This window comes from Lacticaseibacillus saniviri JCM 17471 = DSM 24301 (assembly GCF_001311785.1).
GTDB lineage: Bacteria > Bacillota > Bacilli > Lactobacillales > Lactobacillaceae > Lacticaseibacillus > Lacticaseibacillus saniviri.
In genome coordinates, this window is the sequence record NZ_BBBX01000003.1 from 56,175 (window position 1) to 113,845 (window position 57,671).

Consider the following 57,671-nt stretch of genomic DNA (forward strand, 5'->3'; position numbering starts at 1 on the left):
TCACTCCTTTCGAGTTCGTCTGTCTCGACACCTACATCTGCGGGTGACAACGAGTGACCAATCAGGCTACTCAGTAAGTGCATCAGCCTTCGTTCTTCAAACGCCATACGTTATTCCTCCTTTAGGCAAAATAAAAAGGCCTGACATTATCTGTCAGACCTTCATAGGAATAATATATATTTGCAAAAGTGATTGTGACATAAGTGCTCGTATTGACCAAAGTTATACAAAGTAAATTGACTCTAGGGTCTGCGATTGAAAGTTCTATGCCACGATATGACATTTTACAGCAAAAAGAACCCCACCGAAGTACGAACCGCAAGTCGAAAATAATTAACCTGATGCAACCAAATTTATCTATTATAGTTGTCTAAGTCCAAAGACTGCTTTATATAGTACAATTCATTGAACAACACGCTCACGCCAGCCACATATGCGCGTTGTTAACTATACTAAAAATGTTTTCTCTTAATAGACCTTAAAATTTTCCAGAAGACTTTTAGCCTCATCGGTATCCTTAGAAAATTTTTCTGCAAACGCAGGATATATAATTGAAATAACTTTTGATTGTACAGTTCTCGCATCATATGCCTGGCTATTTGAATTAAGGGCGGCGAACAGGGCCTTAAACATTTCATAATCGAAATATTGTAAATAAGGTATAAGGTTATTCACAAAGTGTTCACTTGTGTCGTATGAGTCTGAACGACTAACAAGTGCAGCAAACAGCTTAACTATATTTAATGTTTCACCCTCCAACTCAAAAGTCTCCCACACTTGCTTCATATCAGAATCACTAATCTGATAAAAATCTCTAGTCACATTAATTGGAAACCATTTTTCAGACTCAGATTTCCCTGATCCCTGTGTCGGCTTATTGATGAGATTTAATGCCGTATGTAATCTAGAAATGGAGTCCTCTGAGTCAACATAGCCATTCAGTAACCATCTACATATATTGCTTGAAACATGATTGATGATCTGTTCTTGAAACACACGAGGTATCATCGTCCAGAATCCCGGATGCTCTTGGCAAAACTCTTCTATCAAGCGCAACCCAATATCATTGCCTTCATCTTTAAGATCCAATCTACTGACTAAATCTCTCGACTGAGATATTTGCACGTAGGCATCTGGACATTCTTTCATCAGCTCATCCAGCGCTCTGTAATTAATCTCTCTATTTTCTTTCGATTCTTTGTCCCTATTTACAAAGATAAATTTAAAAAGATTTTTCCCGAGAAACTCTAACTGTGTCTTATTTAACCGGTGAAAATAATTATCTCTAAGAAAAGATTTTAGCGTTGCGGGCTTCATTAAAAATTCCTTTTTGTACCCACTTAAATCATCAGTCAGTTTGTCAATTACATTTCCCGTAATTCGTGGCGGGAGCTGAAAAAGTTCCGTCATCATAGTTCCTATTAGTCCTGCGACTTCATATTTATTTGGTGTATAGAGCACAGCTCTGGATTCGAGCATACTTGGATGTGAACTGATGTTCCGTAAATTTTTTAGAGTCTCGATACCGGCAATCAAAAGCTTCGAACTCATTAACTCTGTCATTGTTTTTATCTCATCCAACAGTGATTTTTCCCAACCGGGATCGTATGGGGACGATTTTTGAGTCTTGCTTGCTTTTTCGAGTATCTCTTTCGCAGAGCCATCCTGATAAACTTCTGCCAGTTCCTGAAGTTTTGATACCAGGTCTAGGATTACTGCGGAATAGAGTGAGTTGATTGTTGAACGATAATTTCCATTTTGATAAGTAGATATTGTTTCTCTCAAGGCATTAGCAGTTTCAGTCTTATATACTTTTGACAAATTTGAATAATCTTGCAATGTCTAAAACCTCCAAATAATTAACTTTGTGGTTGCTACCATTTCTGAGTTGGTGATGTCTTCATCTTGGCTCTTTTCGATGCGCTTGGTCAAGGCAAGTAATCCATCTCATGAGCGGCGATGATAGTGTCTTGCCAACTAACAAACCAGGCGCGATATGGCCTCTCACGCTGAACGAAAGGATCTGTTACCGTACTGACAATTTCCACTAGTTAAACTGAGAATTTTTTTAGAAGACTTTACCTTTTCACATACATTCATTCCATATCAGTCCGATACTGTGTCCTTGTTTCTGTCTTTCCTGTTTCGCTTGAAAATCGAACACTTATGTTACGATCTTTAATCATCTCGTACAGCGTAGGTAACAAGTGCTTCACTTTAGCTTTGTTTGCGTCTGAAGCATGTTTTCCATCACCATTGAGATCATGTCTAATCATCCCGTTATAGTAAATGGCATGGGGATTTGGAAAACCGTATGCTCTTGAAACTTGCGTTCTATTATCGATTCGAAGAATATATACGTGTATCCCCCCATCAATAGCTCGATATAGATCAAATAATTTAAAAGTTGTGGAGTCAGGCATCGTTTCAATTTCGAAAAACTCTCTTATTTCATAATATTGCTCTGGCAAAAAGGTGTTCACTTTAAACTCGTCATCAATATTTAATGAAAGCTCTTCTTGTGAATTGAACTCATTAAAAATTAATCTTCGTTTAGCTTCACTACCAAGTTGAAATCCATACAATAACGAATATCTATTTTATTGTAATAAAATTCGAATGAATCATTACCATTTTTGACCTCTTTAGCCAGTGTATTGAACCTAAACATTGTCATAGATTAACCTCATTTCTATTATAAGTCGACAGTATCACCAAAAAACAAATATTGCTAGTCATACTGTTGATCCGTCAAGAGCCATTTAAGTTCTTACAAGCTGAAATGCATGACAATCACCGCTGTTATTATCTGCCATCCATTCTCTTTTCAGATTGCGTCAGTCACAACATCCATGTCTATAGGTGGGCATCAAGCACCGTATTAACTTACGCAGTAAATGTATCAGCCTTCATCCTTCAAAAGCCATACGTTATTTACCCTTCAGAAAAAATTGACATCATTAGCAGCCCTTTGTAGAAATAATATATACTGAGGAACTTAATAGTGTCGCTAGTTGTACAAGATTGAATTATTCTAAAATCCGGAAACATTCTCTCAACTCTCAGAACTGACATCTTTGGCTAATTACAGAACATAATGTAACCTGTCCAAAGATGCCGAAAGCAAAGCAGCTTTCAATTGTTTGAATAGCATTCGAAAATCAACGACACGGGCATCTATATTTTTCACGCCATCTGTCCAGATGTAGAGTTTCTGCACCGCATTGTCTTCACATTGCACAAAGACCTACCACTATGCTAAATTCTGTTTTTAATTATGCTAAGATTAGATGAAAAGTAAAATCATCTGCTTTTCATCACATATAATGGAGATGAATCAAGTGGCATTTAATCCTGTCGATCTACGAAACCTATCTTTATTTTTCAACAATGGCGGCTATGTGATGGACTTTTCGACCACAGAATTCGACGATTTCACGGAATCAGTAGTGGGAATTCCAATTACTACTAAATATCAAACGTCCAAAGCTAAGTCACTTAATTCTTTTTTCAGTGAGGCCAACGATCAAGAAGCTCGCAAATTATTGTCCGCCCTATTAGAATACTTTGACAACACTTATCGGAAAAACAGTCGTCCCCAGGACATTGATAACGTTAAAAGAATGGATAATTACTATGAAACCATTGTTCACATTAGTAATTCTTGGAACTACACGCCATCACAAGATCTACTCAGTAAAAGCAGTTTACGCAGTAAGAGTCTTGATCACCAATTGTCCGAGATAGGTTGAAAGATCTTGAGAATAAGATGAATGACGATTCAGCCTTTAGTATCGGTACGTCGAAAGATTTACTAGAATCCGTTATGAAATCTATTTTAGATGATGCCCATATCTCTTATACCAGTGAAAAAGGGCGAACTGATGATGTTCCTGCTCTTTGGAATAAAGTTCAAACTGAACTAAGCCTTAAACCTAAGGATATGCCCGATACTCCAATAGGAAAGAGCTCCAAAGAAATATTAAGCTCAATTTCAAAAATTGTAATAGATATGGACGATCTGCGTAACCAGTATGGAACAGGACATGGTCGAAATTCCAGTTTTAAGCCACTCCCCATTAGGTATGGTAAGCTCACAGCTGCTATGACAATTACGCTGATTGAATTTCTACTAGATACGATCGAAAGTCGCCAATCTGAGTAACCAGTATCTTTAATTACAGCTAAAAAGCCGTGGTCTCAACAGGCCATGCTTTCTAGCTTTTTCATTTGAAAAAATGTCTAAGACATGGCTTCTCTTGCTCTTCTCAAACTTTGCCTTACCGCGTTACACACTTTATTAGTACAGAAGGAACTTACCTTACCTTGCGCTATTAAAATTGAAGCTAATGTAGACGCGAGCATCTGTCCTCAGGAGATTTTACTTATATGAATTAATAGGATTCCCCGCTCACAGCAATTCAACAAAACGGTTGAGCATCAACAATTTGACAAGATATTAATTTCTCGTTTAAACACATTTTGCTCATTTTACAATTTTCACCTTTTAATAAACTTACCGAATCTGAACTACTTGGATGGCGAATCCACACGCAGTGACGCAAATCGAATGTCTCTAGGGTCTGCAAATGCCAATTTTATGACACCCTATGCTAATTTATGGCAAAAAAGAACACCCACCGAAGTGAGTGTTCACAACTAGGAAAGTATTAACGTGTTCACCCTCACAACAAACTCCGTCCAGCTTACTTCTCCGCGGATGCACGCATCCGTCATCGAAGTTATGCTGGTACTCGTTTGTTACCCGTGAGGCTTCACACTTCTCAATTACTTACCTAACTTTTCCTTGCTTGTAACGTTCAACTTTTCGTCGAAGTCATACACAACTGGTTCGCCAGTTGCCATTTCTAAGTTGATGATATCTTCATCAGAAATGTTTTCGATGTACTTGGTCAAGGCACGTAACGAGTTACCATGAGCAGCGATGATAACGTTCTTGCCTGCTAACAAGTCAGGAGCGATATGGTCTTCCCAGAAAGGACCTAAGGAGAATCTGCTGGTCTGATAAAACGCATATATACCGGCAACTTTAGCGTATTTTTGATCGACCAGCGAGCGTCCTGGGTGGCAAATTGGCACAGTTCCACCTAGTTACTAATCCTTAGTTTCAACCTGAACTGGCACTAGTTTCCAACTTGAGCCTGAAGGCTTAGTGGATGACTTGGCTTCCCTGTATCAGGGTTCACCAACATCTTAAGTTTGTCAGCAACTTTGTCTTCCTGATACATGCTCATTAGCTTAGCCAATCGTGCTTGAGCCACTTTTGATTTACTTGGCAGCGAACCCATTCCTAAGATAACCTCATCAACGTTATGTGCCATACTGACCAGTTCCAGCAGTCCTTGATCCGTACCTGCTTTGGTTAGGCTACTGCTATTCCCTAAACTTTTGGGCTTACTAAACAGATTGGCCACAACTACGCCACCACCTGTTAGTGAGCGAATATGATTCATAATCAGCAAGCGTGTAATGTCCATCACCCTAGGATCACCATCAGACGGATAATTACAAATCACCATATACTGTGGCTTTGACTCATCCCACACCCAACGAACCCAGTATAAATTCTCTGAATTGTGACGTGACGTAACTTTAATTGTCTCTAACGCTAATGTCTTCTCTCTTACCATTGTAATCTCCTTTAGTCATAATTGAATGCAAACAAATAAGCCAACATCCCACTAAGGGTGTTGGCTTTTTCTTATTTAGCAATACTAGTGACATTGATTGCTTTGAGTGCTTCTTGCTCCATGCGGTCAGGTAACATCGACAGGTAATACTGTTGCGTAATCTGAACGGATGAATGACCGAGGAACTTTGATATATAGGCAATGTTAATCTTATTATCAAGCATCAACGAGGCTAATGTGTGCCGTATTGTATGTGTACTGTACTTCGCCTCAATTCCTAACCTGATTTGTAGCTGATGGTACGCTGCATTCAAGCCACGGGATCGTGGTAGCTCACCTTGATTATTCAAGAACAATAAGTTCTCAGGGTTGGGAATACCACGCTGGAACAGCCATTTGCGATGTTCCATAGACCACTTGTGAATGACTAGCATTGCCTCAGGAGCAATTTGAATTTGCCTAATGGAACTCGGCGTCTTGGGTTCCTTGATGGTCTCATGAAGTGAATCGTAACTACGCGTCACACTGATTGTATTAGATTCGTAGTCAAGATCCTCGTCACGTAAGGCCAGACATTCACCAGCACGCAACCCAGCCTGAGTGATGACAAACAGAGCCATACGGTTAACATCCGACAGGCGGTACTTGTAATCAAACAGGAAGGTCTGAATCTTGAAGAAATCCTCTCGCGACATAAACTTCGCGTCCGGTTTCTTGGTGCGATTTGGGTCTGCAACTAGTGTAATCCTACGTGCTGGATTATGTGGCAATACCCCATCGTCAACAGCATCAGCTAAAACTGAGCGAATTTGGGACAGCATCTTCCGTTGCGTTTCGTGTGACAACTTGTCAGACAGCGCATTGAAGAAGCCTTGTATTAAGGACCGATTCAAGTCGCGCATGGTTACCTTAGGCAAAACCTTTTTGATGTACCGTAACGTATATCTATAGGTGTCTTCTGTTGTTGCTGCCACGCTACGACGTTTGAACACTTGATACGCTTGCCAAAAGTAATCACTAAACAGCATCCTTTCAGCAACCAGCTTCTTCCCATGCGCAACCGACACGGACAGTTCTGCCAGCCATAGATTAGCTTCCTTCTCCGTTTCAAACACTCTTGTTCGTCGAGCACGTACGCCGTCAATCGTACTACTGAACTCGGCCTTGTACGGGAACTTTGACCCTTTACGCGGATTCGCGTATATCCTAGACATTATATTTCACCTCTATAAAAGCCCGTTACCATCGCTGGCAACGGGCCTTGTTGATTGTTACTTATCGTACCAATGCTTGGTGGTCTGACTGATGTACTCAATCAAGCCAGCCTTAGGAATTTTAAAGCGTCCTTTTTCACCAATCGCAATCCGAGGTAATTCGGGATCAAGTAATAGGCGCTCGAAAGAGGAACGCGAGATTCCAAGCAAATCAGCTGCTTCTTGAATATTGAGCAGTACGTATGGATTCGCATCGTGATTCAAGTAGTGCTCATTGACCAGATGCAAAAACTGTGAGAATTCTGATTCAACGCTAACGTCCATGTGGTATCACTCCTCTCTGATCGTAATGTCATGAACATAGCTATCGCCATTGCTCTTTCGCTTGCTCAAAGGAATACTGTGAACTGCAAATAGAGCTGATGAGAACTTCGGCCAAAATGCCTTGGGCGAATCAGTCCCCTGAGCTGGAATCTCTTTGTCATCCAACCACTGTTTATACCGATTCAAAACATCCGCCGCATTCGTTTTGTCTTGCGGTGCCTTAATGACCTGCGACCGAGTGAACTCAATCACAGGGTTTGCAGTCGCCATATACTTGGAAACTTCCTGCTTCATTGATGGGCTTTGATGTAAGTCCCACTTGTTCGCGATTAATCGCCTTAGTCCCTCGATGGCCCAACCCAAAATCAAGGAAGACTCTTCCTCCAACTTGCTGGACAAGTTTTTGTCCTGTTCTTCAGGTAAAAATGTACGGGTTAAACGAATCAGCATCAGCCGGCGTGCCATGCCATATGACCCATCGGACAATTCAGGCAATCGATTGAAGAGAAACACAAACTTAGTCGGAAACACGGTGGTGATTGGATCACTGTTCTTCACATCGGTGTATACAGGTTCACCAGCACTTAGAGCTTTCAAACTGCTGGAATCAAACTTGGCATCCGCATTCTCCGTTGAAACTGACAACTTAGCATTGAGCAACGCTTGCTTATCAAACCGTCCGCCAAGGCTACCCAACGGTAGAGCCCGAGTATGTTCCTGGCCTGCCAGTATTGTCATGATATTGGCTAAGACGCTTTTACCACTCGCACCTGAACTCACCATGAATAAGATAGCGTTAGCCTTAAACAGCGGCGTGAGCAAATAGCCCATAAATTCTTGAAGGAATAACACGGTATCGTCGTCTGTAATCTCATGAAGAAATTCAAGGAACAATGTAGGCTCTTTCTCTGTGCCCCCGTACGTTAACCCATTAGTAAATGTGACATAATGCTTTGGACTATGGGGAACAATCTTTGCTGTTTGCCCATCAAGATCAACATTGCCGAAGGCAAACCAGCGCTTATTCCACTTCTGATACGGAAGCTCTGGTACAGTTCGCTCTAATATTTCTAGCACACTGGTTTCAAAGTTCCTGGTCCAATCTTTAGACGGATTAACGCCAAGATACCTAACAATCTCCATGATTAGCCGTGGTAGTACCGAATCAGCATGAACCCACACGCCACTTTTCCAGTTGTAAACCATGTAACCTTCCGTCTCCACTCGCTTAACCAGCTGAAGCACTCGCCGCAGTTGCTCAGCAAAAGGATCTTTTGGAATGAAGCACTAGCTTCGGAAGCCTCTATCATGAACATTGAACGTTCAAGCGAAATCAATGCTGCATCAAACAAGCCCATAAGGTAGTCAACATCATCTAAGGTACCGGTTGCGTTGGGTTTAACAAAAATCAAGCGCTCAAGGGTGGCATCTAAAACATATTGATTGCTGACTACTTCCCGGAACTTTTCCAGACTGCCATTTGTACATTGCGAAAAGCCTTGTACCAAAGCCTTGTATTCGCTAGACACTTGCCACTCTGAAACAAGCCGGCGACCAACGCCCCAGTTCTTAGAAATAAATGGTGTTAGCACAGAAAAATTATCTGGACTAATCTTCATGCTCTTTATCCTCAAAACCCGGAATATCAGCAAGTGAGTCTTTAGGATCTTCCGGCGCTGCTTTCACTCCGGCCATGAATTGACTAGCCGCTGCTGAAACTTGTTGCACAACTTTGGGGTTGGGCTCAAAGTTATAGTCACTCAATCGAGGCCATCGTTTACCGTCGCTTGACGGAGCACTAAATCGATGTTTAACCGTACCTTTTAAGCCGATAAAGTCATTGGTATCAACTGCTAGTTCCCCCAGAGCGTTCATTCCTCCTTTAAGGAATTCTCGATACGTATCACTCGTGTCTGAGCTTGGGAATAACCGAACAGCCAACTCATTAGTAGAAGCGTTGTCCTCAGGATGCCAAACGTTCATCTTCACATCCAGTGTAGAATACACTGTTGCCCCGATTCTTTTTTGAACCTGATTGCTGGCAGTATCAATCGCTGTAATTTCAAAACCTAGGATATCGTCATCGTGAAGTTGAAAAGAAAAATCTTGAGCAAAAATTTTCATGAGTTAACACTCTCCTGTTTTGTTATTTTAGGAGATTTCGTAGAGGAAATGAAGGATACAGTTCAGTTACGACTTGTGTCACTTGTTTCACCAGTTGATCTATGAACTGCGGAGTTGCCCCAACCGGAACATAGAAATCGACTTCGTCATGCAAGAAAAACATTGGAAGTCCGCCCAAATCGTTACCTAGCCGCATTATCAATTTGGATAAGAAGGCAATGGTCATTTGGTTGGGATATGCCCTTCGTTGAGATGGCCTCAGGTCAATAAATGTGGGTATTCTGCCCCACGGTCCCTGTATGCTATCTGGACGTACACTATCAACAAAATGTTGTATCAACGTCGGAAACATGACTTGGAAGTTGTGTTTTACAAGAGCCACCGCATCCGCGTCCACACTAATACTCGTTGATACTTCATTCAGGCTAGACTGGAGTCCGTAGTCACTCGCACCATATAGTAGTGAAAACGTAAACTTTTTAGCTGCCTGTCTTGCCAACTCTGCCCCGAATAACTCAACCAATCCAGCACCATGAGCGACCGCTGAATGAACATCATCTCCACGACTCAGCATTGACAATAGTTCATGATCACGTGTAAGGTAAGCGGCCGCACGCAATTCAGCGCTGCTAATGTCTACCTTAACCAAGTCAAAGCCGTTTGGCGGCACCATTTGCGCCCTTAGTTTGCGTGGCATGGCTTGTACAGCAACATTGTATGCGCTACTTCGGCCGGTGTAAGTTTCATAGCTGTTCCAGTGACTTGTGATGACAAAATTGCCATCTTCAACTGGGATTGTCCTCCGAAGCAATGAATCAGTAAACTGTAGCTTCCGAGACAGATGAGCCTCTTCATCACTTGGCCAATATTGATCCGTTAATAAAGATTTGTAGTTGAGGACAGCATTCACTGGGAGCCTGATATCTTGGCTCCTTAGTACCGTAAAAGCTGGCTGCACGCCTTGCTCAATCAGTGCTTGCCGGCGATAAATCGGCAAGGACAGCGCAGAATCAACGTTATCAATCAAATCAAGATGGTTAACCATGAACTGTGGAAGCATAAGGATCTTAGTCATTGTTATAAGTGGCAAATTCGTGTAATTGAACTGTATCGGTTCAGTACCCATAAAAAACCTCCGTGATAATTAGCATCTTGCTAACCAACAACGAAAGTATACGATGAAAGACCCCCAAAAAATCCCCTGGATTGGCATCATTCCGGGGACTTTTGTCATCATTACTGATATACCCTAATTTAGAAGCTTAATCTCCTCTACCATTTTTCTTCGTTCAGCTGGAGATAAGCCTTTGATGAATGACATTGTGGCATTATATTGAGCTTGCCGCGCTTGAGACTTCTTAAAGTCTGCTAAAGATTGCTCAGGTAACCAGTTAATAAGCTGCTCAACTTCTGTCACCTCAAATCTAGGTTGTGTCAGCGCCAATGCAATTTCGTCAAAGGTTTGTTTTTCAGGATCAACTAGATTTCCCCCTGAAGCTAAGGTACTAAATAAGCGCTCCTCCGTAATTGCAATTGGTAGAGGATTACTTTTCTTCCAACCTTTCCCCTTTGACACATCTTTTGAAGGCAATTTCTTTATAGGATGCTCAGCTGACCGATTATCTCGCATATATGCAAACGCGTGATCACCGTATAGTCCAAGCGATAATGCCGTACAAAGGTGCTTCATATCATCTTTGATTAACTGAGCAGCGGCTTCCATCGTTGGAATTGAATCATTCGACAACTCAATAATTGTATTTTTAGGACCTCTTTTGTCTCTTGCTAGAGCAGTTATTACACTGTACACATTTGGAATTGGTGATGTTAACCCAATGACCGCATCATAAAGCAATCCTAGTGGTGCTTCATCTTGTTGCCTGCCCCGAAGGCTATTTTGTATTAGCTCTCTTATCGGGCTAGTTTGTAGATCATTCTGTTCTACAATCACACTAAACTCGTCCAAAATTCCCACAGACCAAATGGCTGACACCAAGGCAAGAATGATATCTTCATCCCAATTAAATTCGTTATTGCAAAACTTATTAAAGTTCTTTATCACCTGATCCTTATATTCGGCATCCTTATCGTACCTATTCGAAATCTCCATGTGTTTTCGGGTATCCCTTTCGACCTTAACCAGCAAATTCAAGAAATTATTCTCCTTGCACCAATCGGTAAACTTGGGCCAGCTCAAAAGATGCAATATCCCTTTGACTGGGATACGCATGCCCTCAATCCCACCGTAAACTCTCGCATCATACATTGTTGCAAACCTATATCTCCCAGAACTAACTTGATTGTTGGGAACTAACTGAAGTATCTGATTTAACGTGGCTTTTGCTGTAACCATCTCTATTCCCCCCTAATGGACACCGAAGTTTATCTTTGTCACTTTCGTCACTACGGTCACTCAAGTTATCATACCAGAACACAAAAAAAGAATGGCCTATTCAGCCATTCTCGTTGGTACAACCTCCACATACAAGCTACTTGTTGTTGGTGTCTTTCTGGTTACCCTTAGCCACTTCTTGGATTTTCTTTTCCAAGTCAACGTTGAAGAACGCTGCTCCGGCTCCGATCAATGCTAAGACGTTACCTAAAAGATAGATCCATGCCCCCATTGCAAACGACACAGTCCCATCGGCAACGTCGCCAACTTGCCCCTTAAGTACGAACACGAAGATGATGGTGATGATTGGGCAGACAAGTTCAATCAGCTTCACATTGTTCTTCAGTGATGAAATGTACTTCACAATCAGCATCACTGCTGGCAACAGGATTAATAAGGTGCCAAGCATGTAGTCCGAATTTAAAATCAAACGGTAGCCTTTAACTGATTGGGCAGCATACGCGCCACCATCGTCAGCATAGAAGTCACCCAAGAATAAGGCCACAATCATGATGATTGCACCCACAAAGTCTAAGTTACGAATTACCCTTGTTACTGTCGCATTATTTTGCATCATATAAATCTCCCATCGTATTTTGTGATTAGCGAAGCCAATTCATCCAGTCCGTCTGTTCCACTATTTCGTCGCCACGGAAAACCTGTACCCCTCCGTTTATCCCGATTGCGAAAAGTAAACTTGAATCATCCTTGGTATCACGGAATGTATAGGAGAAGCCCGTTGCTTTAGAGCCTGTCACTTTCTCCTGTTTCAGCTGACTGTGAAATTTTTTATAAGTATCCGTTAGCTCGATTATTCGAAAGGCAAATTCCTTATCATGTAGAACTTGCTCTCCCTTCTCCATGATTGTTCCAACTGGGTCTCGGTAGTACTTTTCTGACGAGCTAGAGATCTGAACCTCTTCTGATTCCTGCTCACTGTCGTCGCCTGACCCATTCTTGGTGCTCTCTTGGAACTTAGAGTAAGCTTTCTGCTCACTGCCATATGTCTTCTCGTACTTACTCTTGGTGGATGTTGCAACATCATTGTGTGACTGACACCCTGTTAGTAGTAGCCCACCAACGATCACACCCATGAATAACCCTAAACGCTTCATTACGACTTTCCCTCCATGTTTCGTTTTGTTTGTACGTTTTAATCTGCTGATAAATCCAGCGCTGGCTGTAGTCGTACTTATCAGAAAGCGCTTTTAAGTTTCCACCGTTGTATTCCTGAGCAATACGCTTACCAACGGCGTCACGATCATACATACGCATGGGAAACTGTATCTGTAACCCACGAAACTCTGAATAAATCTTTAGCATGTTATCCACCCCAACCAATTCTGCTAGGCGTTGATAAGTCTGATGAAGCACTGAAATCTCCACTTCAGCACCCGATTTTATCATTACGCCACCCCCTTTCCCTGAAATAACGATACCAGTTTGCTTTTACCCGCAAAAACGCGTTTTACAGTGCAAGACACAAGGAAAACTTCAAAATATGTGGTCGTACTCTGTCGACGAATGTAGCCTACTTGGTTATCTCCTTCACCAGTACCGACGCCACATTCTGCACCACAATCAATGCGACGCGAATCCACAATTCTCCACTAAACATGCTTATCCTCCTTTGGGGTCCAAATCAATTGATGGTTAGCAATAATCCCACTAGTAATGTATGTTCCATGTTCCGCCCGTATTACGTAGGCTACCAAGTCATCATTAGGTGCTGGTACCTGATACGAGGTCACCATGACCCGCTGCGGTAACCGATCATATAGTTTCTTCGATGGCAATAACTGCATATCAACCTCACTCCTTTCAAGTTCGTCTGTCTCGACACCTACATCTGCGGGTGACAGTGAGTGACCAATCAAGCTACTCAGTAAGTGCATCAGCCTTCGTTCTTCAAGCGCCATACGTTATTCCTCCTTTAGGCAAAATAAAAAGGCCTGACATTATCTGTCAGACCTTCATAGGAATAATATATATTTGCAAAATTGGTTGTGTCACAAGTAATTGAAATTTCCTTGTAATCTTGCAACCCTGCTAAAGACCCAGTCTCACCTGTCAAGCTCGTAATGGATAGTAGTGGTTAAATGTGAGATAGGAAAGCAATATTAGTAGCAGAGTTAAGAACAGTGTTGGGCCGGTCAGCTCCCACGGAAGGCTTTGTTGCCAGTTGAAAAAAGTATTGACGAAACGATGGAACGGATTGAACCAGGGCGCGAATACAATCAGGCTGGCAATTCCTAGTAGACTGACAAGCTGTAGACTTGTCTGTGGGACATCTAAGATGATAATTTGCGTAAACGCTGTTAAGCCAAACATCAAGATCACACCGATGAAACATAGAATGATGAATTGGGTGGCAATTGAGTTCTGCCCGGATAGCGGATAGGTCCAGTCGATCACTTCTTGAGAATGGACATTCAGGTACAGCAAGCCTTGATTACACATATCGATCAAATCGAGTTCGATGACCAAGATAAGTCCGCCATTAAGGTCTCACTCGGTGCGCTGGATGAACAAAACACGCTATTCTTATATCTAAAGACGGCCAATCAACATTCAAAGCGGCACCTACGCCTTAGTGTTGGAAACTGGGTGCCGCCAGTTATTAGTACGCGCGAAGGAAACCATAATCCTGATTTCGAAGTTCGAGGCGCTTCAGTAATCGAATTTTCAAGATTCCCGCAATCTGTGTGAGGACTTCTTGGCCTGTATCATTCATCAGGTTGGTGCCATGTGGACTAATATCGATGGCTAACGCTTAAAAACTAAAAAGGGGGGTTGTGGCAAATCATAGTTTTGTCGCAACCCCTATTTCAGTCTTCGAGCAAAATAAACTATTCTTTCCTAAAAGAGTGGTTTCAGCAGCTGATAGCCGTCTACCATTCACGCAGATTTGTAACTTTTAAGCTCCACTGCCACAATCGCGCTTCACGATCTCGATTGTATGATTCCGGTGATGACGGAATCATGCGATCACCATCCCAGTACTGACCAGATTGGACAGCATTTGAACTCGTTAGCATCAATTCGGCTAGATCGCGGCCAGAAATCGTCACGCTCCGAATCGTATGCTTATCAAAGTAATGCAGGTGTGGAATGATAAAAGCCATGTGATTCCACATATATTTAACTACTGGATTATAATCGCGGGCCAAATTAGATCCATTGCCCACCATCAGTCCTGGATTAAAGCTATCAACCACAATGTCATTCCGCCCTGCTTCAATTAATTTACGACTCAGTTCATGGACAAAATAAATGATGGCTAATTTAGACGTTGTGTATCGAATGCCGCTTCGCTTAAAGGCTGAATATTTCCTCAACATTTCATACGACATTTTCTGATCCGCTAAGATTGATGGATCTGTGTACACCGGTGCCGGCATCATGGTTTTAACTGCTGGGTCATGAGTGTCACTTGAAACCATAATAATGCGACCGTTGTCTGCAATGAGCGGTAACAGTAACTGAATCAATAGAAAATGGCCTAGATAGTTAGTCGCAAAAGTGCCTTCAAAACCATCTTCAGTAATGACTTCCTCCGTGAATTGTGCGCCGGCATTAGCGACAATCCCGTATAATGGCGGTAATTCTGCATTTTTAAAGTGATTAACGAATTCTCTGACAGACTGTAATGAGCTAACATCAATCCGTATTCCGTAAATGTTGCGATTATTAGTCTCTGCTTTCAACCGCTCAACTGCCTGGCTCATTCGTTCGTTATTGCGAGAAGCGATAACAATGGTCATTCTGGTTTAGCTATCGCAATATTTTTGCAGTTTGATAACCTAAACCACTGTTACCGCCTGTGATAATGATTGTCTTCTGTGTCATAAAAATTTCCTTTCACATAACATTTACTATCCGGTATCGTTTCGTAACTGTTCCAAAAATAGTAGCTGCTTATTGCCAGCTACTGATTAAAAAATCGATTCCACGTTCAAGACTATTGTCAGTCTGATTACTATATTTAAACATGACCTGGTACATTAAATAGCTAACAAGTATTTCAGCCGCCTGGTGAACATCGAGGTCGGCCTTCAGACTACCTTTTGCCTGATAGTCTTTAAAAATATCGGCAATTTGTCCGACTTCGATGACAGTGTGTGTCGACCAATACTCATGCGAAATATCTTTGTCTCCAACCAAGGTGTTAACGATAATGGCTAACGTTTTACGACCATACGCCGTGTTCATTGATGTGATGAATCGTTTCGCAATATTCAAGATACTCGCACGAAAGTCCTCCTCGAGCAAGTCGGCATAACTGATGTCTTTGATATCTTTCAAGACATCAGTGATCAACTCAGCTTTATTACTGTACCTGCGATAAATTGAAGCTTTTCCAACCCCTGCCCGCCTAGCGACAGCATCAATACTCATTAAATCAGGTCCAACCTCTTCTAGAAGTTCTTTGGCTGCATTTAGCACTTTCTCGTTGACTTCGGCACTACGCGGCCGGCCAGCCATTGATTTTACCAATTTGCTTTGCTCCTTTCAATTAATATACTATACCGTATAGTATCACTATTGATGAACCTAATCAACTTTGTAACCTTCCTTACCACTGCTTGTCCAATTAGCAAAAAAGATGAAACAAATACCAAAATATCTTGAACAGCATTGAAGCGATGGTTAACCAAATTGGGATAGCGAGCGTCTCGATTGCAAACATAAAAAGGCTGATTTCTTGAACCAAAACCTCGATCCCACTTTGCCACCGCGAGAACGACTCGAAGCGTATTTGAACGTTGTCAATGAATTCGCCGTCAGCCATATGGATGCCATCGACCTGATCGAACAGTTTGCTAACTCACCTATGGCAACGGAACTCAACATTTCCACTGAAGAATCGTATCTAGGCTTTGAGCCGCCCTACATATGATGGGACTAAGCCCCCAATGACAGCTAAATCTAAAGCAAAGTGCCTATAAATCTCGAATCAATTTTCTTTGGTTCGAGATTTTTGCGTGTCGTGCTTTTCCATCAATTTCTCAGTGCTCGTAGTGACCCAAGTGACGCAGATTAAATTGGCTCTAGGGTCTGCAAGTGCCAATTCCATGACACGCTATGTTAATTTATGGCAAAAAAAAAGAACACCCACCGAAGTGAGTGTCCATGGCTCGGTAAAGATTACTTACCTAACTTTGTCTTGTTTGTAACGTTCAGCTTGTCGTCGAAATCGTACACAACTGGTTCGCCAGTTGCCATTTCTAAGTTGATGATATCTTCATCTGAAATATTTTCGATGTACTTGGTCAAGGCACGTAGTGAGTTACCATGAGCAGCGATGATAACGTTCTTGCCATCTAACAAGTCAGGAGCGATATGGTCTTCCCAGAAAGGAATAACACGTTCGAGGGTGATCTTCAAGTTTTCGCCACCAGGAATGATCCGTGGGTCGAGGTTAGCGTAACGACGATCCTTAGCAGCTGAACCTTCGTCATCCGCACTCAAAAGAGGAGGAAGGACATCGTATGAACGACGCCAGATGTGCACTTGGTCGTCGCCCCACTTTTCAGCAGCTTCAGCCTTGTTTTGGCCTTGAAGTGCGCCGTAGTGACGTTCGTTCAAACGCCATGTCTTTGTTTCTGGAATCCATAATTGGTCAGATTCTTCAAGTGCAAAGTGCAGTGTCTTGATGGCACGTGTCAAAACAGAAGTGTAAGCTTGGTCAAATTGCAAGCCTGCTTCCTTTAACTTACGGCCAGCAGCCTTTGCTTCTTCAACACCTTGTTCGCTTAAGTTCACATCAACCCAACCAGTAAATTGGTTAGATAAGTTCCATTCACTTTGACCGTGACGGATCAGCACTAATTTTGCCATTGTCGATTACCTCGCTTTATTATTTGCCAATTAATTGGCTTTTTCATCTCTCAATCATACACTAATTTCTGAAAAAACGCACTCATTTTCAGGCAATCTTTGCTATAGTTAGGGTAATTATCTGAGGAGTGTGTCTCGTGAAAAAATATGGATTACTATCGCCAGTCTCTGGGCGGCAAGCATCATCTACTTCATCGTCTATGCCAATTCAACCGCCATGCAAAGCGCGATCAATGCCAGTCACGGCCTATCACTACTGCACGGTGTGATGGATTTGGTTTTGATTCTCGGCGGCTTCGCATTGATTGCTCGGCTTATCTACGGCATCAGCCACCGATCTTAAGGATATTCTCCGCTAACTGCTGGGTATCGGTGTCGGTGCTCTGATTGGCTAACAACACAATACCCGAGCCACCGGTACTCTTCATCTCAATGATGCTATCAAAGCTCCAGGCGAAATCATTGTAGGAGCCATGCACCATGCGATAGCCATCCCCCAAGAACCAGCCGCCCGCATAAGCGCTCTCGTCGGCTTCCGGTTCAACCGTCATGGTCAACAGTTTCTTAAATGCGGCTTGGGGCAACAGTGAGTTGGTATTCAATGCGATTTGGAAGCGCGCCATATCGGCCGCCGACATATATAAGCTACCGGTCCCCGGCAGCGATGACAACAAGCCCTGACTAATCGGTTGGGGCTGATTGTCGTGGCCATCTTCGTATTGATACCCCTGTGCGACCGCATCGCGTGACGTGAGCTGGTCGTAGTTCTTACTCTGCTGCAGCTTGAGCGGCGTGAGAATCCGCGCCTTCAAGACCTGCATGTAAGACTGCTTGGTGACTTGGCGCACAATCCCCGACAGTAAGACAAAGTTAGCATTGGTGTAACTGTAGCCGTGGTCATCACTGGTATCCAGGTGATTCAATGTCCAGTTAATCGCGTCCTGCTCTGTCTTGAGTGGTGTGTCCGGATAAGTCTCATTCATCTGAATGCCTGAACGGTGATCCAGTAATTGCCGCACCGTGATTTTGTCAACGCCATCCACCTTGGGATAAAATTGACTCAACTTCGTGTCATAACTCAGCTGGCCCTTTTGAATCAGCTGCGCAATCAAGACGCAGTCATCATTTTCTCTGCGGAAGCGATGGGATACATGGTGTTTGCCGAATTTTTGATTTTGGCACCGGCGTTCTGATACCCATAGCTGCGCACCGAGCTAATCTTGTTATGCTGAATCGTGGCGATGGTCCCCTGAAAATGGGTCTCGGCCACCAGGTCATCTTCAGCTTGACTGACATTCTTGGCCTGACCCCGACCGATTTGGGTCAGGCTCTTTGGAATATAGCGATTGGCACCGATCTGATACATCGCGATGCCGTTGATAGTCGTCAGGCGTGTCGCAGTCAAATGCGTATTGGTCGCAATTAGCGCATCGGTCCCAACACCTTGCTTGTTGTAGACCTTAATGCCATAGCCTGGCGAATAATTGATTGTGATGGGGATGCGATCGTCCTCACTTGTTCTGGGTAACAGTAGCAGCCAAGCCAAACAGCTCACAGCGACAATGCCTAACAGCCACCACCATACCCGATGATACCGAAGTAATCGTTTCATACGCCTTCACCCCACTTCTCAAATCAATCTGTATTGGCGATCTTCTTGATGCCGAACACGTCTAATAAGAACGTGAATACAGGAATCCCGACAATCAGACCCCATGTGCCAAAGAGTCGCTCTGCCAGAATCAACACCACAAAAGTGAAGAACACGGGCAACTTGGTGCGACTACTCATGAATTTTGGATTCAAGACATAGGCTTCCAGTGCATGAATCACCGCAATCATGACGATAATGGTCAGCACACCCTGCCAGCCATCCACGGTAAACGCGATGACCGCCAGTGGAACGACCGATATAATCGCACCGGCCACAGGAATCATTGACAGTAAGAAGACCATAATCGCCAAACTAGGGATGTTCGGCATTTTCATCACGATCAGTGTGACCGTGGTGATCAGCGTATTGACGATGGCGATAAAGATCTGCGCTTCGATCACCACCCCGAACGTATTAGTGAACTTGTCAGCGAAATACTTCAGATCCTGAAAGTACCAACCGAATGGTGAGTCCAAGAAATTCTGGCCGAATTCATTCAATGCCTTGGTTTCCAAGGTATAAAAGAAACTCAGGATAAATGACAGGAATAACGTGACCCCCATCGCGCCGATGTTGCCGACATATTGCAAGACTGTGGAAAAGCCAGCCTTGAACTGCTCATCGAGGTTCATGCTGTTAATGCTGCTGAGCACCCACTGCATCGCCTGGTTGTTGGCAAAGGCATCACTGTAATAGAAGTCCTTCACCGAGTTGAACAGGTGCACACTCTGAATCGCGACAGCCGGCACAAAGTGAATTGCCGAGTACAGGACAATCGTGACAATAATCGCGTACAGTGGCACCACGACAAAGGCCGGTCGTATCGGGTAAATGCGCTGAATGGCACGCACTAAGCTGCTAACAAGAAAAGTAAAAATGAACGTCAATAGGATCGTGCTCATGACACTTCTGGCCAGCCATAAGACAATGACTAAACTCGCGAGCACCACGGCACGTCGTAATGACGTATTATTGAGAAATTTTTGATATCGGGTCATAGTTGCCTCCCTGCGTTGGTTTACCCGTTCATTGTAGCCTTGAGAGGAACAAAAGGCCAGAGTGCGAACCCGCACGCTTAGAGCGTGACCAGGCCCGGGTAACAATCGATCATTAACGGACTTTGAGCAACATGGCGGTCTTTGCCATGTGCGAAAAGTGAGTTAAGCGGAGATTGTTGGGACTGAGAACGCGTTTATGCGCGTTGTGGCGCCACATTTTTGGCCGTAAGCCAGCCACACAAAAAGCCCGCGAATCCAGCACAATCGGCTTCGCGGGCTACTTCTATATTTATCGGTTACTTAAAGACTTCGAGTGCTGCATCCGTTGCTTGGGTGGTGTTAATCAGTTCACCTTGTACCACAATCCGGTTCACTTCACCCTCTGTTGGCGATGCACAGGTGATTAAGGTGACCAGCTTCTTGTCCGGCACATCATCAATCCACTGCACCTGCGTCTCACTGATGGTTTTCTTCGCGGTCACGCGATATGTGAAGACCCGCTGCATGTCTGTGAGATAGATTTTGTCGCCCTCGGACACTTGCTTCAGTGGTGAGAACAGGATGCCTTGATTGGTCATGTAATGCCCTGCCAGCGCGTAGTTGCCGACACCCATCTCTTGATCCGCCTTCATGGTGCCAGCGCCCACAGATAGGTTGTCGTTCGCTAAGCCTTTCAAAATCGGCAGGCTCATACTCACACTTGGTACGGCGAGCTTGCCGATTGGGTGAACATTGTTACTGCGATTTACGGCCGCGTGCGTGACCGTTTGAACATCGAGCGCCTTCACCGCTGAGAAATTGAATGTGGCTGGCTTCTTTTGATTCTGTTTGGCAGTTTTCTTATCGAGCTTTTGAACGGTTGATTGTGACATCTGATTGATGACAAATAGTTTGATCTGCTCATTGAACACAAGTGCCAATCCGATGAGGATACCGAGTACCATCAAAGTGCGGACGAACCATGTGCGAGCACGATGTTCTTTTTTCACAGGTTTCACCCCTTTCTGATTATTCTAGCACGTTGAGAGAATCTGGGCTACTCGCACAGCTAAAATCGTTATTTATCACTATTACGACGACACTCAAAATATATCCAGCGTTATTTTATCAAGCGTACATTCGTCCTATTGTGGCCTACAAACGACCGTGGTAGAATGAAAACACAAAAGGCAGCGTGGTCCAACACGCTGCCCTCGAGCAAATCGCCTCGGCGACTAGCTTCGATATTAGTTATCTAAAATAACCGTGTCTCAGCTGGGTGCCGGACGGTTATTTTTTGGCCAAAATGTGCACAAAAAGAAGCACCGCAATCGACCCGTGTGGGCTGGTTGCGGTGCCTCTTTGCGTTTGCATCATAAACGTGTTCACAAAGACTGAGAATTCCGGTTAACTCATACCGCCGCAAAATCCTAAGTGCGGGATTTAACGGCGGTATCCGTTAATCCTCATTCTCACCCGTCTTTGGTCACACTCTAAACGCGCTCACCCACACTGCCTGTTCCGCCTAACAAAAACTAGCGCCAATTGCACAAACCGCAATCAGCGCTAGTCCCGTTAGTGCTCACAGTCACCCGTGTGGGCTCCCGCTCTAAACGTGTTCACATCCCCAACAATCTCCGCCTAACTCACTTTTCGCCCATGGCCTAAACCGCCATGTGTCTCAAAGTCCATTAGTGCGCGATTGCTACCCGGGGATGTTCACACTCTCTAAAACTTCAAATATTGTGCTGGCATCCACTGGTTGCCACCCAAGTTATAGTAGATATCCCCCGTTTGCCATGGTTGCGCGTTGGAGTACCTTCCACTTGGTCCCGTGTTGCAGGTAACGACCGGTGATATAGTTGCCGGCTGGGGCATCCATCATCAACACGCCGTAACCTGGGACATAGTTGATCGTCCCAACCAAGTTGACGGTTTCGATATCGGCACCACTGGTCACTTGCGTATCGTTAGCCTTAACCCATGCAAAACCATTCTTGCCATCGCGACTCAACAAGTAGTAAGTCGCATTGTTTGTGGTAGCCTTCTTGATGACACGGACTTCACTGGTATCACTGTTGGTCCCGTACTGTGAAAAGCCGGAGCTCAAGAGGTAATACAGGGAAGCACCGTTGTTAACCTTAACCTTCAGGCTAGCAGGTTGTTGCACTGGATCATTGGAATTGTCGTTGCTGGTAGTGTCAGCGGCCTTAATCCAGCCCCAGTTACTGCCATTCTTGTTAATCAAATAGTAAACTGTGCCACTCTGTGTGGTGGCCTTTTCAACAGCAGTTGCTTGTTCGCCACTTGCTGTCGTGAATTGTGAGAAGCCGGAGTTCAACAGATAAGAGACTGCAGCACCCTTGTTCAGAGTCACGGTTTCATTAATTGCGGAACGGCTCACAACTGGATCATTATTCACGGTGCTGTAAGTCAAGCGGTTTGATTGAATCCATGCCACAGGACTACCGTTGCGCGTCAATAAGGCCATCTCGAGGCCCTTCTTGGTTTGCGCTAACTTGCTGACGGTGAATGTTTGACCGTTGTACATCGAGCTCATGCCGAAGCTTTCAAAGCCACGAGAAGTCAGGTAGTAGACGCCGTTGACGTTGTTACCATTAACAGTCGCCTGCTTGTTAACGTCCGTCGAAGAAACCACGGTATCAAAATCAGTACTTGGTGGTGTCACTGAACCGCCCATGTTGGTGTAATACTTAGATACCAAGTCATAGAACTGATTCATGTCATAGCCATACTTGGCAAAATAACCAACGGGATCACTGTGGTCTGTCCCACCCAAGTAGTTTGAGACATCCGCGTGTGACCACAATGTGCCAGTTCCGTTAGACTTGGCGCGCGTTAATGGCAACCCGTATTGCTTCAACAAGTAGGCCGTGTAGTAGGCATCATTGTTCACTGACTTAGCAAAATCAGCTGTTGAATGGGAGTGGACTAATTCGATATGAATGTAGCGCGCGTTGGCAAACCCACCGGCACCCCATGTGATGTAATCTGTGGGTGCGATGTTCACGATGTTGTTGGCATCGACGAACGCGTGCACATAGGCCCCGATGTTGTTCCATTCACGCTGCATATACGTGATTTCGTTCCAGATAGTGGATGCATCGTTAGCGGTATCGTGAATCACGACCCCTTCAGGCTTACCCACACCATTGCGGTAACCTTGCTTAACGGTAAATGTCGACTTCTGGGTCGAAATTTTGGCTGGTTGGTAACCGTTTTGGCGATCATATCATTGATGGCGCTGGCTGCGTGAACCGTCTGAGTTGGTGCCGCAGTGTTGCTCACTGTTGCCATGATGGCAGGTGCAACTAAGGCACTTGCGAGGGCAACTGTCGTCAAGAGTTTCTTGGCTTTCATGATTTCATTTTCCTTCCAAATTATAATCCATAGTGACGGCATCACCTGCACACATCAATCATACGATACGATCATTACGCGGCAAAGCGTGTCATCAAATTGTTATCGAATTGCTTAGTCAGCTTTGACAATCACATACTGACTGTCAATCCATTGGTCGCCGCCCAAGTTATACCAAGCGTGGCCATCCACAACGGTCTTCTTGAAGACGCGCCAAGAAGTCCCGTGAGTCAGGCGCTTACCGGTAAAGGTGCGATCGGCAGTGGCCTTGTTCCAGATGGCAATGCCGTAACCTGGGACATAGTTCACTTTCGCCACGCCATTAAATGGTGTGGTTTGTCCAGGAACGACCACTTGGCCTGCACTGGCCCATTGGTTCTTACCCAAGTCATACCATGTTGAGCCATCCGCTAATGTCACTTCGCGGTTAGCACGCCAAGTCGTATTTTGAGGTAAGGTCTGGCCCGTTGCCTTGCGCACACCAGTGAAGGTGTTATAGATGGTTGCGCTACTTGCGGCAACGGCAACGACCTTATTGACAGTCTTGATCTGTGGATCGTATTGCGCCAAGTTATTCTGTTCGATAACCCGATTCAATTTGGTATTGTAATTAGGATCAGTGGCATAAGTCCCGGTTAAGGCCTTCGTTGCATCCTTATAGCTTGTGGTGTTTTCCATCCAAGCGCCCTTATAATACTGAGGATTCCATGACCCAGGGCCTAAGCGTAACTTCTTCGCATTGTCCGTGAAGGATTCAAAGAAGCTTGGGTACTTCCGGAATTGCGCATTGATGGTGACATACTTGCCCGCATTGGCATCCCATTCTTGGGTTGGCATGGTCACGGTTGCGCCGGTCCAGCCTTCACCCTTCTTGATTCCAAATAAATTATAGTTAGGTGCTAAGGCTAATTGTGAGCGACCCCAGTCAGATTCCAGGATTGCTTGCGCCATTTGAACACTTGGATATAACCCATATTGCAGCGCACATTTTTGTGCATGAGCTTTAATTTTATTAATGAAGTCTTGTTGATATGATTGCGTTGCGTAACTAGTCGTTGGTGTTGAAACATTGACTGTTGCTGCCTGTACGTTTGCAGGTACGGCTGCCAGTGCTGTACCGCCAATTGTTGAGATAAGGCCTAGAAAAGCTAATGTCTTTTTCATTTCAGTTTTTCCCTCCGCTTTCTTCTCCCATGCTAACAAAAATTTGCCTATACAACAATTCATTCGTCATGATGTAACTCGATTGAAACATTGACGTAACGTATCATTTGTTCTTTTATTACAATTCAACTCATCAGGACTTATTTTCGCAAAATTGCTGGGTGGGTATAGACTTTTTATGCGTTCAGGTATTTCTTTATGTGTAAGTCATTCGGCCGAATCCTTACACACTAACCTGAGGAGGTAATTCCCATGAGTCGTACACTTGAAGCCCAAATCGTCACTTACACCTTCGCGAATCCAGCAGATCCCGAATACAAGGTGACGCGCCGCTTGAACAATATCGATACCAAGGCAACCGATCAACAGATTCTCACGATTGGTCAAGCCTTTGCCACCCTCGTTCCCGGTGATATCTTGATTGAAGCTGTGCTCACACAGCAGTCCGCCATCGTTAAGTAATCCCGCGGGCTAACTCATCACGATCACCCCACTGTTAGGAGGAAAGATCATGAAGCAAATCATCTTTACTTTCAAATCCAGCGACAATAAGACCAAAACCATTCGCCTGAGTGCCTTCTCCGGGCCACTCGATCCCCAAGTCGCACAAAACTTTCTGGAGACACTGGTAGCCACTGACATCGTGCGTAAGAACGGTGTCAGCTACTTCACCCAACCGGTGAGCGCAAAGATTGTCACCACAACCACTGATACTGTCTATAAGGCAGCGGAGGAAGAATAGAGCGTGACAATCCCCGCTCAGCATTCGAGCACTAACGGACTTTGAGCAACATGGCGCACTTTGCCATGGGCGAAAAGTGAGTTAGGTGGAGATTGTTGGGGATTGGAACGCGTTTAAAGTGCGAAGTCACATGTTTATGTTGCGAGCAGACCCGGGTAACAATTGAGTACTAGCAGACTTTGAACGTGGTGCCAGTCATGGCACGAGTGAAAAGTAGCTAGACGGAGATTGTTGGATCTGGGAGCACGTTTATCCCCAAAAACACAACTACAATCACTCACTTCTCTCACGGCATCACCCACACAAATAGGGTCGGGGCAAACCAAAATGGTTTGCCTCGGCCCCTTTTTTACGGATTATTGTTGTGCCACCTGCAAGTATTTCTTAGCGATTTGTTTGCGAATCGCACTGACCCGCTGTTTGGACAGGCCTAACTGCGCCATAATCTCAACATTACTGAGCTGATCGTAATAACGCAAAATCAGGACTTGGCGTTCCACTGGCGTCAGGTGCGCGTACAATACCGTCACCAGTGAGTTGGTTTGGACAATGTCACTCGCCAGGTATTCATGCGCAGTCAACGTGGCACTGGCCTCTTCCGACACTTCAGGCGCAATCTGACTGCGCCGATACTGCATCATGCGGTGTTTCAATAATGTTTTATAGACGAACGTCCCTGCTAGCTTATTGAACTTATGCTGTTCTGCCTCGGTCACAACCGGATCGCGATACTTCACATAATAATCGACGTAGATTTCAATGCCATCGTGCACCTCATCTTCGTAGCTGGGGCTGTTGCGCGGAATCGCCAATCGTGCCAGCGCGCCGTACACGACACCCTTGTTGCGCAGATACAGGTTAAAGCCTTCGACATACCGATCAAGCATGATAATCGACACCTCTGCGACCGGCCAGCTGGTCCAGTCGCTGTTATTTCACCATCGATGTTGATGCGTTAAGCATAATCGGTTGTCACGATGCTGTGAATATCGCAACGTCGGCGCACAAACCGCGTCACAGCGGCCTGTCTATTTTGATATCGAACAAGCAGTGCATGCGCCCCTATTCTGGCAGGCTTGCGGCGCTGTCATTGCGCAAAAGATTTCTGGCGCATCATGTCGACAAAGTCATTGGCCATGCCATAGTGGGCCCAGTCCGGATTCAACATGGCCAACTGGTCAATCACATGCCTCACACCATCGCGCGTCAGCTGCCAGGTCGAGGTCGCCACTCGCGGCAGGTTTTCAAGCAGCACAACAGGCTTTAGTCGATGCATCATTTCAGAAATCGCATCCTGATAAGAAAGGGCCACCACCGTCGCGAATTGAAACAGATTGGTCAGTTGGCGCAACGGCATGGTGGTCGGCAATTGAATACTCAGCGGATGTGCTTGATCCAATGTGATGATCAAGCGCTTTTTGGCCGTGTATTGCCACTCTTGCAAGAGATGGCCGCTCACCCAGATGGCATCGCGATGTTTGGCACTGGATAAAGCAAAATAATATTCCCCGTTTAGGACAGTGACAGACGGTGATGAGCGAAAGGCTGTCTCAAAGCCCAGCAGCTCGAGTGCCGCCTGCTCGATATAGCGAAGCCACAAGACGAGTGGCCCCTGCAGATCAATCAGATGTGTCATCATGCTATGGGCGTGTTGATTGGTCAAAAAAGTCCCATGTGTGCCATCGATGACTAGCGCATGGGCTCGCGGATGATTGGTAATCGGAATAACAACAAGCGTGGTGATATCGAGGACAATATCGGGAATGAAAGGTAATGTGTCGAGTTGTTCCAGAAGACTCACGTTCTCAAGCGGTGTCGGCGACGGGCAACGGAATGCGGTGTGGCACTTAACCTCGTACATACTTTGACCTCCTCGGTTGAATTGCCACAATTGTAAGCCCTTTAATGTTGCATTACCACAACTTTTGAAATCACGCGTAATAGCAGTACATTTGCGCACATAAAAACGCCCAGAACAATAAGATTCTGGGCGTTTGCGGTTTATTTTTATGCAGGAATTTGCAGGCAAATCTTAGCTGAAAGCCGCATTTGTTCAAGTGGATTATTCATTCGCAATGTCATCTGTAGTTGAGAAAGAATGTCTGTTGGCGACAATGCGACGTTCATCGCCATGACCTTTTCGTGAACATGATTAGCAACTTCACGGGTTTGACTCGCGATGTCACCCGTGTAGATGCGATCACGACATGTGTAGTAGTCCGCCACGGCCTGATCAACTGTGTAATGCGCGACCCAAGTGCCACGATTTTCGGAACGTGAGATGAAGCCCTTGAGTGCCGTATTCAGCTTATCAGCTAACTCACGTGATTCCTTCACTTCATAGCTCTTGTCCTTCCACAGTGCCGCGATACCTTCACCCGCAACAGCGATATCAAGGCAGCCATGGAGTAAGTGACTTGTTGCATCATAGAACAGTGGCAACAACCGATTCATGCGCACTAACAAGTTTTCATACGTTGTCACGTCACGCTTATCACGGAGTTGTGCAGCGTATTTCTTGAGTTCTAATTCATCAATCAATTCGGGTTCCACGACTTGTGGTTGCGCACTACCATCGACTGGATTATCGTTCAGTATCAAGTCGACTGTCCTCAATAATGCATTGATCTTCATGTCGTCCAGTGTAATGCCGCCTACTTTATCCATATTGCGTACCGCTCCCTTGATTTATTTTTTAGTACTCTTTAAGTCTAACCTGGTTGTGTTTTATCGCACAATCAAAACGCTAGTTATCCTCATTATTAATAATCAAGGGTGCTGGTAACAAAATATTACTTGAGATATTTTTGCGGAATAAATTGATCGCCACCGATATTCACTAATTCAGTGCCACGGATATAGACGCGGTAATAGGCCCGCCAGCGGGTACCATTATGAAGATAGTGATTGAGGTAGCGTCCTTCACCGTTCAATAGGTTCACACTGCCGCGGCCATGAGTGTTGATGCTGACCACACGTCGATAAGGCTGTCTGCGCGTCGCTAAGGTATATCTGAACGCCCAATTGGTGAAGATCCCATCGACACCTAGACCGACCACAGAACGCACATCACTAGGCTCATGGCGATTGCTGAACCAAGGGTAAATCTGTTGGTGCTGCGCGCGCACACGGTTGATTTCAGCTCGACTTAACCCTTCATAATAAGGACCAAAGGAATTCACCCAGCGATGGTGATTGAGAAAGGCAGGTGTTAAGTCTGCCCCACCATTCACCAGCAACAGTACCGGCACTTGTGGTTGTAATACCTTCAATCGCGCCAAAGAGTTCGGCACAAAAGATTCATAATAGACGCGAGAAGTTAAACCATATTTCTTCACCAAGTTAACTAATTTCGGCTCCATACTCAATGCACCACCAACAGAACGGGTCTCAATCATGAAACGCACCTTGGGATTGCGCGCGTATCTCGTCAGGATCTGTTCGAGTGAATGGAGGTGTTCCTGTTTACTAATTGACAATCGTTGCAATTGCGCCCATGTTGTCGACCGAATATCATCTGGGACGCCGGTCAATCGCTTGGTGGTTTCATCATGACTGACGACCAGCACACCGTCAGAACTCTGTCGCAAGTCCAACTCGATATAGTCAGCATCATCGGCAATGGCTCGGTCATAAGAAGCAAAGCTGTGCTCGACAATTCCTCGCGTGTGATCATAGGTTTCGCCGCGATGCCCAAGAATCGTGAAGCCACTGCCAAACGCAAATACAGTACCAAGAAAGACTGTGAACGCCAATACCCGCATCTGTTTACCCAAGTTATTCATCTCCTGTTTCCAAACTAGCCATATCTTACCACGAGACATCAGAAAAGCTATGCAGAAATACTTTTGAGAGAACAAAAAAGACTCCTCAGAGAGGAGTCTTTCTTCAAGTTAATGACGACTACTGTAACTTAGCGTATGTGCCATCAACCCATTGGTTACCACCAAGGTTGTACCATGTTGTACCGTTAACGGATGTCTTAGCAAAGACCTTCCATGAAGTACCATGTGCTAACTTCTTGGATGTAACGTCTGCAGCTGGCTTGCCCCAGATTGCGATACCGTAACCAGGTACATAGTTAACCTTAACTGTACCATCGATCTTTTCGATTTCGCTACCTGTGTTACCAGGCTTTGTAGCAGAAGTGTATTGAGCTTGGATCCATTGATCGCCGCCTAAGTTGTACCACTTTTCACCGTTGATTGTAGCGGTCTTGTAGTACTTCCATGCTGTACCGTGTTGTAACTTAGTACCAGTGATCTTACGGCCATCCTTGTATGTGTTCCATACAGCGATACCATAACCAGGTACGTAGTTACGTAAACAGTACCAGTTTCATTAGTAACAGTACCTTCATCAGTACCACTTACAACAACAATCAAGTTCATGGTAGTTGTGTAACCATTGGCGTTTGTAGCAGAAACCTTAACTGTGTAAGTACCAGCCTTGGATGTGTCAACCTTACCATCAACTGTCATTGAAGTGAATGGAATAGCTGCTGTATTCTTTTCAGATTGAACAGCTGTCACAAGCTTAGATAAGTCAAAAGTATCGCCAATCTTAACTTCATCTGGGTAAAGGTAACTAGATGAGGTAACCTTTGTGCCATCAACTGTAAATACAGGAGAATTAGCAATTTCATCAGCAGACTTCACAGTGAAAGGAACCTTAACTGTAGCCGTCTTACCACTTGTTGAGTTTGTGTAAGAAACTGGAACAACGTAGTTACCAGCAATTAACTTACCGTCTTTGTCAAGAGCGTTAACAGACTTCAAACCATCCTTGTAGTTAAGAGCTGTAGGTTCTACAGCAGTTGTGTCATCACTACTTGCAAAGCCTTGTAATTCAGTAGCTTTAACAACACCTTGTAATGAATTTTCAGCATCTGTCTCGGAACCGCCAACATTAGCTGTAGGTGTTTGTAAACTTGTTAAGGAAAGTGTAGCACCGTTTGCCAATGTAGCACCATTCCAAGTGAAGAATGGTTGTGCCTTAGAAGTAGCATCGTAAACATTGATGTTACGTGTGATAGACATAGTAGCAACGCCATCTTTAACAACAGGAGCTGGATCAGTTACTTCAACACCATTGTTCTTTAATGTGACAACGTCACCATCTTTATAACCAGAAACAGTAAAGGTGTAAGTTTGCTTATAAACACCAGCACCAGCTGGGAATACACCAGTAACAGCAACGCCCTTACTGTCGGTAACAGCAGCAGACACAGCCTTGAAGTCAACCTTAGCGCCCTTTGCATCTGTCAAGGAAACATCAGGTGTAACATTAGCTGTGATGTTGTACTTGTCTAAAGAATCGCCAGCCTTGGCAGTTGTGTCAGGGAAGGCAGATGTCAGAGTCTTCATGGAGTCTGCATCTGATGCCTTGAAGTTAAATGTTACTTGAACTGTGTTTGAAGCTACAGTTGACTTTGTAGCAGCGTCAGCAACAGTTAATGTAACAGGCAATGTAACAGATTCTTTATTGGTTTGGGCATTTGCAACCTTAGCCTTAAAGTCATCACTAGTTAAGCCAGAGCCAGCAGTGAATGTGTATGTGTACTTTGTTTGATCGTGTTGTACGATACTACTTGCCCAAGTCCAGTTAGGGTTCTTAACAGTGGTGTACATTGCTGAAGCAGAAACCGCATCCCAACCGGTAAGTGTTGTACCAAGTGCATTAGTAATATCACTTACTTTTGTTGTATCAGCATTTGCATTTTGGATGTTTGTTGCAACAGCCTTTGCTTGTGCTAATACATCATCAGCTTCAGCAGCTGAAACAGTTTGTGCAGGTGCGATTGAAGCAACTGCTGCAGGTGCAGCGATTGGAGCAACAGCTAACAATGCAGCAGCTGTTACGCCAAGATACTTAAGTGAAGATTTCTTCATGTGGTATTCCTCCTCAAATCTCATAATTAATTGATACCAGAACGCATTATACCATGCGAGGTATTCCTAAACAACGAAAAGTCCCTTGACCACTAAGCGACTCCCGTCATCTAGCGCAATCCAGTAACAATTTAATACCAACACTGTTAGTGTACTACTTCGCCTCGTTTTCTGCCACTATTTTTTAAAAAACAGTATCTTTGTGTCGTTTTATTGACTAATTAATGCGGTTTTTACGCGTAATTTGTAACGTATACAATTCGAATGACGTTATCTATTCTGCTTCCACATCTTATTGTCGTTTTCTGATTACCCGCAGAAACCACTGATATTACAATAACTACTGAGAATCTGACATATTTGTCACTTCACAAGATATGACACAACAGAAAGTTTTTATTTCAATTTCGTGTCAATTGCGCTACAATGTCTTTGGTATTCCATACTAACCTCATAATTCACCCAAGTTACTAAGGTATAAAAGAAACACCAATATACGACCACATGTGGTCCGGCAGATGCCGGACCTTTTTTTGTGCCAATTTTTAAAGTGTCATAAAGCAGAACCTCCGTCATTTTACCACAGTAGCCAACATGGTATACTGTTTTTAAAGGAGTGAATAACGACTATGAAGAAATCTCTGACCGGTTTAACTGCCCTTTTCGCGGCACTGATCCTCGCGGGGTGTGGGAACCAGACACAAGCAACTGTGAGCCAAAGCCAAGTGACCGATGCGATCACGGCGAAGAATTATGGTAAGGCTGAGGGCCTGAACGCGGCAATCCTGCTGGACAAGAAGAACAACAAGACGGCCAAGGCAACCGACAAGCAATTGAAGGCGATGATCGATGCCGAAGATGACATCCGCAATCACGACTTCGACAAGGCCAAGACCAAGCTCAACGACCTGATTGATACCAAGAATGGATCAAGCAAGTTGGTTAAACTCGCCAAGTCACGCCTCAAGACAGTTAATACTTATATTAAGACAACAACCACATACAACCACCTACTGGATGATGCCAAGAAGGCTTATAGCCAAAAGGACTACAAGACAGCTAACAGCGCCTTGAAGACGTTACTAGCAGAAAGTAATATCAACGAAGCAGCTTATCAGCCTATCTATACAGCGGCACTTGAATTACAAGCATCCGTTGCCACTGCACAGGGTGCGGCAGCAAGTAGTACTGCTTCTGCTGAATCATCATCTGTTGCAACTGAAAGCAGTTCTTCTTCATCACAGAGCTCATCAAGCAGCGACTCATCTAACCCTGCTGCTAACAGTCCAGAAAACAAACCCGTAACTGGTAGCACCGACATTACTGATGCTGATCTGGCCAATGCGCGGAAGGACATCACCGACTTGGGCGAAAACCCAGCTTACTGGAGTCCTAACGACTTGAAGCGCGCCATCTTGAATGCACGTTCTGAAAACCGGACACACATTACAATGGATGATTTGAAGTAAAATATTTCATATATGTAAAAAGCACCACACAGAAATTCTGTGTGGTGCTTTTTGTGTGGTGTTGAGTTAGGACAAGGTTAGCCGAAACGTGCTCACCCACGCTGCCTGTCCCGTCTAACAAAAACTAGCGCCAATTGCATAGCCCGCAATTGTAGCGCTAGTCTCCGTTAGTGCTCACAGCCAAACCGTGTGGGTTCGCAACATAAACGCGTTCCCATCCCCAGCAATCTCCGCCTAGCCACTTTTCACTCGTGCCATGACTGGCACCACGTTCAAAGTTTGCTAGTGCTCGATTGCTGACCGGGGATGGTCACGCTCTCTACTTCAGCAAATCCTCAATCGAGTTTACACTTGTCATGTACGTTGGAACCGCTAAGCCCACACGTGCACCCTTCAAGTTAACCCCGAGATCTTCGAATTGACCCTTGTAGTCCTTGTAGTACTTCCCACTGGTATTCGGTAACCAAGCACACAATTGTGCATCCGCTGCCTTAGTCGCGACCGATGCCCAGACCGGTTGCAGTTCCATGGCTTGAATCGTTACGTCATAACCCAGCTGCTTCAGGACTTGTGCGACCACGTTGGTTGACGCAATTTCAGAGTCCCACGCCACATAAGTGAGTTTAATCTTCTTATGATTGGTGATTGGCTTCAGGCCCTTGGTCCACTTAGCTACCTTGTCTGGATTCTTCTTGATCCAATTCTTAGCAGCGACTTCTGGATCAGTACCGCCATTAACCTGCAACATCACTTGTGACATATCACTCGGTGTCCAGTAGAAGCGATCCAACAGCGTATAGGCGGTTGGCATGTCCTTCTTCAAGCCTAAACGCGTGATGGTGTGGATATTTTCCGACTTACCATACACGTTCTTGGGATCCTTCAGGAACTTCAGCTTGTACTTGGTGAACATCCAGTGCGGTTGCCACCCTGTGATGACGATGGGTTGCTTGTGCTTGATGGCCTTATCTAACGTACTGGTCATCGCTGCCGTTGAACTGGTTTGAAGCTGCCAGTTCTTCTTGGTTAAACCGTATTCGGTGAGTGCCTTATCGGTCGTGCTCATAATCCCGGCTCCGGCATCAATCCCGGTAATCGTGTAATTGATCTGTGGTCCCAGTGACTCCTTGGGATTGTACTTAGGTGTGGCTGATTGACATCCACTGAGTACAACCGCGAACAGCCCTAAGGCCAGCAACATCCCGAGTAATTTTTTACGCATAAGCTCCTCCTAACGTTTCCGTTGATTGAGCGCTTGTGTCATCCGATCTAAGATAATCGCCAAAATCACGATGGCAATCCCGGCGGTAAACCCGTTACCGGCATCATTACGGCCGACCGCGAAGTAAACCTTGGTCCCAAGACCCATGGCCCCGATCATCGCCGCAATCACGACCATTGACAGACTCAGCATCATGCTCTGGTTAATCCCAGCCATGATGGTGTTCTTAGCCAGTGGCAATTGCACCTTGATCAGTTGTTGCCAACTGGTAGCACCGAATGAATTGCTGGCTTCGATCAAGCTGGCATCCACATCGCGAATCCCTAAGTTGGTCATCCGCACGGTTGGTGGCATTGCGAAGATCACAGAGGCAACAACCCCAGGCACCATCCCGATACCAAAGAACGCAACGGCTGGAATCAGATAGACGAACGCAGGCATGGTCTGCATGAAGTCAAGTAACGGCTTCACAATTGCTGCGACCGTATCCTTTTTGGCCATCCAGATACCCAGTGGCACCCCGATGACTAAGGCAATCAGACTTGACGTCAATACCAGTGTTAAGGTTTGCGTCATATCACGCCAGTAACCCAAGTTCCAGATCAACAGTAAGCCTAAGAGTTCAAAAATCAATAGGCCGTACTTTTTCGTTTTGCGTGTCAGATACCACGTGCTCCCCACAATTAAGATGATGAACACGGGAATTGGTAAGAAATCAAAAATCGCTTGGAAGATATTGACGATCCCGCCGATAAAAGCGGTGACCCCATTGAAGAACCCTTCAAACTGCGTTAACCACTTAACTAACGCGTCGATCCAACTAGCGAGTGGTAATGTTGGTAAGTTAGACATTGGTATTCACCTCGTTCCCAGATAATGCGCCCAGTACCGCGCCTCGGATAATAATCCCCTGCAGGCGGTTTTGATCATCAACCACCGCAAATGGAATTGGGGTGCTTGAGACAGCATCCATCAAATCAGACAGCGGTGTGTCGATATGCGTTGTTGGCACATCGGCATTGATCAGTGGGCGTAAGTCAGTCTTGTTGTCAGCAATCGCGTGACGCACATCCTTGGCATCAACGATCCCAAGCAAGTGACGCGAATTGTCCACAACATAGACACTGGAAATTTCGTTTTCGCGCATCCGACGAGCGGCCAGACGAGGCCCACCCTTTTCGATGTTAATCGTCGTGGCCCGAACCATGACATTACCAGCCGTGTAGACACGACTGCGATCAACGTCTTCGATGAAGCGTTCAACGTAATCATCGGCGGGCTGACTCAGAATTTCTTCTGGTGTCCCGATTTGAACGATTTCGCCGTCCTTCATGATCATGATGCGATCACCAATCCGCAGCGCTTCGTTCAAATCATGGGAGATGAAGATGATGGTCTTGTGCATGTTTTCTTGCAGATCCAAGAGTTCATCTTGCATGTCCTTCCGGTTCAATGGGTCTAAGGCAGAGAACGCCTCATCCATCAACAGGATTTCAGGGTCATTAGCTAACGCACGGGCAAGCCCGACGCGCTGTTGCATCCCACCGGAGAGTTGGTCTGGATACTGTTCGGCATAACCGTGCAGGCCAACCAGTTCAAGAGATGCCATTGCGGCCTTTTCACGGGCGTCACGATCCACGCCCTGAATTTCAAGCCCAAACGCCGCATTCTGTAGAATGGTGTGGTTAGGCAGTAAAGCGAAACTCTGGAACACCATGCTCATCTTTTTCCGGCGCACATCACGCAGATGTTGTTTGTCCATCTGCATCACATCTTCACCGTCAATGAGCACCTGCCCACTGGTTGGTTCAATCAGCCGGTTCAGCATCCGAATCGTGGTAGATTTACCCGATCCTGATAACCCCATGATGACGAAGATTTCCCCATCTTGTACATCAAAAGTGGCTTGGTTGACCCCAATTGTGGCATCGGTTGCCTCTAGAATATCGGCTTTACTTTTGCCTTCCTTAAGCATTGTGCTCGCTTGCTTAAGATGTTTCCCGAATATCTTAGTAAGTTGCTTGACTTCGACTTTGGTTGTCATCGAATGTCCTCCTCTGTCTATTGTCTCCAAATTTGAAACGTTGATATCTAGTTTACACGTTTCAGAAAACAACACAAATTCTGCTCTTCCTTTTATTAAAGAAAAACATTTTACTTTATTCTACGCTGTGGCAAAATTCGGTCAAATAAAAACCCTCGCTTGGGCATGCGTATAGGCTGTAGCGAGAATTATTTTTATTGATTGATGGCGTCTCTTCAGGTGCTAATATGATTAGAATACGATTAACTTTTGCTCATTTAAGTATCTATACCATTTTTATTTTCATAAAAAACGCGCCACCAAATCGCATTGATCTGGTGGCGCGCTGTTATTATTGGCCTAGAAATTATAGTTTAGACAACAAAAAAGCGCCCTGAATCACTAGGATTCAGGCGCTTTTTTCACACTCTAGCTTAGTTGCCACCGTTCTTCTTGATAATTTCTTCTTGAATAGACTTAGGCACAGCTTCGTAGTGGTCGAAAGTCATAGTAAATGTACCACGACCTTGTGTTGCACTACGTAAGGTTGTTGCGTAACCGAACATTTCGGCAAGTGGCACCATCGAGTTAACGATTTGGGCGTTACCACGTGCTTCCATACCTTCAACGCGACCACGACGTGCAGTCACTTGTCCCATGATATCACCAAGATATTCTTCAGGAGCAACGACTTCAACGTGCATGATTGGTTCAAGGATTACGGCACCGGCTTGCTTAGCAGCGTTCTTCAACGCCATTGAAGCAGCAACCTTAAAGGCAGCTTCAGATGAATCGACTTCATGGTATGAACCATCATAAAGCTTAGCCTTAACGTCGATCAGTGGGTAGCCAGCAAGGACACCATTTTCCATGGATTCCTTCAGACCTTGTTCAACTGATGGGATGTATTCACGAGGAACAACACCACCGACGATAGCATTTTCGAATTCGAAGCCTTTACCTTCTTCGTTAGGTGTAAATTCAACCCAAACGTCCCCGTATTGACCCTTACCACCAGATTGGCGAACAAACTTACCTTGAGCGGAAGCTTGCTTAGTAAAGGTTTCACGGTAGGCAACTTGAGGTTCCCCAACCTTAGCAACGACCTTGAATTCACGCTTCATACGATCAACCATGATATCCAAGTGCAATTCACCCATCCCGGCAATCAGGGTTTCACCTGTTTCAGGGTTGGTTTCAGCACGGAAGGTAGGATCTTCTTCACCAAGCTTTTGTAAAGCGATATCAAGCTTGTCACGATCTTCCTTAGATTCTGGTTCGATAGAAACTTGGATAACTGGTTCTGGCACTTCCAGAGATTCGAGAATCAATGGGTGGTCAACGTCAGTTAAAGAGTCCCCTGTCGTGGTGTTCTTCAAACCGATAGCGGCTGCGATATCACCAGAGAATACTTCAGGAATTTCTTCACGGTGATTACTGTGCATCTGCAGTAAACGACCGACACGTTCACGGTTGTCCTTAGTTGCGTTCAAGACATATGAACCAGCTTCAAGGGTACCTTGATAGACACGGATGAAAGTCAAAACGACCAACGAATGGGTCAGTTGCAACCTTAAATGCTAAGGCAGCAAATGGCTTGTCGTCGCCGGCAGTGATTTCAACAGCATCGCCAGTTGCAGGGTCTGTTGCGTTATATGGACGAACGTCTAATGGTGATGGCAAGTAGTCAACAACGGCGTCAAGTAACATTTGAACACCCTTGTTCTTGAAAGCAGAACCAGCTAATACTGGGTAGAATTCCAAGTTGATGGTTGCTTTACGGATCGCAGCCTTCAATTCTTCCTTGGAGATTTCTTCACCTTCAAGATACTTGTCCATGATAGCGTCATCAACGTCAGCAACAGCTTCGATTAATGAGTTATGAGCCTTTTCGGCAGCGTCCTTGTAATCATCAGGAATATCAACGACATCCCATTCTGTACCGAGGGCATCTTCGTCATAAAGGTCAGCCTTCATTTCGATTAAGTCGATAACCCCTTCGAATTGATCTTCGGCACCGATTGGTAATTGCAAGGCATGTGCGTTAGCTTGTAAGCGATCGTGCAAGGTGTCAACAGAATAGGCAAAGTCCGCACCCATCTTATCCATCTTGTTAACGAACACTAACCGAGGAACACCATAAGTGGTAGCTTGACGCCAAACATTTTCAGTTTGGGGTTCAACACCAGATTGGGCATCAAGAACGGTTACGGCACCATCAAGCACACGCAGAGAACGTTCAACTTCGATTGTGAAGTCCACGTGTCCTGGTGTATCAATGATGTTAACCCGGTGGTCCTTCCAGAAGGCAGTTGTTGCCGCACTGGTAATGGTAATCCCACGTTCTTGTTCTTGTTCCATCCAGTCCATTTGTGAAGCCCCTTCATGGGTTTCACCGATCTTATGGATCTTACCGGTATAGTACAAGATACGTTCAGTCGTTGTGGTCTTACCGGCATCGATATGTGCCATGATCCCGATATTACGGGTCCGATCTAACGGAAATTCACGCTTGTTGGCCATGTAAAATTTGTACTCCTCTCAAATTGATCATCGATTGTATTAAGGTTAGTGTGAAAAAATTGGCTACTATATGCCAAAAACTGGATATAATAGCCAACTCATTCTTACCAACGATAGTGAGCGAATGCCCGGTTAGCGTCAGCCATTTTGTGTGTATCTTCACGCTTCTTAACTGCTGCACCAGTGTTGTTAGCAGCATCCATGATTTCACGTGCAAGACGTGAATCCATTGTATGTTCCCCACGTGCGCGAGAATATTGCACAATCCAACGTAAGCCAAGTGTTGTACGCCGTTCTGGGCGAACTTCGATAGGCACTTGATAGTTAGAACCACCGATACGGCGAGCCTTAACTTCAAGTACAGGCATAACATTCTTCATAGCTTGTTCGAACACTTCTAAAGGTTCGTTGCCTGTTTCGTCCTTAATAATATCGAATGCGTCATATAAAATTGTTGAAGCCTTACCGCGCTTACCATCAATCATCAAATGGTTGATTAAACGTGTTACCAGCTTAGAATTGTAAACTGGATCTGGTAAGACATCGCGTTTTGAAACATTACCTTTTCGTGGCATCCAGATAGCCTCCTTATACCGCACAAAGCGGAACTAAATTTGTTGTATTACTTCTTAGGGCGCTTTGCACCGTACTTAGAACGACTTTGCATACGGTCTGCAACACCCGCTGTATCGAGCGCACCACGGATAATGTGGTAACGAACCCCTGGCAAGTCCTTAACACGGCCCCCACGGATTAAAACGACACTATGTTCTTGCAAGTTGTGACCGATACCTGGAATGTAAGCTGTCACTTCAATAAGGTTAGACAAACGTACACGGGCATACTTCCGTAAAGCTGAGTTAGGCTTCTTAGGTGTCATCGTACCGACACGAGTTGCCACCCCACGCTTTTGAGGAGCTGGTGTGTTTGTTAACGACTTCTTCTTGCTGTTGTAACCAAAGTTCAGCGCTGGTGAGTCTGACTTGGTTGTCTTAGATTTACGACCTTGACGTACCAATTGATTGATGGTAGGCATTAAGGTTCCCCCTTCCTGATTCCTGTTAGTATTTTCAAGTCCACACATCCAGGCGGTTCATTTTTGAGATAAAAAATTGGCCGGCCAGGCGGCAGAGTAGGCTTAGCCCAGTCAGCACGTCCGGGTGACCCGAAGAACTGGAAAAAAGCACCTTTGATAGTGTACTTGATTTTGAGCTGTTTTGTCAAGGACATATAGGAAAAAGAATTGAGAGCGCGAGCAGACCCGGGTAACAATCGAGTACTAGCAAACTTTGAACGTGGTGCCAGTTATGGCACGAGTGAAAAGTAGCTAGACGGAGATTGTTGGGACTGGGAGCGTGTTTATGTTGCGACCCGCCATTCCTTGCGTAATCTACTAACAATTCAGAAACGTCCGTGCATGAATTGAAAGGTCTGTGATCCCCGTGGCTGTGACACTACTGATTCTCGGGCTCATCATTTGTAGTTACAGTGACATCCGCTACCGTTCCGTTCCCGCCATCTGGTTTGATCTGTGGTGCCTGTTGCTACTGATCGTCAGCTTCAATCCAGGTCGTGTTTTGTTGTCGGCAACCCTCTTGGTCTTTTTCCTGCTGTTTGGCTGGTTCACACAGGGGTTCGGTAGCGCAGATAGTTTCTTGATTGCGGTACTCGCCCTCTATTTTAATTTCATGACCCTGCTCGTCTTGTTACTGCTCGCCTGCATCAGTACCTTATTGCACCACTTGTTACATCAAGAAGCAACCTACCCGTTTATCCTGCATCTCAGTCTCGCGAGTATTCTTCTCATCGGGGGTGGCTTTAGTTTGTGAAGCCTGTTACATTGTTTATGTGATATATCTAACAAGAAAGAAGGCTTCTCAATGAGCCAAGAATATACAAGCGTGTTTGATGTCATCGGTCGCGTGGTTGTCACCCCATCCGATCAGCATATCGCCGAAGCATTTCGCCTCGGCCAAGCACTGCATCCCCTGTTGCCACAACTGCAGCGCATCACCTGGCAGCTAGACGGCACCGTCAGCGAGTCCAGCTTGGACCAGGCACTCCAGCTCGCCATCACCGCGGGCATGGTCGGCATCGACGAACTGACGACCACAACCAACGTCCTCGAAGTGGCATACAAGCACGGCATCAGCGTCAGCTTCGTGCCCAACAGTAAGCACCTCAACCAACCACATACCGTTCAAGCGGACCTCGTGAGTGTTGATCATCAAACAATTAAGCTGGTCTTCACCAGCGATGCGTTGAAAGATCAATTCGCGCTCACCCAAATCAACGATGATAAACTCACCTTGCAACCTGGTGCCTTCACAATGATTCTCTCAGTAGACGAAGCCGTGACCGGCACCCCACAAGGAAATCTGTCGCCACTCATCCACTTAAATGATCAAGCCTTTCAGATCTTTGTTCCCGATGCATTCGCCACTGACCTAGTGGCACAATTAGAAGCATTGCCACACGTTAACGGCGTCACACTATTTAGGTAAAAGTGTCTGCTCAACACATTCAAGCAAAAAGAACCCAGCCATTTGGCTGTGGTTCTTTTTTAGCTTCTATATATACTGTTTGGCGCGCATCTTACCCATCTCTAAATGATACGCGTTTGGTCATACTTAAACCATCTTAAATAGTTTTGCCAAAAATCCGTTCTTTCATTGCCACCCCAGTTGGCGTACCCGCTAAGCCGCCCAAACCAGTTTCACGCAATTCCTTGGGTAAGCCTTCACCAATTTCTTTCATCGCCGCAATCACTTCATCAGCCGGGATCTTGTTAGTGCAACCCGCTAATGCCATGTCAGCCGCAATCAAGGCATTACCAGCTCCAATTGCATTCCGCTTCACACATGGTAATTCAACTAAGCCAGCGACAGGATCACAGACCAAGCCCAGCAAGTTACTCATTGCCATTGCGAATGCTTCCGCGCTGGTCTGGGCATCGCCACCGGCCACTTCAACAGCCGCAGCGGCACCCATCGCAGAGGCGCTGCCTACTTCAGCCTGGCAGCCTCCAGTGGCACCGGCAATCATGGCATTGTTAGCCACAACCATCCCGAATGCGCTGGCGGTGAATAAGAAACGAACCATCTGTTCTTCAGTGAGATTGAGTCGCCGTTCCAAAACGAATAACACACCGGGCAATGTTCCCGTCGAGCCGGCTGTCGGTGTGGCACAGACCACACCCATCGCAGCATTAACCTCATTCGTCGCAATCGCATTTTGCACCGCTTCAACCATGGCATCTCCAGACAACGTGTGCCCACGTTCACGGTACTTACGCAGCTTCACCGCTTCGCCACCGGTTAAGCCCGTCGTTGAGTGAACGCCGTCACCTTCTGCCCCACGTTTAACAGCCGCGCGCATGACTTCGAGATTCTTAATCATCATGGCCCATACGACTTCGCGATCCAGATGTGATTTTTCCACTTCTTGGTTAATAATCAATTCCGAAATTGGTAAGTGTTGCGCCGTAGCAGCAGCGACCAATTCGGCAATGCTCATGTACATAGCTTACCTCCTAGATATAAATCAGGCATTCAGTTTCTTGGCGTAATTGTTCAATCTGTTGGCTATGCAAGCGACTGTCTAAATCAAACTCATATAAAATTGCGGCATTCTCGCTGGTATAACGCTTCTGCATGTTAATTTCTGACATCGCGAGCAATTTAGTTTTTAAGGATTCAACCGTTTCATTGGCTTTTGGAATCGCCAAGACGAATGGCAATGGACCTTCAGGGGTGACTGTATAGCCATTAAACTTCAGTCCGCGGATTTCAATTGTTCCTCCGCCGATAGAGACACCTGTGACTTCAATTGTTCGGTGCGCATTACTCACTTCCACCACGGCTGTATTGGGATGATTCACCGGACTGGGTTCTGCTGACGCAATCAATTCAATCGTTATGCCTTGCTTCTGGGCAATCTCAACTGCATCAGGAACCCGCGGGTCATCTGGCGCAAATCCGAGTACACCACTAATAATGGCATAGTCTGTGCCATGACCCAGATGAGTTTCTGCAAATGATTCATAATAGTGTACCGTAATCGTGGTTGGTCGTCCCTGAAAGATATCGTGGGCCGCTTTACCAATCGCCACAGCACCTGCAGTATGTGAACTAGATGGTCCAATCATAATTGGGCCAATAATATCAAAAACGCTCTTGTAATTAATTGTCACTACTGACCCTCGTTTCAGAAAATATTGCCTTACCATCGCCCTATTATAAAGGAAAAGTATCACAATGTTTTTAAAATTTTTCTCATAAACCACGACACAAAAAAGGCCTCTTTGCAGAGGCCTTAACATTATTTGAATAGATTGAGTAATTCGTCTGGCGTTTTTGCCACATTCAGGCGCTTAACGAAATCTTCATGCGTCAATAATTTTGCAGTATTGGATAGATATTTCAAATGATCGCCACTGTCTTTTTCAGGAATTAAGAAAGAAATCATCGTATCTACTGGTGCGCCATCAAAAGTCTGCCATTCAATAGGCGTGGCCAATTTGACAATCAACATAGATGACTTATCAATAGTGGCGTCTTGTGCATGTGGAATGGCAATCCCTTTTTCCATTCCGGTTGACCCCTCGGCTTCACGCGCAACGTATTTCTCAAAGACCGCATCTGCATTGTCAGCTAAGTGCTGCTTTACCGCCAAATCTGCCAGATATTTTAATGCTTCATCCCGATTGGCCACCTGCACGCCAGTGACAATATTGTCAATCGTTAAAATATCACCAGGATCATAAGTCTTTTCTTGATTCTCTAACTGTGTCTCATCGTTCTTTGGAAACGCTGGCGTTGAATCATAGATATCCTGTTCATCAGCATTGCCTTCGGTTGCTAACATCGTTTCTACGACCCCTGCTTGAACACCGTGCTTTGCTGCGGATCTTCCAGCAATCATAGCGAGCAGAACGCCAGATACTACGGCGCCAATCAAAATCCAAAGGACCCAAAGAAGTGGGTGATTGACCAGAGGCAGAATAATGAATCCTCCGTGAGGTGCGGGCACTTGGATTCGTGTCACGTAGGTCAGTACAGCTGCAATCGCTGAACCAATCATAAAGGCAGGAATATTCCACAGCGGATTCTTTGCCGCAAACGGGATAGCACCTTCTGTAATGTGTGTAGAACCAAGAATAATATTGACATACCCTGCGCTTCGCTCATCGCGACTATACGCTTTTTTATTTAAGAAAACCGCCACTGCTGTAGCTAATGGTGGTGCGATACAAGCCGCAGAAACACCAGCCATAAAGAAGAAGTTGCCTTGCGCTAACAAGGCCGTCCCTGTCAGATAGGCCGCTTTATTAATTGGACCACCAAAGTCAGCGGCGCACATTGCCCCAACGACAATGCCTAAAATAATTGGATTTGTATTCTCTAGACCCTTCAAAAAGTCCATTAATCCTGTGTTCAAGATTCTCATTGGGGTATTAAGCAACCACATTGCTGTCCCAACTGTGAAAACCCCAATCACTGGATAGAGAAAGATCGCTTTGAGGCCGCGAAATTCACGATCCGGCATCCACACAAACAGCTTTTGCATCCCTAAAACAACTAGACCTGACAAGTAACCAGCTAGAATAGCCCCTAAGAATCCTGACCCATTCCCACCGTTATAGGCAATCATCCCTGCAACAAAACCAAGTACCATGCCTGATCGTTTTGCAATCGCCTCAGCAATATACGCTGATAAAACCGGAACCATCAATCCCATTGATGCACCACCAATGGCGTTCAGCATAGCAGCGAACGAATTATACTGGGCATTTTTGGGATCAGCCGAATAAATTCCCCAGAAAAACGAAACAGCAATTAAGACGCCACCTGCAACCACAAATGGCAACATGTGTGAAACACCATTCATTAAAGACGTATAAATTCTGTTACCGATGCCAGCACCACTTGTTTCAACTTCTTCACTATTGCCTGCACTACTCCCACTGCCGCGTAATTTCGGAGTCGCGGGATCAAGTGCTTCTTTAATCAGCATATCTGGTTCCCTAATCCCGGCTGCGACTGGCACGTTAACAACTGGCAAGCCCGCGAAACGGTTAGCATCAACATCAATGTCTGAAGCTATGACAACAGCCTGAGCGCCTGCAATTTCCTCAGGGGTTAACGGATCATCCACACCTGTCTGGCCGTGAGTTTCAACTTTTATTGTCAGCCCCATTTTCTTGGCAGCTTGTTCAAGTGCTTCTTGGGCCATATACGTATGTGCAATCCCAGTCGCACAGCCCGTAGCCGCAATAATATCATATTTTGCCATTAGACATTCTCCTCCAATGCAATGATTTTAATTTGTGCTAACAAGTTATCTAATCCCTCAAAATCAGTCAGACCTGCTTGGGAAGCTGTATCACTGCCCGCTGCAATTGCTCGGCGTAGATTATCAATATCGGACAAACCTTGCGCCCAACCAGCAAGAAAAGTCCCCAGCATCGTGTCTCCCGCACCAGCCGTGTTTAGCACTTCAATGTGTGGGGCGTTACCGTACAGTGTTCCTTGAGAATTGGCCAAAATCGCCCCCTTATCGCCCAGAGACAGTAATACATTTTGTGCCCCCAATAGCACTAACCGCTGTGCCAACTCGCCCAGTTCACGAATTGACAACTCATCGGTAATGTTAAACCAAGCTTTGACTTCTTCATCGTTTGGCTTAATTAACCGTGGATGAAATGGCAAGGCTGTTTTGACTCGAGATCCCGCGGTATCAATCACGACCTGAAAACCTTTTGCCTGGCTTAACTCACTCACTCGAATCAAGAAATCATCGGGGATGCCAGGACTAAAACTCCCGGAAATACACAGTGTATCATCAGGTTTCAAACTGCTAAGCTGTTGCATCAATGCATCGACAGTCGCAGCAGGGACATATGGCCCAGGATTAACTAATTTAAACTCTTCATTAGTACCATCTAGGTGAGTGAAAGTATTAATCCTCGTCACACCTGGTACACGATAAAAGTGATTAGGAATGCCAATCTCGTCAAGAACTGAGACAATATAATCTAGGGTAAAACCTCCACCTACACCAAGAGCTGTATTCGTAACTCCTAGCTTCTGCAGGATAAATGAAACATTCACACCCTTCCCATTAGCTTGGGCATCAAACCGATTAGTGCGATTGACCGTTCCTGCTTGCAGAGTAGGCGTATCAATAAACAAATCAATAGCTGGGTTCAATGTTAACGTATAAATCATCCGCCCGCCTCCTTTTAAACCGTTTTCATTTCTTACACTTTCTAGTATAGTGAACTAAAATGTAAAGTGTTGCCAGAAACAGATTGGTTTCAGCGTTATACTGAAAAAGATTTTCAGGAGGTCATTATGGAACTTAGTCCATCGGAAGCATATTTTTGGAACTTTGCCCTTAAACATCAACATCAGATTATGCACTTATCGATCACGCAGCTGAGCGCCACGGTTAATGTTTCGACAGCGACCATTGTGCGTACTGTTAAAAAACAGGGCTTTTCTGGATACACCGATTTTCGGCACAGTCTCTTTCGCGATGAGGGATCCGCTGCACAATTTATTAGTCTTAACAATGTAGATCAGCAAATCCAACAAGTTGTGTTGCAAAATGAAGAAGAAGTCACCAATACCATAAAACTGATGGATATTAACGTCATTGAAGATTCTATACAACTTCTAAAACACGCTAAAACGATTTATATTTTTGCTCGAGGTCTCTCCGAAATGATTGCCACTGAAATGACGCTAAAATTCCAATTGCTCGGCAAATCCGCTCAATCACAGACTGACCCCAACATCATCAAAACAATTGCAAATCGAGTCACCGACCAAGATGTCGTCATTTTTATCACCCTGAACGGCAATACTCCAGAACTCGTGCATGCTGCACAAGTATTAGCCAAAAATGACGTCTCGAATATCACGCTCACGACCAATCAACAAGCTGCTATCGTTCCCTTCTCTGATGAAATTTTACTCGGATATAAGAGTGACCTTTCATACTTTCAAGAATTTGAAGTGCGTTCGCGTCTCCCACTGCAGGTTATGGCGCGCATTTTATTGGACAGTTATGTCGTCCGAACAAAAAATAAGTACAAAAAAGCCACCGCAAACACTATGTTTGCGATGGCTTTCTTTTAGTTATTATTCGGCTGATTTATCGTCGCTCTTCATCTTAGCTTCGATGTCGGAAATGGAGTACACGTTCTCGGATACGGCACCAACAGTCTTTGGTTCCATATGGCGATAGGTGGCCATCCCTGTCCCAGCAGGAATAATCTTCCCGATGATGACATTTTCCTTCAGACCAAGCAATGGATCATTCTTGCCCCGGATAGAAGCGTCAGTCAGAACACGTGTGGTTTCTTGGAAGGATGCGGCAGACAAGAAACTGTTGGTTTCAAGTGAAGCCTTAGTAATCCCAAGCAATACTGGACGACCAGTAGCAGGGATACCACCCTTGATCAAGGTTTCCTTATTCCGATCAGAGAATTCACTGATATCCATCAATGTCCCTGGTAAGATTTCGGTATCCCCTGGATCCATCACACGGATCTTGCGTAACATTTGACGAACCATAACTTCAACGTGCTTATCGCCAATTTCAACCCCTTGCATCCGATAAACTTTCTGCACTTCATGTAACAGATAGTTTTCGGTGGTGATCACATCACGGATTTGGATCAACTGCTTAGGATCGATTGACCCACCAGTTAACCGTTCACCCTGAACGATGTGGTCGCCTTCAGCAACGGCAACAGAAGAAGCGTAAGGCACGGCGTATGTCCGTGTATCGGTTGCGCCTTGCACAGTAATTTCACGGGTATGTTCAGCAGGATTTTCGTCGATGGCAGTAATTTCACCTGTCACTTCGGTAATCACAGCTTGCCCCTTAGGATTACGTGCTTCAAAGATTTCTTGAACACGAGGCAACCCTTGAGTGATATCTTCACCACCAGCAACACCACCGGTATGGAAGTTACGCATGGTTAATTGCGTACCTGGTTCACCGATAGATTGGGCAGCAACGGTACCAACAGCTTCCCCAACTTCAACTTGTTCGCCGGTAGCCATGTTACGGCCGTAACACATTTGGCAAACACCATGCTTGGTGTCACAAGTGAAGACGGAACGGATAGTAACTTCTTCAACACCAGCGTCAACGACAGCTTGTGCTAAGTCTTCGTCCATTAAGGTGTTCTTAGGCACCATCACTTCACCAGTTGAAGGGTTGACAACACTCTTCATGGCGTAGCGACCAACAAGACGGTCATAAAGTGGTTCGATCATTTCGTTACCTTCACGGATAGCGCGAACGAGTAACCCACGATCAGTACCACAGTCTTCTTCACGAACAATGACATCTTGCGCCACGTCAACCAGACGACGTGTCAGATAACCAGAATCGGCGGTCTTCAACGCAGTATCGGTCATCCCTTTACGGGCACCGTGGGTAGACATGAACATTTCCATAACGGATAAGCCTTCACGGAAGTTAGAGATAACAGGAACTTCCATCATCCCACCGTTAGGCGCAGCCATCAGACCACGCATACCAGCAAGCTGAGTAAAGTTAGAGATGTTACCACGGGCACCGGAATCACTCATCATTGAGATTGGGTTATTTGGATCGAAACTATCAACTAATTTCTGTTGGATTTCGTCTTTGGCTTCGTTCCAGATGGAGATCACGCGGTCATGGCGTTCTTCGTCGGTGATTAATCCACGACGGAACTGCTTAGACACGGTCGCAACCTTCTTGTGGGCAGCGTTAACGATATCGTCCTTTTCAGCAAGGTTCGTGATATCAGAAACACCCACGGTCAACCCAGACAGTGTTGCCTGTGTGTAACCCAATGTCTTCATATCATCCAGCAAGTCACTGGTCCGTTGTACCTTATAAGTCTTGAAGACTTCAGCGATGATGTCGCTCAAGAAGCCCTTCTTGAAAGGTCCAACCAATGGGGCATCCGTCAAGTAAGCGTGGATGTCTTCACCATTGTCGACGAAGTACTTGTCAGGTGTCCCATTCACAATGTTAGTTGTGGATGGTTCGTTCAAGTAAGGTAAGCCTTCAGGCATGATTTCGTTAAAAATCACCTTACCAACCGTTGTCACCATCACCTTATGACGTTGGTCATCGGTAAATGGCTTCTTTGGCATGGAGTCTGTTGCCAGACCAATCCGGGTGTGCAAGTGCACGTAACCGTTTTGGTGAGCCATCAAGACTTCGTTGGCATCCTTAAAGATCATGCCTTCGCCTTCACGGTTCTTTTGTTCCATGGTCAGGTAGTAGTTACCAAGCACGATATCCTGAGATGGGGTAACGATTGGCTTACCATCTTAGGTGCCAGGATGTGGTGAGCAGCGAGCATCAGCAAACGTGCTTCAGCTTGTGCTTCATCAGATAAAGGCACGTGGATCGCCATTTGGTCCCCATCAAAGTCAGCGTTGTAGGCTTCACACACGATTGGGTGTAAGCGAATCGCCTTACCATCAACCAAGACAGGTTCGAAAGCCTGAATCCCTAAACGGTGAAGTGTAGGGGCCCGGTTGAGCAGTACTGGCCGTTCCTTGATAACGTCTTCGAGAACATCCCAAATATCATCATCTTGGCGGTCAATCTTGCGACGAGCGTTCTTGATGTTGCTTGCCATATCGCGCTTCACTAATTCGCGCATCACGAAAGGCTTGAACAATTCGAGCGCCATACTACGTGGCAAACCACATTGATAGAACTTCAGTGTAGGGCCAACGTCAATAACGGAACGACCTGAGTAGTCAACACGCTTACCCAGCAAGTTCTGACGGAAACGCCCTTGCTTCCCTTTCAGCATGTGTGAAAGAGACTTCAATGGACGGTTACCAGGACCTGTGACAGGACGGCCACGACGACCATTATCGATCAAAGCATCAACGGCTTCTTGTAACATCCGCTTTTCGTTTTGAACGATGATGCTTGGTGCGTTCAAGTCGAGCAGACGCTTCAACCGGTTGTTACGGTTGATAACCCGGCGGTACAAATCGTTCAGGTCACTTGTTGCAAAGCGACCCCCTTCGAGTTGAACCATTGGCCGTAAGTCAGGTGGGATAACAGGAATGGCATCCATCACCATCCAAGCAGGATTGTTACCGGATTGACGGAAGGCATCTAAGATATCCAACCGACGAATGGCACGTGTCCGCTTTTGACCTTGTGCGCTCTTCAAGTCTTCCTTCAAGGCAGCGACTTCGCCGTCCAGGTCAACATTGTCGAGTAAGTCCCGAATCGCTTCGGCACCCATCTTCGCATTAAAGCCATCGCCGTATTGTTCCCGCTTTTCACGGTATTCACGTTCGGTTAACAATTGCTTGGTTTCAAGTGCTGTGTCGCCACCATCGATAACAACGTAGGAAGCGAAGTAAATCACTTCTTCGAGGGCACGAGGGGACATGTCGAGGACAAGACCCATCCGGCTAGGGATACCCTTGAAGTACCAGATGTGTGATACAGGTGCTGCAAGTTCGATGTGACCCATGCGTTCGCGACGAACCTTAGCACGTGTTACTTCAACACCACAGCGATCACAAACGATACCCTTATAACGGATTCGCTTGTACTTCCCACAGGCACATTCCCAGTCTTTGGTAGGGCCAAAGATACGTTCATCAAACAGCCCGTCGCGTTCAGGCTTTAATGTCCGATAGTTGATTGTCTCAGGCTTCTTAACTTCACCGTAAGACCAGCTACGAATCTTGTCTGGTGAGGCTAAGCCAATTTGCATACTTTCAAACTTATTGACATCAATCAAAGGGCTGACCTCCTATTAGTTTTCATTGCTTGACTGATTTTCGGCTTGTGCGGCCGCTTCTTGCGCTTTCTTTTCTTCTTGTTCCTTGGCAAACTTCGCTAAGGCATCAACAGAAACGATGTCGTCATCTTCGTCATCCATATCGCGCAATTCAATCTCTTGCTTGTCTTGATCTAAGACCTTCATATCGAGTCCTAAGGATTGTAATTCCTTAACCAGCACACGGAATGATTCTGGTACACCAGGCTTTGGAATTGGTTCACCCTTAACGATAGCTTCATAGGTCTTAACACGGCCGACAACGTCATCAGACTTGTAGGTCAAGATTTCTTGTAAGGTATAAGCAGCACCATACGCTTCAAGTGCCCAAACTTCCATTTCACCGAAACGCTGACCACCAAATTGAGCTTTACCACCCAATGGTTGTTGCGTAACAAGTGAGTATGGTCCGATTGAACGTGCGTGCAACTTATCGTCAACCATGTGAGCGAGCTTCATGTAGTACATGACCCCAACAGAGACACGGTTTTCGAATGGTTCACCGGTACGGCCGTCATAAAGCACAGACTTACCATCAGATGGCATGCCGGCTTCCTTAACAGTTGCCCAGAGATCCTTTTCGTTAGCACCATCAAAGACTGGTGTTGCGACGTGAATACCTAAGTTACGAGCAGCCATCCCTAAGTGAAGTTCAAGCACTTGCCCGATATTCATACGACTTGGCACACCCATTGGTGATAAGCAGATATCAACTGGTGTCCCATCAGGTAAGAATGGCATATCTTCTTCAGGCACAACGACGGAAACCGTCCCCTTGTTACCATGACGACCAGCCATCTTATCGCCGACTTGTAACTTACGCTTTTGAGCGATGTAAACACGAACCATCATGTTCACACCAGGTGCAAGTTCATCGCCAGCTTCACGTGTGAAGATACGGACATCTTGGATGATACCGCCGCCACCATGAGGCACCTTCAGTGAGGTATCGCGAACTTCGCGGGCCTTTTCACCGAAGATTGCGTGCAACAGACGTTCTTCAGCAGATAATTCAGTCACACCCTTAGGCGTTACCTTACCAACTAAAATGTCACCGTCCTGAACTTCAGCACCGATGCGGATAATCCCGAATTCATCGAGATCCTTCAAGGCATCTTCACCAACGTTAGGAATTTCGCGTGTCACTTCTTCAGGTCCGAGCTTGGTATCACGGGATTCTGATTCATATTCTTCAATATGGATTGAAGTATAAACATCTTCCTTAACCAAACGTTCGGACAAGACAATCGCATCTTCATAGTTATACATGTTCCATGTCATGAAGGCGATCACTGGGTTTTGACCTAAAGCCAATTCCCCATTTTCCATCGCTGGGCCGTCAGCAATGATTTCATCAGCGTCAACATGATCGCCGAGGCGAACGATTGGACGTTGGTTGTAATCCTTACCGGCATTAGAACGACGGTGCTTCATCAAAGCATACTTATCTAAGGCACTGTCATCGCGACGGATCCGAATTTCTTTGGCATCAACATACTCAACAGTACCGGCATGTGCTGCTAAGATCGCAGTCCCGGAGTCATGAGCAGCCTTGTATTCCATCCCAGTACCAACAAGTGGTGCGTGTGGGTCGATCAAAGGCACAGCCTGACGTTGCATGTTCGCACCCATTAAGGCACGGTTGGAGTCATCGTTTTCCAAGAAAGGAATGCAGGCAGTCGCAACAGCAACAACTTGCTTAGGCGAAACGTCCATGTAGTCAACGTGTTCAGGTGTTGTTTCGATATTATCATCGACACGACGAGCCAAGATGCTGTCTTCAACGAAGGAACCATCATCATTCAATGGTGAGTTCGCTTGAGCTACGACATAGTTATCTTCTTCGTCAGCGGTCAAGTAATCGATCTTATCGGTAACCTTATGTGTACTCCAGTCAACACGACGATATGGTGTTTCGATGAAGCCATAAGGGTTAACCACAGCGTAAGACGCCAGTGAGTTAATCAGTCCGATATTAGGACCTTCTGGGGTTTCAATTGGACACATCCGGCCATAGTGAGTATAGTGCACGTCCCGGACTTCATATCCGGCACGGTCACGTGTCAACCCACCAGGTCCTAAAGCAGACAGACGACGCTTGTGGGTTAATTCCCCAAGTGGGTTGGTCTGATCCATGAACTGTGACAATTGAGATGAACCGAAGAATTCCTTGATGGAAGCCACAACAGGACGAATGTTGATCAATTGTTGTGGGGTAACAGTTGCGCTGTCTTGGATTGACATCCGTTCACGCACAACACGTTCCATCCGTGATAAACCGATCCGGAATTGGTTTTGCAGCAATTCACCGACAGAACGAATCCGACGGTTACCCAAGTGATCGATATCATCGGTGTTCCCGAGACCTTCTTGTAAGTTCAAGAAGTAGTTCAGGGAAGCCACGATATCAGCTGGGGTTAAGTGCTTAACCTTCTTATCAATGTGACCGTTACCGATCAAATTAATTTCCTTTTCAGGGTTAACTTGTGAGTAAACCTTGATCATTTGGATGGTCATAGGGTCAGTGATGACACCTTGATCAGATGGTTGATAGGTCACTGTCTTGAAATCTTCGCGATCCAAGTATTCACCTAATGTATCCATCACGTGACGATCAACCTTGTCACCCTTTTGCGCGATCACTTCACCGGTATCAGGATCAGCCAATGTTTCAGCTAATGTTTGGTTCAGCAAACGTGTCTTCAAGCTTAACTTCTTATTGATCTTGTAACGACCAACGTTAGCCAAGTCGTAACGCTTTGGATCAAAGAAACGTGCGTACAACAGGGATCGTGAAGAGTCAGCTGTCTTAGGTTCGCCTGGGCGTAGACGTTCGTAAATATCCTTTAAGGCTTCGTCGGTACGTGAATCATCCGTGTTCTTGTGCACGTCCTTTTCCAAGGTGAGCATCAAGGAATCATTGTCCCCGAACATATTGATGATGTCTTGATCGGAACCAAAACCGAGTGAACGAACAAGTTCGGTCACTGGTAACTTACGGGTCCGGTCGATACGAACATAAGCGATATCCTTAGCATCTGTTTCATATTCCAACCAAGCCCCACGGTTAGGAATGACAGTTGTGCCATAAGTCACACGTGAGTTCTTGTCTGTGCTGCTGTTGTAATAAACACCTGGGGAACGAACTAATTGGGAAACGATAACACGTTCGGCACCATTAATAATAAAGGTCCCTTGTTGTGTCATCAGCGGGAAGTCACCAAAGAAGACGTCTTGAGACTTGATTTCGCCAGTCTCGTGGTTGGTCAGACGTAAGGTAACGTGTAAAGGCGCTGAATAGTTAGCGTCATGTTGCCGCGCTTCTTCAACAGTGTACTTTGGTTCGAGTAATTGATAATCAACAAATTCAAGCGACAGGTTACCTTGGAAGTCATCGATTGGCATAATGTCGTCAAACATTTCCCGCAAGCCTTCGTCCAAGAACCATTGGTAAGAATTGGATTGGATCTCAATTAAGTTAGGCAGATCCAATACTTCCTTGATTCGGGCGTATGACCGACGTGTACGATGCTTACCGTAATTCACTAAATGTCCTGGCAAGTTTGTTCACCCCTCATTAGATTTTTCGGTCGTTACTCACTTTGTAAATTTAATGTAAAAACATTAAATTCTTGTTACAAAGCGACATAACGGGACATTTGAGCAAAAAACCAAAAGTAGATGACGCAATGAGAGTCGCTACTTTTGTTTTTTATAACACCCACCGGACAATAGATCGCTGGGTGTGCTGTCCAAACCGAAATGCAATTGAATTAACTATAACGGTTTTAAATGTGTTTGTCAAGGATATTTTAAAAGAGCGTGACCAGGCCTGGGTAACAATCGAGCATTAACGGACTTTGAGCAACATGGCGTACTCTGTCATGTGCGAAAAGTGAGTTAAGCGGAGATTGTGGGGACTGGGAACGCGTTTAGAGCGTGACCAAAGACAGTTTGAGAATGAGGATTAACGGATATCGACGTTAAATTCTGCACTTAGGATTTTGCGGCGGTATGAGTTAACCGGAATTCGCAGTCTTTGAGAACGCGTTTCAACCATGACCATATAAGTGGCTGTGATAACGTGCTCGAACTCGCAACAACCTTGCGGCCAACCGCAAGTTCTCACACTTTGCTCACTTCATCGTCACGAATTCTTCCGCGCTGGTTGGGTGCAAGGCCACAGTTGAATCAAAGTCTGCTTTGGTGGCACCCATCTTAATGGCGACAGCGAAGCCTTGCAGCATTTCAGCCATGTCGATGCCGAAGCCGTGTAAACCGACAATTTTGTTCGGGTCCGACGCAGACCAACTTGATCTGTGACTTCACGGGATTTGCACTCAACCCATAGAACATTGGCGTGAACTTGTTGTAATAGATTGTCACGGCATCATCCCCGTACTGGGCCATTGCTTCCTGTTCGGTCAGACCGACTGTGCCAATGGTTGGCAGTGCAAAGACAATGGTTGGAATATTTGTGTAGTCCAGATAGCTGTTGCTTTCGCCCGCAAACAAGCGATTGGACAACCGACGGCCAGCCGCAATCGCAACGGGTGTCAGCAAGTGATTGCCTGTGACATCGCCAACAGCATAGATACCGGGTGCCGTCGTATTTTGGAATTGATCGACCTTGATGAAGCCGTGTTCGTCGAGTTGCACATCCACGTTCTCGAGACCAAAGCCCGTCACATTGGGTACCCGCCCGACTGCGTAGACAACCGCATCCACATTGTGGCGGCCGCCTTCAGCGGTCCACAGCGTCACGGTACCATCCGCTTCTTTGACGATACGTTCTTCATGCGCACTTTGATGAATGCGAATCCCCTGTTCCTGATAATGGGTGGTCACTGCCTGGCTCAGCATCGCATCAAACTTGGGTAATAGTTGTTCATATTTTAAGAAAAGATCGACCTGGCTGCCCAGCTGTTGCAACATACCGGCCATCTCGGTGGCGATATAACCACTACCGATGATGGCAACCCGCTTGGGCTGACTCGCTAATTCAAAGAAACCAGTGGAATCCTGTGCGTATTCAATCCCAGGAATTGCGGGTACGGCAGGCTTAGCACCCGTCGCAATCAAAATATGCGGGGCGGTGTAAATCGTATCACCGACTTTGACCTGTTCAGGTCCCATGATAGTCGCATAGCCGTGAATTTGCGTGACATCGTTTGATGCCAACCCGCGATCATAATAGGTGTGCATCAATTTGATGTAAGCTTCGCGGTTCTTGGTCAGCTTTTGCCAGTCCAGACCTTCATCCTTGAAGTTCAGCCCGTAATCACCGGCAAAATCAAATTCGTGACTGATCTGTGCGGCTTGCCACATGATTTTCTTTGGCACACAACCGCGATTCACACAAGTGCCACCGATGGCATCCGCCTCAATTACTAACACCTTGGCGCCGTGCAACCCAGCACGATTGGCGGAACCGATTCCGCCCGAGCCACCACCGATTACAATGTAGTCATAAGTTTCCATCTTTTCTCTCCTATATAAAAACAGGACCGCCGCCAAAATTATTTGGTTACGATCCCGTTCTGTCATCCCAATATTAAGCGTGCACAGGTTCGCCATCAACCGCCTTGACGTTGAAGGTCAACTTGCCCTTCTTAGCGCCAATGGTGATGTGGTCCCCTTGCTTGACCTGACCAGACAAGAGTAATTCGCTCAGTTTGTCTTCAACCTCGCGTTGCAGTGCCCGGCGAATTGGCCGTGCCCCGTATTCGGGATCAAATCCAGCTTGCGCCACGACATCAACCGCACTCGGTGTCAGCTTCACGTGAATATCTTGATCCGTTAACCGTTGAACCACAGTCTTGGCCATAATCTTCACGATTTCGTGTAATTGTGGCTTGTCCAGGCTGTGGAAGACCACAACTTCGTCAATCCGGTTCAAGAATTCTGGACGGAAGGACTTCTTGAGTTCTTCCAGAATCCGGCTCTGCATTGCCTTGAAGTCTTGTGTGGCATCCTTGGCCGCAAAGCCCACGCTCTTATCGTCACGCAAGGCCGTTGCCCCCAAGTTAGATGTCATGATCAAAATGGTGTTGCGGAAATCAACCCGCCGACCCTTAGAATCGGTCAAGTAACCATCATCTAAGACTTGTAACAACAAATTGAAGACATCAGGGTGCGCCTTTTCAACTTCATCCAGCAGCACAACAGAGTAAGGCTTGTTGCGGACCTTTTCCGTCAATTGGCCACCTTCGTCATAACCCACGTAACCTGGTGCAGCACCAATCAAACGACTGGTACTGTACTTTTCCATGTATTCAGACATGTCGACCCGGATCAGGGCATCTTCGGAACCAAACATCGCTTCAGCTAATGCCTTGGCCAGCTCAGTCTTACCGACACCGGTAGGGCCGAGGAACATGAATGAACCGATTGGCCGTGTTGGGTCCTTCAACCCACTGCGCGCCCGACGAATAGCCCGGGCAACTGCAGAAACAGCTTCGTCTTGACCAATCACCCGATCATGCAAGACTTGTTCCAGGTTGATGAGACGGTCACTTTCCTTCTTGGCCAGTTGGGTCACAGGAATCCCTGTCCACTGAGCCACAACGGAAGCGACATCTTCAGCCGTCACGACGACATCAGTCCGAATCCCGCTCTCATCGACATTGGCGGGCATCTTAGCCAGCTTGTCCTTGAGTTTTTGTTCCTTAATGCGAATATTAGCAGCCGTTTCAAAGTCTTGATTGCTGATAGCTTCTTCCTTGTCGCTGATCAAAGCCGTCAGTTGATCTTCAGCCTTATCCGCCTTGGTCTTCACTTGTGCTTCGTCCAAGCGCACCTTAGCCGCACTTTCATCGATCAAATCGATGGCCTTATCAGGCAAGAAACGGTTGGTGATGTAGCGACTGGACAGTGTTACGGCCGCATTCAGGGCCTCATCAGAGATGGTTACACCGTGATGGGCTTCATAACGCGCACGTAAGCCGTGAAGAATCTGTTCCGCTTCATCTTGAGTGGGTTCGTCGACTTGAATCGTCGCAAACCGGCGTTCAAGGGCAGCATCTTTTTCAATATACTTTTGGTATTCATCAAGCGTGGTAGCCCCGATCAATTGCAGTTCACCACGAGCCAATGCTGGCTTCAAAATATTGCTGGCGTCAATCGCACCTTCAGCACCACCAGCACCGATCAAGGTATGCAATTCATCAATGAATAAGATGACATTACCATCCTTGTAGATTTCATCGATCACTTTCTTCAAGCGATCTTCGAATTCACCACGATA

Annotated in this window: 51 protein-coding genes and 6 pseudogenes (1 of these 57 only partly in view); 10 read left to right on the forward strand and 47 right to left on the reverse strand. The window is 45.7% G+C overall.

Annotation, left to right across the window (positions count from 1 at the left end):
- Nucleotides 1-468: 468 nt before the first annotated feature.
- Both JCM17471_RS02900 and JCM17471_RS02905 read right to left on the reverse strand, forming a co-directional pair.
- Complete coding sequence (locus JCM17471_RS02900; RefSeq protein WP_054776745.1) at nt 469-1,839, reverse strand: hypothetical protein; 1,371 nt, start codon at nt 1,837-1,839, stop codon at nt 469-471.
- 257 nt (nt 1,840-2,096) lie between these two features.
- Nucleotides 2,097-2,585: a DUF6037 family protein gene (locus JCM17471_RS02905; RefSeq protein ID WP_156321569.1), complete on the reverse strand. Its 489-nt coding sequence runs from the start codon at nt 2,583-2,585 to the stop codon at nt 2,097-2,099.
- 756 nt (nt 2,586-3,341) lie between these two features.
- Here JCM17471_RS02905 and JCM17471_RS02910 point away from each other — a divergent pair.
- Both JCM17471_RS02910 and JCM17471_RS02915 read left to right on the forward strand, forming a co-directional pair.
- On the forward strand, nt 3,342-3,752 hold the full coding sequence (locus JCM17471_RS02910) for a hypothetical protein (protein WP_054776747.1): 411 nt from the start codon (nt 3,342-3,344) through the stop codon (nt 3,750-3,752).
- Between the two features lie 17 nt (nt 3,753-3,769).
- Nucleotides 3,770-4,165 (forward strand): abortive infection family protein, encoded by a 396-nt coding sequence (locus tag JCM17471_RS02915; protein ID WP_162208339.1) that lies wholly within the window; start codon nt 3,770-3,772, stop codon nt 4,163-4,165.
- Nucleotides 4,166-4,788: 623 nt separating this feature from the next.
- Here the strand turns inward: JCM17471_RS02915 and JCM17471_RS02920 are convergent.
- The 16 genes and pseudogenes from JCM17471_RS02920 to JCM17471_RS02995 all read right to left on the reverse strand — a co-directional run.
- Nucleotides 4,789-5,001, reverse strand: a pseudogene (locus tag JCM17471_RS02920) (2,3-bisphosphoglycerate-dependent phosphoglycerate mutase); the annotation flags it as partial.
- A gap of 143 nt (nt 5,002-5,144) precedes the next feature.
- A complete protein-coding gene (locus JCM17471_RS02925) occupies nt 5,145-5,651 on the reverse strand; it encodes a DUF1643 domain-containing protein (RefSeq protein ID WP_054776750.1) in 507 nt (168 codons plus the stop codon).
- A gap of 71 nt (nt 5,652-5,722) precedes the next feature.
- Nucleotides 5,723-6,766: a tyrosine-type recombinase/integrase gene (locus JCM17471_RS02930; protein ID WP_162208340.1), complete on the reverse strand. Its 1,044-nt coding sequence runs from the start codon at nt 6,764-6,766 to the stop codon at nt 5,723-5,725.
- Between the two features lie 156 nt (nt 6,767-6,922).
- Entirely contained in the window at nt 6,923-7,189 is a 267-nt protein-coding gene (locus tag JCM17471_RS02935; protein WP_054776752.1) for a helix-turn-helix domain-containing protein, read from the reverse strand.
- A 6-nt stretch (nt 7,190-7,195) separates the two neighbouring features.
- Nucleotides 7,196-8,395, reverse strand: coding sequence for a DNA primase family protein (locus JCM17471_RS02940; protein ID WP_082395184.1), 1,200 nt, complete (start codon nt 8,393-8,395; stop codon nt 7,196-7,198).
- Entirely contained in the window at nt 8,335-8,808 is a 474-nt protein-coding gene (locus JCM17471_RS02945; RefSeq protein WP_054776754.1) for a hypothetical protein, read from the reverse strand. The genes JCM17471_RS02940 and JCM17471_RS02945 overlap by 61 nt, the downstream gene beginning before the upstream one ends.
- Nucleotides 8,798-9,313 carry a hypothetical protein gene (locus tag JCM17471_RS02950; protein WP_054776755.1) on the reverse strand — a complete coding sequence of 172 codons (516 nt, stop codon included), beginning with the start codon at nt 9,311-9,313 and terminating at the stop codon, nt 8,798-8,800. The genes JCM17471_RS02945 and JCM17471_RS02950 overlap by 11 nt, the downstream gene beginning before the upstream one ends.
- Nucleotides 9,314-9,335: 22 nt before the next feature.
- Complete coding sequence (locus tag JCM17471_RS02955) at nt 9,336-10,439, reverse strand: DNA polymerase (RefSeq protein WP_054776756.1); 1,104 nt, start codon at nt 10,437-10,439, stop codon at nt 9,336-9,338.
- Nucleotides 10,440-10,562: 123 nt separating this feature from the next.
- On the reverse strand, nt 10,563-11,666 hold the full coding sequence (locus tag JCM17471_RS02960) for a hypothetical protein (RefSeq protein WP_054776757.1): 1,104 nt from the start codon (nt 11,664-11,666) through the stop codon (nt 10,563-10,565).
- Between the two features lie 136 nt (nt 11,667-11,802).
- Nucleotides 11,803-12,279 carry a hypothetical protein gene (locus JCM17471_RS02965; RefSeq protein WP_056993369.1) on the reverse strand — a complete coding sequence of 159 codons (477 nt, stop codon included), beginning with the start codon at nt 12,277-12,279 and terminating at the stop codon, nt 11,803-11,805.
- 28 nt (nt 12,280-12,307) lie between these two features.
- On the reverse strand, nt 12,308-12,820 hold the full coding sequence (locus tag JCM17471_RS14395; RefSeq protein ID WP_056993368.1) for a hypothetical protein: 513 nt from the start codon (nt 12,818-12,820) through the stop codon (nt 12,308-12,310).
- On the reverse strand, nt 12,747-13,112 hold the full coding sequence (locus JCM17471_RS02975; RefSeq protein WP_054776760.1) for a Mor transcription activator family protein: 366 nt from the start codon (nt 13,110-13,112) through the stop codon (nt 12,747-12,749). Before JCM17471_RS02975 ends, JCM17471_RS14395 begins: the two co-directional genes overlap by 74 nt.
- Nucleotides 13,113-13,315: 203 nt before the next feature.
- Nucleotides 13,316-13,624 (reverse strand): hypothetical protein, encoded by a 309-nt coding sequence (locus tag JCM17471_RS02980; protein WP_054776761.1) that lies wholly within the window; start codon nt 13,622-13,624, stop codon nt 13,316-13,318.
- A gap of 151 nt (nt 13,625-13,775) precedes the next feature.
- A complete protein-coding gene (locus JCM17471_RS02985) occupies nt 13,776-14,192 on the reverse strand; it encodes a hypothetical protein (RefSeq protein WP_054776762.1) in 417 nt (138 codons plus the stop codon).
- A gap of 404 nt (nt 14,193-14,596) precedes the next feature.
- Nucleotides 14,597-15,469, reverse strand: coding sequence for an SDR family NAD(P)-dependent oxidoreductase (locus JCM17471_RS02990; RefSeq protein WP_156321572.1), 873 nt, complete (start codon nt 15,467-15,469; stop codon nt 14,597-14,599).
- 154 nt (nt 15,470-15,623) lie between these two features.
- Entirely contained in the window at nt 15,624-16,202 is a 579-nt protein-coding gene (locus tag JCM17471_RS02995; protein ID WP_054776764.1) for a TetR/AcrR family transcriptional regulator, read from the reverse strand.
- Nucleotides 16,203-16,410: 208 nt separating this feature from the next.
- On the opposite strand from JCM17471_RS02995, the gene JCM17471_RS03000 reads away from it, so the two are divergent.
- On the forward strand, nt 16,411-16,605 hold the full coding sequence (locus tag JCM17471_RS03000; RefSeq protein WP_054776765.1) for a hypothetical protein: 195 nt from the start codon (nt 16,411-16,413) through the stop codon (nt 16,603-16,605).
- 248 nt (nt 16,606-16,853) lie between these two features.
- Here the strand turns inward: JCM17471_RS03000 and JCM17471_RS03005 are convergent, their stop codons facing one another.
- The gene (locus JCM17471_RS03005; RefSeq protein ID WP_054776766.1) at nt 16,854-17,546 is read right to left on the reverse strand and encodes a 2,3-diphosphoglycerate-dependent phosphoglycerate mutase; all 693 of its coding nucleotides are present in this window, start codon (nt 17,544-17,546) and stop codon (nt 16,854-16,856) included.
- Nucleotides 17,547-17,676: 130 nt separating this feature from the next.
- On the opposite strand from JCM17471_RS03005, the gene JCM17471_RS03010 reads away from it, so the two are divergent.
- A complete protein-coding gene (locus JCM17471_RS03010; protein ID WP_054776767.1) occupies nt 17,677-17,889 on the forward strand; it encodes a hypothetical protein in 213 nt (70 codons plus the stop codon).
- Here JCM17471_RS03010 and JCM17471_RS15805 read toward each other — a convergent pair.
- From JCM17471_RS15805 to JCM17471_RS16205, 7 genes are all read right to left on the reverse strand, one after another.
- A complete protein-coding gene (locus tag JCM17471_RS15805; protein WP_054776768.1) occupies nt 17,873-18,658 on the reverse strand; it encodes a serine hydrolase domain-containing protein in 786 nt (261 codons plus the stop codon). The genes JCM17471_RS03010 and JCM17471_RS15805 overlap by 17 nt on opposite strands.
- Nucleotides 18,655-19,158 carry an SLAP domain-containing protein gene (locus JCM17471_RS15810; protein ID WP_054776769.1) on the reverse strand — a complete coding sequence of 168 codons (504 nt, stop codon included), beginning with the start codon at nt 19,156-19,158 and terminating at the stop codon, nt 18,655-18,657. Before JCM17471_RS15810 ends, JCM17471_RS15805 begins: the two co-directional genes overlap by 4 nt.
- A 23-nt stretch (nt 19,159-19,181) precedes the next feature.
- Entirely contained in the window at nt 19,182-20,198 is a 1,017-nt protein-coding gene (locus JCM17471_RS03025) for an AI-2E family transporter (RefSeq protein ID WP_054776770.1), read from the reverse strand.
- A 296-nt stretch (nt 20,199-20,494) separates the two neighbouring features.
- Nucleotides 20,495-21,142 (reverse strand): class A sortase, encoded by a 648-nt coding sequence (locus JCM17471_RS03030; RefSeq protein WP_082395191.1) that lies wholly within the window; start codon nt 21,140-21,142, stop codon nt 20,495-20,497.
- Nucleotides 21,143-21,951: 809 nt separating this feature from the next.
- Nucleotides 21,952-23,346 carry an N-acetylmuramoyl-L-alanine amidase gene (locus JCM17471_RS03035; RefSeq protein WP_082395185.1) on the reverse strand — a complete coding sequence of 465 codons (1,395 nt, stop codon included), beginning with the start codon at nt 23,344-23,346 and terminating at the stop codon, nt 21,952-21,954.
- Nucleotides 23,322-23,558 carry a hypothetical protein gene (locus JCM17471_RS03040; protein ID WP_054776773.1) on the reverse strand — a complete coding sequence of 79 codons (237 nt, stop codon included), beginning with the start codon at nt 23,556-23,558 and terminating at the stop codon, nt 23,322-23,324. Before JCM17471_RS03040 ends, JCM17471_RS03035 begins: the two co-directional genes overlap by 25 nt.
- 114 nt (nt 23,559-23,672) lie before the next feature.
- The gene (locus JCM17471_RS16205; protein WP_054776774.1) at nt 23,673-24,722 is read right to left on the reverse strand and encodes a glycoside hydrolase family 73 protein; all 1,050 of its coding nucleotides are present in this window, start codon (nt 24,720-24,722) and stop codon (nt 23,673-23,675) included.
- 252 nt (nt 24,723-24,974) lie between these two features.
- Between JCM17471_RS16205 and JCM17471_RS03050 the strand changes: the two genes are divergently transcribed.
- Nucleotides 24,975-25,184, forward strand: coding sequence for a DUF1659 domain-containing protein (locus JCM17471_RS03050; protein WP_054776775.1), 210 nt, complete (start codon nt 24,975-24,977; stop codon nt 25,182-25,184).
- Nucleotides 25,185-25,233: 49 nt separating this feature from the next.
- Entirely contained in the window at nt 25,234-25,464 is a 231-nt protein-coding gene (locus JCM17471_RS03055) for a DUF2922 domain-containing protein (protein WP_054776776.1), read from the forward strand.
- A 356-nt stretch (nt 25,465-25,820) separates the two neighbouring features.
- Here the strand turns inward: JCM17471_RS03055 and JCM17471_RS03060 are convergent, their stop codons facing one another.
- The 6 genes from JCM17471_RS03060 to JCM17471_RS03080 all read right to left on the reverse strand — a co-directional run bounded on the left by JCM17471_RS03060 (nt 25,821) and on the right by JCM17471_RS03080 (nt 31,355).
- A complete protein-coding gene (locus JCM17471_RS03060) occupies nt 25,821-26,351 on the reverse strand; it encodes a sigma-70 family RNA polymerase sigma factor (RefSeq protein WP_054776777.1) in 531 nt (176 codons plus the stop codon).
- A 200-nt stretch (nt 26,352-26,551) separates the two neighbouring features.
- A complete protein-coding gene (locus JCM17471_RS03065) occupies nt 26,552-27,325 on the reverse strand; it encodes a hypothetical protein (RefSeq protein ID WP_054776778.1) in 774 nt (257 codons plus the stop codon).
- 146 nt (nt 27,326-27,471) lie between these two features.
- Nucleotides 27,472-28,131, reverse strand: coding sequence for a hypothetical protein (locus tag JCM17471_RS03070; RefSeq protein ID WP_054776779.1), 660 nt, complete (start codon nt 28,129-28,131; stop codon nt 27,472-27,474).
- Nucleotides 28,132-28,256: 125 nt separating this feature from the next.
- Nucleotides 28,257-29,240: a glycerophosphodiester phosphodiesterase gene (locus tag JCM17471_RS03075; protein WP_054776780.1), complete on the reverse strand. Its 984-nt coding sequence runs from the start codon at nt 29,238-29,240 to the stop codon at nt 28,257-28,259.
- 127 nt (nt 29,241-29,367) lie between these two features.
- Entirely contained in the window at nt 29,368-29,727 is a 360-nt protein-coding gene (locus JCM17471_RS16370) for an SLAP domain-containing protein (RefSeq protein ID WP_162208341.1), read from the reverse strand.
- Nucleotides 29,643-31,355, reverse strand: coding sequence for an immunoglobulin-like domain-containing protein (locus JCM17471_RS03080; RefSeq protein ID WP_054776781.1), 1,713 nt, complete (start codon nt 31,353-31,355; stop codon nt 29,643-29,645). Before JCM17471_RS03080 ends, JCM17471_RS16370 begins: the two co-directional genes overlap by 85 nt.
- Before the next feature lie 629 nt (nt 31,356-31,984).
- Here JCM17471_RS03080 and JCM17471_RS03085 point away from each other — a divergent pair.
- Nucleotides 31,985-32,824 (forward strand): hypothetical protein, encoded by an 840-nt coding sequence (locus tag JCM17471_RS03085; RefSeq protein WP_054776782.1) that lies wholly within the window; start codon nt 31,985-31,987, stop codon nt 32,822-32,824.
- A 319-nt stretch (nt 32,825-33,143) separates the two neighbouring features.
- On the opposite strand, the gene JCM17471_RS03090 is transcribed toward JCM17471_RS03085, so the two are convergent.
- From JCM17471_RS03090 to rpsL, 6 genes and pseudogenes are all read right to left on the reverse strand, one after another.
- Nucleotides 33,144-34,046, reverse strand: a complete 903-nt coding sequence (locus tag JCM17471_RS03090; protein ID WP_054776783.1) for a glycine betaine ABC transporter substrate-binding protein — start codon at nt 34,044-34,046, stop codon at nt 33,144-33,146.
- A gap of 9 nt (nt 34,047-34,055) precedes the next feature.
- Nucleotides 34,056-34,898, reverse strand: a complete 843-nt coding sequence (locus JCM17471_RS03095; RefSeq protein ID WP_054776784.1) for an ABC transporter permease — start codon at nt 34,896-34,898, stop codon at nt 34,056-34,058.
- The gene (locus JCM17471_RS03100) at nt 34,891-36,090 is read right to left on the reverse strand and encodes a quaternary amine ABC transporter ATP-binding protein (protein WP_054776785.1); all 1,200 of its coding nucleotides are present in this window, start codon (nt 36,088-36,090) and stop codon (nt 34,891-34,893) included. The genes JCM17471_RS03095 and JCM17471_RS03100 overlap by 8 nt, the downstream gene beginning before the upstream one ends.
- A 413-nt stretch (nt 36,091-36,503) precedes the next feature.
- Nucleotides 36,504-38,592: pseudogene (fusA, locus tag JCM17471_RS03105) on the reverse strand (elongation factor G).
- Nucleotides 38,593-38,696: 104 nt separating this feature from the next.
- Entirely contained in the window at nt 38,697-39,167 is a 471-nt protein-coding gene (rpsG, locus tag JCM17471_RS03110; RefSeq protein WP_054776786.1) for a 30S ribosomal protein S7, read from the reverse strand.
- 47 nt (nt 39,168-39,214) lie between these two features.
- The gene (gene rpsL, locus JCM17471_RS03115; protein WP_054776787.1) at nt 39,215-39,628 is read right to left on the reverse strand and encodes a 30S ribosomal protein S12; all 414 of its coding nucleotides are present in this window, start codon (nt 39,626-39,628) and stop codon (nt 39,215-39,217) included.
- A 406-nt stretch (nt 39,629-40,034) separates the two neighbouring features.
- Here rpsL and JCM17471_RS03120 point away from each other — a divergent pair, with 406 nt between their 5' ends.
- Together JCM17471_RS03120 and JCM17471_RS03125 are read left to right on the forward strand one after the other, a co-directional pair.
- Nucleotides 40,035-40,421 carry a prepilin peptidase gene (locus JCM17471_RS03120; RefSeq protein WP_156321574.1) on the forward strand — a complete coding sequence of 129 codons (387 nt, stop codon included), beginning with the start codon at nt 40,035-40,037 and terminating at the stop codon, nt 40,419-40,421.
- A 51-nt stretch (nt 40,422-40,472) separates the two neighbouring features.
- The gene (locus JCM17471_RS03125) at nt 40,473-41,096 is read left to right on the forward strand and encodes a hypothetical protein (protein WP_054776789.1); all 624 of its coding nucleotides are present in this window, start codon (nt 40,473-40,475) and stop codon (nt 41,094-41,096) included.
- 136 nt (nt 41,097-41,232) lie between these two features.
- Here the strand turns inward: JCM17471_RS03125 and sdaAA are convergent, their stop codons facing one another.
- The 5 genes and pseudogenes from sdaAA to pfkB form a co-directional block, all read right to left on the reverse strand.
- Complete coding sequence (gene sdaAA, locus JCM17471_RS03130; RefSeq protein ID WP_054776790.1) at nt 41,233-42,114, reverse strand: L-serine ammonia-lyase, iron-sulfur-dependent, subunit alpha; 882 nt, start codon at nt 42,112-42,114, stop codon at nt 41,233-41,235.
- Nucleotides 42,115-42,124: 10 nt separating this feature from the next.
- Complete coding sequence (gene sdaAB / locus JCM17471_RS03135; protein ID WP_054776791.1) at nt 42,125-42,784, reverse strand: L-serine ammonia-lyase, iron-sulfur-dependent subunit beta; 660 nt, start codon at nt 42,782-42,784, stop codon at nt 42,125-42,127.
- A 128-nt stretch (nt 42,785-42,912) separates the two neighbouring features.
- Nucleotides 42,913-43,356: pseudogene (locus JCM17471_RS16740) on the reverse strand (PTS sugar transporter subunit IIA); the annotation flags it as partial.
- Between the two features lie 80 nt (nt 43,357-43,436).
- Nucleotides 43,437-44,886, reverse strand: a pseudogene (locus JCM17471_RS03140) (PTS fructose transporter subunit IIC); the annotation flags it as partial.
- Nucleotides 44,886-45,821 carry a 1-phosphofructokinase gene (gene pfkB, locus JCM17471_RS03145; RefSeq protein ID WP_054776793.1) on the reverse strand — a complete coding sequence of 312 codons (936 nt, stop codon included), beginning with the start codon at nt 45,819-45,821 and terminating at the stop codon, nt 44,886-44,888. The pseudogene JCM17471_RS03140 and the gene pfkB, both read right to left, overlap by 1 nt.
- A gap of 123 nt (nt 45,822-45,944) precedes the next feature.
- On the opposite strand from pfkB, the gene JCM17471_RS03150 reads away from it, so the two are divergent.
- Nucleotides 45,945-46,736: a MurR/RpiR family transcriptional regulator gene (locus tag JCM17471_RS03150; protein WP_156321576.1), complete on the forward strand. Its 792-nt coding sequence runs from the start codon at nt 45,945-45,947 to the stop codon at nt 46,734-46,736.
- A 3-nt stretch (nt 46,737-46,739) separates the two neighbouring features.
- Here the strand turns inward: JCM17471_RS03150 and rpoC are convergent.
- The 4 genes and pseudogenes from rpoC to JCM17471_RS03170 all read right to left on the reverse strand — a co-directional run.
- A pseudogene (gene rpoC, locus JCM17471_RS03155) lies at nt 46,740-50,386 on the reverse strand (DNA-directed RNA polymerase subunit beta').
- 15 nt (nt 50,387-50,401) lie between these two features.
- Nucleotides 50,402-53,986, reverse strand: coding sequence for a DNA-directed RNA polymerase subunit beta (gene rpoB, locus JCM17471_RS03160; RefSeq protein ID WP_054776795.1), 3,585 nt, complete (start codon nt 53,984-53,986; stop codon nt 50,402-50,404).
- A 575-nt stretch (nt 53,987-54,561) separates the two neighbouring features.
- Nucleotides 54,562-55,906, reverse strand: a pseudogene (gor, locus tag JCM17471_RS03165) (glutathione-disulfide reductase).
- 73 nt (nt 55,907-55,979) lie between these two features.
- Nucleotides 55,980-57,671: the 3' portion of an ATP-dependent Clp protease ATP-binding subunit gene (locus tag JCM17471_RS03170; protein WP_054776796.1), read on the reverse strand. The gene runs 786 nt beyond the window's last position; the window shows 1,692 of its 2,478 coding nt (coding positions 787-2,478); the start codon falls outside the window, past its right edge — the gene reads right to left on this strand; the stop codon is at nt 55,980-55,982.

Bases quoted from the DNA above. Each gene is read 5' to 3' on its own strand.
- JCM17471_RS02915 (WP_162208339.1), top strand. From the start codon at position 3,770: ATGAATGACGATTCAGCCTTTAGTATCGGTACGTCGAAAGATTTACTA.
- JCM17471_RS02925 (WP_054776750.1), bottom strand. From the start codon at position 5,651: ATGGTAAGAGAGAAGACATTAGCGTTAGAGACAATTAAAGTTACGTCA.
- JCM17471_RS02935 (WP_054776752.1), bottom strand. From the start codon at position 7,189: ATGGACGTTAGCGTTGAATCAGAATTCTCACAGTTTTTGCATCTGGTC.
- JCM17471_RS02940 (WP_082395184.1), bottom strand. From the start codon at position 8,395: ATGGTTTACAACTGGAAAAGTGGCGTGTGGGTTCATGCTGATTCGGTA.
- JCM17471_RS02945 (WP_054776754.1), bottom strand. From the start codon at position 8,808: ATGAAGATTAGTCCAGATAATTTTTCTGTGCTAACACCATTTATTTCT.
- JCM17471_RS02950 (WP_054776755.1), bottom strand. From the start codon at position 9,313: ATGAAAATTTTTGCTCAAGATTTTTCTTTTCAACTTCACGATGACGAT.
- JCM17471_RS02955 (WP_054776756.1), bottom strand. From the start codon at position 10,439: ATGGGTACTGAACCGATACAGTTCAATTACACGAATTTGCCACTTATA.
- JCM17471_RS02960 (WP_054776757.1), bottom strand. From the start codon at position 11,666: ATGGTTACAGCAAAAGCCACGTTAAATCAGATACTTCAGTTAGTTCCC.
- JCM17471_RS02965 (WP_056993369.1), bottom strand. From the start codon at position 12,279: ATGCAAAATAATGCGACAGTAACAAGGGTAATTCGTAACTTAGACTTT.
- JCM17471_RS14395 (WP_056993368.1), bottom strand. From the start codon at position 12,820: ATGAAGCGTTTAGGGTTATTCATGGGTGTGATCGTTGGTGGGCTACTA.
- JCM17471_RS02975 (WP_054776760.1), bottom strand. From the start codon at position 13,112: ATGATAAAATCGGGTGCTGAAGTGGAGATTTCAGTGCTTCATCAGACT.
- JCM17471_RS02980 (WP_054776761.1), bottom strand. From the start codon at position 13,624: ATGGCGCTTGAAGAACGAAGGCTGATGCACTTACTGAGTAGCTTGATT.
- JCM17471_RS02990 (WP_156321572.1), bottom strand. From the start codon at position 15,469: ATGACCATTGTTATCGCTTCTCGCAATAACGAACGAATGAGCCAGGCA.
- JCM17471_RS03005 (WP_054776766.1), bottom strand. From the start codon at position 17,546: ATGGCAAAATTAGTGCTGATCCGTCACGGTCAAAGTGAATGGAACTTA.
- JCM17471_RS15810 (WP_054776769.1), bottom strand. From the start codon at position 19,158: ATGAAACGATTACTTCGGTATCATCGGGTATGGTGGTGGCTGTTAGGC.
- JCM17471_RS03025 (WP_054776770.1), bottom strand. From the start codon at position 20,198: ATGACCCGATATCAAAAATTTCTCAATAATACGTCATTACGACGTGCC.
- JCM17471_RS03030 (WP_082395191.1), bottom strand. From the start codon at position 21,142: ATGGTACTCGGTATCCTCATCGGATTGGCACTTGTGTTCAATGAGCAG.
- JCM17471_RS03040 (WP_054776773.1), bottom strand. From the start codon at position 23,558: ATGAAAGCCAAGAAACTCTTGACGACAGTTGCCCTCGCAAGTGCCTTA.
- JCM17471_RS16205 (WP_054776774.1), bottom strand. From the start codon at position 24,722: ATGAAAAAGACATTAGCTTTTCTAGGCCTTATCTCAACAATTGGCGGT.
- JCM17471_RS03050 (WP_054776775.1), top strand. From the start codon at position 24,975: ATGAGTCGTACACTTGAAGCCCAAATCGTCACTTACACCTTCGCGAAT.
- JCM17471_RS03055 (WP_054776776.1), top strand. From the start codon at position 25,234: ATGAAGCAAATCATCTTTACTTTCAAATCCAGCGACAATAAGACCAAA.
- JCM17471_RS03060 (WP_054776777.1), bottom strand. From the start codon at position 26,351: ATGCTTGATCGGTATGTCGAAGGCTTTAACCTGTATCTGCGCAACAAG.
- JCM17471_RS03065 (WP_054776778.1), bottom strand. From the start codon at position 27,325: ATGTACGAGGTTAAGTGCCACACCGCATTCCGTTGCCCGTCGCCGACA.
- JCM17471_RS03070 (WP_054776779.1), bottom strand. From the start codon at position 28,131: ATGGATAAAGTAGGCGGCATTACACTGGACGACATGAAGATCAATGCA.
- JCM17471_RS03080 (WP_054776781.1), bottom strand. From the start codon at position 31,355: ATGAAGAAATCTTCACTTAAGTATCTTGGCGTAACAGCTGCTGCATTG.
- JCM17471_RS03085 (WP_054776782.1), top strand. From the start codon at position 31,985: ATGAAGAAATCTCTGACCGGTTTAACTGCCCTTTTCGCGGCACTGATC.
- JCM17471_RS03090 (WP_054776783.1), bottom strand. From the start codon at position 34,046: ATGCGTAAAAAATTACTCGGGATGTTGCTGGCCTTAGGGCTGTTCGCG.
- JCM17471_RS03095 (WP_054776784.1), bottom strand. From the start codon at position 34,898: ATGTCTAACTTACCAACATTACCACTCGCTAGTTGGATCGACGCGTTA.
- JCM17471_RS03100 (WP_054776785.1), bottom strand. From the start codon at position 36,090: ATGACAACCAAAGTCGAAGTCAAGCAACTTACTAAGATATTCGGGAAA.
- rpsG (WP_054776786.1), bottom strand. From the start codon at position 39,167: ATGCCACGAAAAGGTAATGTTTCAAAACGCGATGTCTTACCAGATCCA.
- rpsL (WP_054776787.1), bottom strand. From the start codon at position 39,628: ATGCCTACCATCAATCAATTGGTACGTCAAGGTCGTAAATCTAAGACA.
- JCM17471_RS03125 (WP_054776789.1), top strand. From the start codon at position 40,473: ATGAGCCAAGAATATACAAGCGTGTTTGATGTCATCGGTCGCGTGGTT.
- sdaAA (WP_054776790.1), bottom strand. From the start codon at position 42,114: ATGTACATGAGCATTGCCGAATTGGTCGCTGCTGCTACGGCGCAACAC.
- pfkB (WP_054776793.1), bottom strand. From the start codon at position 45,821: ATGATTTATACGTTAACATTGAACCCAGCTATTGATTTGTTTATTGAT.